At 62.0% G+C, this 56,400-nt stretch carries 59 protein-coding genes and 1 tRNA gene (1 of these 60 only partly in view); 39 read left to right on the forward strand and 21 right to left on the reverse strand.

The window, feature by feature from the left end; genetic code table 11:
• On the reverse strand, positions 1-344 hold the 5' portion of the coding sequence (locus tag SO180_RS04020; RefSeq protein WP_449377521.1) for an adenylate/guanylate cyclase domain-containing protein. 1,219 nt of this gene lie to the left of the window's left edge; only the first 344 of its 1,563 coding nucleotides appear in the window; its start codon is at positions 342-344; its stop codon lies off the left edge, out of view.
• Between the two features lie 190 nt (positions 345-534).
• Here SO180_RS04020 and SO180_RS04025 point away from each other — a divergent pair, with 190 nt between their 5' ends.
• The 4 genes from SO180_RS04025 (at position 535) to SO180_RS04040 (ending at position 5,964) form a co-directional block, all read left to right on the forward strand.
• Complete coding sequence (locus tag SO180_RS04025; protein WP_449377522.1) at positions 535-1,626, forward strand: enolase C-terminal domain-like protein; 1,092 nt, start codon at positions 535-537, stop codon at positions 1,624-1,626.
• 296 nt (positions 1,627-1,922) lie between these two features.
• Positions 1,923-4,457: an MASE1 domain-containing protein gene (locus SO180_RS04030; RefSeq protein ID WP_449377523.1), complete on the forward strand. Its 2,535-nt coding sequence runs from the start codon at positions 1,923-1,925 to the stop codon at positions 4,455-4,457.
• A 168-nt stretch (positions 4,458-4,625) separates the two neighbouring features.
• Positions 4,626-5,219 carry a DUF1349 domain-containing protein gene (locus tag SO180_RS04035; RefSeq protein ID WP_449377524.1) on the forward strand — a complete coding sequence of 198 codons (594 nt, stop codon included), beginning with the start codon at positions 4,626-4,628 and terminating at the stop codon, positions 5,217-5,219.
• 37 nt (positions 5,220-5,256) lie between these two features.
• Entirely contained in the window at positions 5,257-5,964 is a 708-nt protein-coding gene (locus SO180_RS04040; protein ID WP_449377525.1) for an HAD hydrolase-like protein, read from the forward strand.
• A gap of 44 nt (positions 5,965-6,008) precedes the next feature.
• Here SO180_RS04040 and SO180_RS04045 read toward each other — a convergent pair whose 3' ends face one another.
• Together SO180_RS04045 and SO180_RS04050 are read right to left on the reverse strand one after the other, a co-directional pair.
• Positions 6,009-6,200, reverse strand: coding sequence for a hypothetical protein (locus SO180_RS04045; protein ID WP_449377526.1), 192 nt, complete (start codon positions 6,198-6,200; stop codon positions 6,009-6,011).
• Positions 6,201-6,370: 170 nt separating this feature from the next.
• Positions 6,371-6,697: a hypothetical protein gene (locus tag SO180_RS04050; RefSeq protein ID WP_449377527.1), complete on the reverse strand. Its 327-nt coding sequence runs from the start codon at positions 6,695-6,697 to the stop codon at positions 6,371-6,373.
• A gap of 105 nt (positions 6,698-6,802) precedes the next feature.
• On the opposite strand from SO180_RS04050, the gene SO180_RS04055 reads away from it, so the two are divergent.
• The gene (locus SO180_RS04055; protein ID WP_449377528.1) at positions 6,803-6,988 is read left to right on the forward strand and encodes an SANT/Myb-like DNA-binding domain-containing protein; all 186 of its coding nucleotides are present in this window, start codon (positions 6,803-6,805) and stop codon (positions 6,986-6,988) included.
• 4 nt (positions 6,989-6,992) lie between these two features.
• Here SO180_RS04055 and SO180_RS04060 read toward each other — a convergent pair whose 3' ends face one another.
• The 4 genes from SO180_RS04060 to cpdR form a co-directional block, all read right to left on the reverse strand.
• Positions 6,993-7,457, reverse strand: a complete 465-nt coding sequence (locus SO180_RS04060; protein ID WP_449377529.1) for an L-2-amino-thiazoline-4-carboxylic acid hydrolase — start codon at positions 7,455-7,457, stop codon at positions 6,993-6,995.
• 104 nt (positions 7,458-7,561) lie between these two features.
• A complete protein-coding gene (locus SO180_RS04065) occupies positions 7,562-7,777 on the reverse strand; it encodes a hypervirulence associated TUDOR domain-containing protein (protein WP_449377530.1) in 216 nt (71 codons plus the stop codon).
• Positions 7,778-7,993: 216 nt separating this feature from the next.
• Positions 7,994-8,068: transfer RNA gene (locus SO180_RS04070), tRNA-Val, on the reverse strand.
• Positions 8,069-8,140: 72 nt separating this feature from the next.
• A complete protein-coding gene (cpdR, locus tag SO180_RS04075) occupies positions 8,141-8,500 on the reverse strand; it encodes a cell cycle two-component system response regulator CpdR (RefSeq protein ID WP_254105854.1) in 360 nt (119 codons plus the stop codon).
• Between the two features lie 316 nt (positions 8,501-8,816).
• On the opposite strand from cpdR, the gene SO180_RS04080 reads away from it, so the two are divergent.
• The 3 genes from SO180_RS04080 to SO180_RS04090 all read left to right on the forward strand — a co-directional run bounded on the left by SO180_RS04080 (position 8,817) and on the right by SO180_RS04090 (position 12,042).
• Positions 8,817-9,707 (forward strand): N-formylglutamate amidohydrolase, encoded by an 891-nt coding sequence (locus SO180_RS04080; RefSeq protein ID WP_449377531.1) that lies wholly within the window; start codon positions 8,817-8,819, stop codon positions 9,705-9,707.
• 554 nt (positions 9,708-10,261) lie between these two features.
• Entirely contained in the window at positions 10,262-11,044 is a 783-nt protein-coding gene (gene hisN / locus SO180_RS04085; protein ID WP_449377532.1) for a histidinol-phosphatase, read from the forward strand.
• Positions 11,045-11,064: 20 nt separating this feature from the next.
• Positions 11,065-12,042 carry a Bug family tripartite tricarboxylate transporter substrate binding protein gene (locus tag SO180_RS04090; RefSeq protein WP_449377533.1) on the forward strand — a complete coding sequence of 326 codons (978 nt, stop codon included), beginning with the start codon at positions 11,065-11,067 and terminating at the stop codon, positions 12,040-12,042.
• A gap of 2 nt (positions 12,043-12,044) precedes the next feature.
• Here SO180_RS04090 and SO180_RS04095 read toward each other — a convergent pair whose 3' ends face one another.
• A complete protein-coding gene (locus SO180_RS04095; RefSeq protein WP_449377534.1) occupies positions 12,045-12,692 on the reverse strand; it encodes a glutathione S-transferase family protein in 648 nt (215 codons plus the stop codon).
• Entirely contained in the window at positions 12,693-13,592 is a 900-nt protein-coding gene (locus tag SO180_RS04100; RefSeq protein WP_449377535.1) for a LysR substrate-binding domain-containing protein, read from the reverse strand.
• Positions 13,593-13,681: 89 nt separating this feature from the next.
• Here SO180_RS04100 and SO180_RS04105 point away from each other — a divergent pair, with 89 nt between their 5' ends.
• Entirely contained in the window at positions 13,682-14,434 is a 753-nt protein-coding gene (locus tag SO180_RS04105) for a sulfite exporter TauE/SafE family protein (RefSeq protein ID WP_449377536.1), read from the forward strand.
• Positions 14,435-14,509: 75 nt separating this feature from the next.
• Here SO180_RS04105 and SO180_RS04110 read toward each other — a convergent pair whose 3' ends face one another.
• Positions 14,510-15,145 (reverse strand): LysE family translocator, encoded by a 636-nt coding sequence (locus SO180_RS04110; protein ID WP_449377537.1) that lies wholly within the window; start codon positions 15,143-15,145, stop codon positions 14,510-14,512.
• Positions 15,146-15,366: 221 nt separating this feature from the next.
• Between SO180_RS04110 and SO180_RS04115 the strand changes: the two genes are divergently transcribed.
• Entirely contained in the window at positions 15,367-17,163 is a 1,797-nt protein-coding gene (locus SO180_RS04115) for an adenylate/guanylate cyclase domain-containing protein (protein ID WP_449377538.1), read from the forward strand.
• A 182-nt stretch (positions 17,164-17,345) separates the two neighbouring features.
• Positions 17,346-20,111 carry a di-heme-cytochrome C peroxidase gene (locus SO180_RS04120; RefSeq protein ID WP_449377539.1) on the forward strand — a complete coding sequence of 922 codons (2,766 nt, stop codon included), beginning with the start codon at positions 17,346-17,348 and terminating at the stop codon, positions 20,109-20,111.
• Between the two features lie 95 nt (positions 20,112-20,206).
• Here SO180_RS04120 and SO180_RS04125 read toward each other — a convergent pair whose 3' ends face one another.
• The gene (locus SO180_RS04125) at positions 20,207-21,154 is read right to left on the reverse strand and encodes an alpha/beta fold hydrolase (protein ID WP_449377540.1); all 948 of its coding nucleotides are present in this window, start codon (positions 21,152-21,154) and stop codon (positions 20,207-20,209) included.
• A gap of 207 nt (positions 21,155-21,361) precedes the next feature.
• Here SO180_RS04125 and SO180_RS04130 point away from each other — a divergent pair, with 207 nt between their 5' ends.
• Together SO180_RS04130 and SO180_RS04135 are read left to right on the forward strand one after the other, a co-directional pair.
• Positions 21,362-21,826 carry an Hsp20 family protein gene (locus SO180_RS04130; protein WP_449377541.1) on the forward strand — a complete coding sequence of 155 codons (465 nt, stop codon included), beginning with the start codon at positions 21,362-21,364 and terminating at the stop codon, positions 21,824-21,826.
• Positions 21,827-21,990: 164 nt separating this feature from the next.
• Entirely contained in the window at positions 21,991-22,761 is a 771-nt protein-coding gene (locus tag SO180_RS04135; RefSeq protein WP_449377542.1) for an alpha/beta fold hydrolase, read from the forward strand.
• Positions 22,762-23,021: 260 nt separating this feature from the next.
• Here SO180_RS04135 and SO180_RS04140 read toward each other — a convergent pair whose 3' ends face one another.
• Positions 23,022-23,786 (reverse strand): hypothetical protein, encoded by a 765-nt coding sequence (locus SO180_RS04140; protein WP_449377543.1) that lies wholly within the window; start codon positions 23,784-23,786, stop codon positions 23,022-23,024.
• A 492-nt stretch (positions 23,787-24,278) separates the two neighbouring features.
• On the opposite strand from SO180_RS04140, the gene gltB reads away from it, so the two are divergent.
• Together gltB and SO180_RS04150 are read left to right on the forward strand one after the other, a co-directional pair.
• Positions 24,279-29,006: a glutamate synthase large subunit gene (gene gltB, locus SO180_RS04145; RefSeq protein ID WP_449377544.1), complete on the forward strand. Its 4,728-nt coding sequence runs from the start codon at positions 24,279-24,281 to the stop codon at positions 29,004-29,006.
• A gap of 142 nt (positions 29,007-29,148) precedes the next feature.
• Positions 29,149-30,600 carry a glutamate synthase subunit beta gene (locus SO180_RS04150; protein ID WP_449377545.1) on the forward strand — a complete coding sequence of 484 codons (1,452 nt, stop codon included), beginning with the start codon at positions 29,149-29,151 and terminating at the stop codon, positions 30,598-30,600.
• Positions 30,601-30,760: 160 nt separating this feature from the next.
• On the opposite strand, the gene SO180_RS04155 is transcribed toward SO180_RS04150, so the two are convergent.
• Complete coding sequence (locus SO180_RS04155) at positions 30,761-31,021, reverse strand: hypothetical protein (RefSeq protein ID WP_449377546.1); 261 nt, start codon at positions 31,019-31,021, stop codon at positions 30,761-30,763.
• Between the two features lie 12 nt (positions 31,022-31,033).
• Complete coding sequence (locus tag SO180_RS04160; protein WP_449377547.1) at positions 31,034-32,782, reverse strand: outer membrane beta-barrel protein; 1,749 nt, start codon at positions 32,780-32,782, stop codon at positions 31,034-31,036.
• 202 nt (positions 32,783-32,984) lie between these two features.
• On the opposite strand from SO180_RS04160, the gene SO180_RS04165 reads away from it, so the two are divergent.
• Positions 32,985-33,992 carry a KpsF/GutQ family sugar-phosphate isomerase gene (locus tag SO180_RS04165; protein WP_449377548.1) on the forward strand — a complete coding sequence of 336 codons (1,008 nt, stop codon included), beginning with the start codon at positions 32,985-32,987 and terminating at the stop codon, positions 33,990-33,992.
• A gap of 141 nt (positions 33,993-34,133) precedes the next feature.
• Here SO180_RS04165 and SO180_RS04170 read toward each other — a convergent pair whose 3' ends face one another.
• A complete protein-coding gene (locus SO180_RS04170) occupies positions 34,134-34,688 on the reverse strand; it encodes a carboxymuconolactone decarboxylase family protein (protein WP_449377549.1) in 555 nt (184 codons plus the stop codon).
• A 72-nt stretch (positions 34,689-34,760) separates the two neighbouring features.
• Between SO180_RS04170 and SO180_RS04175 the strand changes: the two genes are divergently transcribed.
• The 16 genes from SO180_RS04175 (at position 34,761) to SO180_RS04250 (ending at position 48,228) form a co-directional block, all read left to right on the forward strand.
• The gene (locus SO180_RS04175; RefSeq protein ID WP_449377550.1) at positions 34,761-35,084 is read left to right on the forward strand and encodes a winged helix-turn-helix transcriptional regulator; all 324 of its coding nucleotides are present in this window, start codon (positions 34,761-34,763) and stop codon (positions 35,082-35,084) included.
• A 329-nt stretch (positions 35,085-35,413) separates the two neighbouring features.
• A complete protein-coding gene (locus SO180_RS04180; protein ID WP_449377551.1) occupies positions 35,414-36,469 on the forward strand; it encodes a site-specific integrase in 1,056 nt (351 codons plus the stop codon).
• Between the two features lie 526 nt (positions 36,470-36,995).
• Entirely contained in the window at positions 36,996-37,892 is an 897-nt protein-coding gene (locus SO180_RS04185; protein WP_449377552.1) for a hypothetical protein, read from the forward strand.
• An 80-nt stretch (positions 37,893-37,972) separates the two neighbouring features.
• Positions 37,973-38,179 carry a helix-turn-helix domain-containing protein gene (locus tag SO180_RS04190; protein WP_449377584.1) on the forward strand — a complete coding sequence of 69 codons (207 nt, stop codon included), beginning with the start codon at positions 37,973-37,975 and terminating at the stop codon, positions 38,177-38,179.
• 116 nt (positions 38,180-38,295) lie between these two features.
• The gene (locus tag SO180_RS04195) at positions 38,296-38,580 is read left to right on the forward strand and encodes a helix-turn-helix transcriptional regulator (RefSeq protein ID WP_449377553.1); all 285 of its coding nucleotides are present in this window, start codon (positions 38,296-38,298) and stop codon (positions 38,578-38,580) included.
• A 153-nt stretch (positions 38,581-38,733) separates the two neighbouring features.
• Positions 38,734-39,339: a class I SAM-dependent methyltransferase gene (locus SO180_RS04200; protein WP_449377554.1), complete on the forward strand. Its 606-nt coding sequence runs from the start codon at positions 38,734-38,736 to the stop codon at positions 39,337-39,339.
• Complete coding sequence (locus tag SO180_RS04205) at positions 39,336-39,656, forward strand: TSCPD domain-containing protein (protein WP_449377555.1); 321 nt, start codon at positions 39,336-39,338, stop codon at positions 39,654-39,656. Before SO180_RS04200 ends, SO180_RS04205 begins: the two co-directional genes overlap by 4 nt.
• Positions 39,653-41,341: a hypothetical protein gene (locus SO180_RS04210; RefSeq protein ID WP_449377556.1), complete on the forward strand. Its 1,689-nt coding sequence runs from the start codon at positions 39,653-39,655 to the stop codon at positions 41,339-41,341. Before SO180_RS04205 ends, SO180_RS04210 begins: the two co-directional genes overlap by 4 nt.
• Entirely contained in the window at positions 41,334-42,749 is a 1,416-nt protein-coding gene (locus SO180_RS04215) for a hypothetical protein (RefSeq protein ID WP_449377557.1), read from the forward strand. The genes SO180_RS04210 and SO180_RS04215 overlap by 8 nt, the downstream gene beginning before the upstream one ends.
• Before the next feature lie 348 nt (positions 42,750-43,097).
• Positions 43,098-43,334 (forward strand): hypothetical protein, encoded by a 237-nt coding sequence (locus SO180_RS04220; RefSeq protein ID WP_449377558.1) that lies wholly within the window; start codon positions 43,098-43,100, stop codon positions 43,332-43,334.
• Positions 43,291-43,584, forward strand: a complete 294-nt coding sequence (locus SO180_RS04225) for a hypothetical protein (protein ID WP_449377559.1) — start codon at positions 43,291-43,293, stop codon at positions 43,582-43,584. Before SO180_RS04220 ends, SO180_RS04225 begins: the two co-directional genes overlap by 44 nt.
• 103 nt (positions 43,585-43,687) lie before the next feature.
• A complete protein-coding gene (locus tag SO180_RS04230; protein ID WP_449377560.1) occupies positions 43,688-44,434 on the forward strand; it encodes a recombinase family protein in 747 nt (248 codons plus the stop codon).
• Between the two features lie 71 nt (positions 44,435-44,505).
• The gene (locus SO180_RS04235) at positions 44,506-44,718 is read left to right on the forward strand and encodes a hypothetical protein (protein WP_449377561.1); all 213 of its coding nucleotides are present in this window, start codon (positions 44,506-44,508) and stop codon (positions 44,716-44,718) included.
• A gap of 405 nt (positions 44,719-45,123) precedes the next feature.
• Positions 45,124-46,833 (forward strand): caspase family protein, encoded by a 1,710-nt coding sequence (locus tag SO180_RS04240; RefSeq protein ID WP_449377585.1) that lies wholly within the window; start codon positions 45,124-45,126, stop codon positions 46,831-46,833.
• Positions 46,834-47,046: 213 nt separating this feature from the next.
• Positions 47,047-47,226: a hypothetical protein gene (locus SO180_RS04245; protein WP_449377562.1), complete on the forward strand. Its 180-nt coding sequence runs from the start codon at positions 47,047-47,049 to the stop codon at positions 47,224-47,226.
• A 444-nt stretch (positions 47,227-47,670) separates the two neighbouring features.
• On the forward strand, positions 47,671-48,228 hold the full coding sequence (locus tag SO180_RS04250) for a hypothetical protein (protein ID WP_449377563.1): 558 nt from the start codon (positions 47,671-47,673) through the stop codon (positions 48,226-48,228).
• A gap of 163 nt (positions 48,229-48,391) precedes the next feature.
• On the opposite strand, the gene SO180_RS04255 is transcribed toward SO180_RS04250, so the two are convergent.
• The 6 genes from SO180_RS04255 to SO180_RS04280 all read right to left on the reverse strand — a co-directional run bounded on the left by SO180_RS04255 (position 48,392) and on the right by SO180_RS04280 (position 51,835).
• Positions 48,392-48,913 (reverse strand): hypothetical protein, encoded by a 522-nt coding sequence (locus SO180_RS04255; protein WP_449377564.1) that lies wholly within the window; start codon positions 48,911-48,913, stop codon positions 48,392-48,394.
• A gap of 343 nt (positions 48,914-49,256) precedes the next feature.
• Complete coding sequence (locus SO180_RS04260; protein ID WP_449377565.1) at positions 49,257-49,574, reverse strand: hypothetical protein; 318 nt, start codon at positions 49,572-49,574, stop codon at positions 49,257-49,259.
• 27 nt (positions 49,575-49,601) lie between these two features.
• Positions 49,602-50,126, reverse strand: coding sequence for a thermonuclease family protein (locus SO180_RS04265; protein ID WP_449377566.1), 525 nt, complete (start codon positions 50,124-50,126; stop codon positions 49,602-49,604).
• A 121-nt stretch (positions 50,127-50,247) separates the two neighbouring features.
• Complete coding sequence (locus SO180_RS04270) at positions 50,248-50,436, reverse strand: hypothetical protein (protein WP_449377567.1); 189 nt, start codon at positions 50,434-50,436, stop codon at positions 50,248-50,250.
• 199 nt (positions 50,437-50,635) lie between these two features.
• A complete protein-coding gene (locus tag SO180_RS04275; RefSeq protein WP_449377568.1) occupies positions 50,636-51,082 on the reverse strand; it encodes a hypothetical protein in 447 nt (148 codons plus the stop codon).
• 507 nt (positions 51,083-51,589) lie between these two features.
• Complete coding sequence (locus tag SO180_RS04280) at positions 51,590-51,835, reverse strand: hypothetical protein (RefSeq protein ID WP_449377569.1); 246 nt, start codon at positions 51,833-51,835, stop codon at positions 51,590-51,592.
• A 68-nt stretch (positions 51,836-51,903) separates the two neighbouring features.
• On the opposite strand from SO180_RS04280, the gene SO180_RS04285 reads away from it, so the two are divergent.
• The 7 genes from SO180_RS04285 (at position 51,904) to SO180_RS04315 (ending at position 56,314) form a co-directional block, all read left to right on the forward strand.
• Positions 51,904-52,119, forward strand: coding sequence for a hypothetical protein (locus SO180_RS04285; protein ID WP_449377570.1), 216 nt, complete (start codon positions 51,904-51,906; stop codon positions 52,117-52,119).
• Positions 52,116-52,865 carry a hypothetical protein gene (locus SO180_RS04290; protein WP_449377571.1) on the forward strand — a complete coding sequence of 250 codons (750 nt, stop codon included), beginning with the start codon at positions 52,116-52,118 and terminating at the stop codon, positions 52,863-52,865. The genes SO180_RS04285 and SO180_RS04290 overlap by 4 nt, the downstream gene beginning before the upstream one ends.
• Positions 52,866-52,909: 44 nt before the next feature.
• Positions 52,910-53,566, forward strand: a complete 657-nt coding sequence (locus SO180_RS04295; RefSeq protein WP_449377572.1) for a hypothetical protein — start codon at positions 52,910-52,912, stop codon at positions 53,564-53,566.
• Complete coding sequence (locus tag SO180_RS04300) at positions 53,566-53,799, forward strand: hypothetical protein (RefSeq protein ID WP_449377573.1); 234 nt, start codon at positions 53,566-53,568, stop codon at positions 53,797-53,799. Before SO180_RS04295 ends, SO180_RS04300 begins: the two co-directional genes overlap by 1 nt.
• A 71-nt stretch (positions 53,800-53,870) precedes the next feature.
• A complete protein-coding gene (locus tag SO180_RS04305) occupies positions 53,871-55,196 on the forward strand; it encodes a hypothetical protein (protein ID WP_449377574.1) in 1,326 nt (441 codons plus the stop codon).
• Positions 55,186-55,845 carry a hypothetical protein gene (locus SO180_RS04310; RefSeq protein ID WP_449377575.1) on the forward strand — a complete coding sequence of 220 codons (660 nt, stop codon included), beginning with the start codon at positions 55,186-55,188 and terminating at the stop codon, positions 55,843-55,845. The genes SO180_RS04305 and SO180_RS04310 overlap by 11 nt, the downstream gene beginning before the upstream one ends.
• 250 nt (positions 55,846-56,095) lie before the next feature.
• Entirely contained in the window at positions 56,096-56,314 is a 219-nt protein-coding gene (locus SO180_RS04315; protein WP_449377576.1) for a hypothetical protein, read from the forward strand.
• Positions 56,315-56,400: the final 86 nt, after the last annotated feature.

Consider the following 56,400-nt stretch of genomic DNA (forward strand, 5'->3'; position numbering starts at 1 on the left):
AAGCGGTAAGTGATGTTCTCCTGCTGGGCGCCGATCACGCGCCCGAGCTCAAGCGACAACGTCGCCGGGATCGGGATCGCACCCGGCACGGCTTCGTAATTGTGCACGACTTTGGTGGTGCCGTTGGGATTGGCCAGGATCCGCCCGACCACATTGGTGGCGTAGTAGCTGCGCACGCTCGTGATCACCGAATTGAGGTCGGCGGCCTGCCGGCGCAGCGCGGCCTTGCTGAGCTCGGTCAGGTCGAGCCACACCGCAAGCGGCAGGGCGAGCAAGAGGAAGGCGATCACCACGCCGGTCAAAATGCCGTTCTTGCGCTGCTCTTCGGAGATCGCCTGTTTCACTCTGTGGCTCCGTTGTGTGCGTTCTTGTCGCGATATCGGCGTCCGCGACGCAACATGCGGCGGCACAGAGCCCGTAAACGCAGGCCAGCGCAACCCCATTTTGTGGTGGTCGCGGCAGGCACCTTTTCGTTTCATGACGAATGCTTAAGATCGGCATCAGCCTGCATTGATTGATCCGGAGCCAGTGCCCATGACCGAAACCATCCGTATCAAGCGCTTTGTCGCGCGCCCCGTGATCGTGCCAATGAACCTGCCGCTTCAGACCTCGACCGGCGCGGTCGCGAAAGCGCCGCTCGTGCTGATCGACTGCGAGACCGACCAGGGCGTACGGGGCCACGCCTATCTGTTCTCGATCACGCCGGCCGCCTTGGGGCCATTGACCGCGATGGTCCGCGAGATGGCCGAGATGATCACCGGCGACGAGCTCTTGCCGTTCGAGATCGAGCGCAAGCTGACCCAGCGTTTCACGCTGCTTGGGCTCGCCGGCCTGCAATGCCTGGCGCAATCCGGCATCGACATGGCGGCTTGGGACGCGCTCGCCCGCACACATGGCCTGCCGCTAGCGCGCCAGCTCGGCGGCGCACCGAAGCCGGTCCGCGCCTACAACTCGAAGGGGCTCGGCATCATGCCCGCCGGTGCCGCCGTGGACGAGGCGCAAAAACTGCTCGCCGAAGGCTTTCATGCCGCAAAGATCCGCGTCGGCCGTCCTGATGCGCGGGAAGACCTCAACGTCGTGCGCGCGGTACGCAAGGCGGTTGGCGACCAGGTGACGCTGATGTGCGACTTCAACCAGGCACTCACCGTGGCGGAAGCCATTCGCCGCGGCGAAATGCTCGACGACGAGGGCCTGCTCTGGATCGAGGAGCCGATCCGGCATGACGACTATGCCGGCTGCGCGCGCGTCGCGGACGCGCTCCGCACCCCGATCCAGATCGGCGAGAATTTCGACGGTGCCTTTTCGATGCAATCCGCGCTTTCCGCGGAGGCCTGCGACTTCGTGATGCCTGACGTGCAGCGCATCGGCGGCGTCACCGGCTGGTTGCGCGCCGCCTCGCTTGCGCATGCCGCCGGCATCGAGACGTCGACGCACCTGTTCTCGGAGGTAAGCGCGCATCTGCTCTGCGTCACGCCGACGGCGCACTGGCTGGAATATGTCGACTGGGCCGACGCCGTGCTGGCGACGCGGCTGACCATCAAGGACGGCTTTGCCTTGCCGAGCGAGGACCCCGGCAACGGCATCGCGTGGGACGAAGCGGCCGTGAAGAAATACGTTTTGGTTTGATTGTCCGCTTAGTCTGCCTCTCCGCTATTAGGTCAATGGTGCTGCCCCAGGGACCCGAGTTCCGAAAGTTGCCAAGCGATCCTCTACTCACCATCGTGCGGCCATGCTTTGGTCAAAACTGCATTGAGTGCTTGGCAGGTCGCCGAAGCCGAGGAACTGCGACCGCCCTGTTTCGGGTGACATTGGACCGCGGGCCAGGTCCCGTCACCGCACTTTGAGGCGCCCACCGCAAAAGGCTTGTGATGGAAAGGGCAACGTTCGGCAGAGCCGGTAGCACTCGGAGTGCTGCATCTTATTTGGTCGAGCTATTACTGGTCGCCGCGATTTATCTTGGCCTTGCCGAGTCCGCGCTGCTACTACCCACGATAAACCCCACCGCCACACCGTTGTGGCCACCGACCGGGTTTGCGCTCGCACTGGTCCTGCTGCGCGGCTACCGGATTTGGCCGGCGATTTTGGTGGGGTCCGTTTCTCCTTATCTCATGACCGGCCGCTCGCTCTTGGAGTCTGGCTCCGTCGGGATCGGCCCTCTCCTCGCTGCGTTTGTCGGGACATGGCTGATTCGCCGCTGGTCGAATGGTCGCCAGACGTTCAGCTCCTCTTCCGGTATCGCAAGATTTACAATCATTTCCTTTGTGCCGACCACGGTGATGAGTTCAGCCATCGTCGTGGCAGGTTTCATTCTCGCCAACACATTGAATCCTTCCGATTCCGTCGTCACCTGGTTAACCTGGTGGCTTGCAGACGCGGTGGGGACCTTAGTAATTGCGCCGGTCGTCGTGCTTTGGGCGATGGAGCGCCTGCGTAGTTCTTCGAAGTGGAATCTGTTGGAATCGATCGCGGTATCTGCTCTCGTGAGCATCATCGGGATCATTGCTTACAGCCCGCTCGTCGGTAGCGACCTCATCAGCAGCGCCCTCAATGTGCCGCTGCCGTATCGGAGCTTTCTAGGCTTTCTGGTTTTGCTGCCCCTGATGTGGGCTGGTTTGCGCGGCAATCGATGCGGCGTGGCGACCGCTGCGCTCATTTTCCTCGGCATGGCCGTGTGGGGCTTCTCGGCGGGTAACGATCCGTTTCCGAAGACGGATCCGGAGGGATCGCTATTAGCGCTATTCGTGCTTTCGATCAGCGTATCAGTGCCGCCCCTTGCTTTGGCCGCAGCAATAGCGAAACGCCAAGACACTGAAGCCCATTTGCTTTCCCTTCAGCATCAACTGAGCCGTCAGATTGAGCGGAAAAGTTTGGCACTCGACAGCGTTAGACGCCACTTCCAAATTCTTATCGAAGGCGTTGTCGACTACGCCATTTTTGCCCTTGATAGAGAGGGGCACGTCACAAGTTGGAACAGCACCGCACAAAAGATCATCGGCTACGCCCCGGAAGAAATTATCGGCAAGCATTTTGGGATATTTTACCGACCGGATGAACGCCGCGCCGGCGCGCCAGCCCGCGCATTGGAGTCGGCTTTCCAAGAAGGCAAGCACGACGTTGAGGGTTGGCGGATCAGGAAAAACGGCACGCCGTTCTTCATTACCGGCTCGGTGTCAGCAAGTGTTGACGACGCAGGAAATCTGATCGGATTTATCAACATACTCCGGGATGCAACCGAGCGACGCGACGCGGAGGAAAAACTGTTTCAGGCGCGCGAACAGCTCGCGATGTCGCAGAAAATGGAGGCAATCGGCAAACTGACCGGCGGGATTGCACACGACTTCAACAATCTATTGATGATCATTGGAGGCAGTGCTCAGATCTTTGCTCGCCTGCTTGATCCGAAATTACCAAAAGCAATCGAAGCGATACAGAGCGCAGCCAAGCGCGGAGAGAGTCTCACGCGCCAATTGTTGACTTTCTCTCGTCATCAGCATCTTAGCCCGACGGTCGTTGATCTAAATGCTTCCATAAAGAACATGCGCACGATGATTGAGAGCTCATTGCGCGGGAACATTGTGTACAAGGAAAGCATTGGCGAGGGCGTTTCGCCGGTTAAGGTGGACCTCGCCGAATTGGAACTTGCGATTGTGAACATCGCCGTTAACGCTCGCGACGCAATGCCAAACGGCGGCACGTTCACATTGTCCTTGAACAGCGTGACCGTGGATCAGGAGATTGGCGACAGTCGACCGGGAGAGACCTTCTACGCGATAGCCTTTAGCGATACGGGTACTGGTATTCCGCCCAATCTTCTGTCCAAGATGTTTGATCCATTTTTCACAACCAAGGAGGTCGGCAAAGGAACCGGACTCGGCTTGTCCCAAGTTTATGGTTTTGCACACCAAGCCGGCGGCACGGTGGCGGCAGACAGCAAGGTCGGACGAGGAACGACGATTACAGTCTATTTGCCGTCGCGTGCAGACGAGCAAATCGCCGACAAGGAGCTCTCCGCTGCCAAAGCAAGATCACGTCATTCGCAGCGTCCGACTGTTCTCGTCGTCGACGACAGCGCTGATGTGGCGGATGTGACATCCTCACTGTTCGAGCATCTGGGCTATGAGACCATCTACCGAGATTCGGCCGAAACGGCATTAGAACTGCTCGAAGCCGGCACAAAGATCGATCTCGTCTTCAGCGATATCGTCATGCCGGGCACCATCGATGGCGTCGGACTCGCGAGAGAAATTCGGTCGCGTTATCCGAACTTACCTGTAGCCCTTACGACCGGATACAGCGACGCGGCAAAAGCAGTTCCCCCAAATCTAAGAATACTGCGTAAGCCGTTCGATACCGAGGCACTAAGAGAGTTTATCCAGGAGATTGCGTCGCCGAGATTAATGAAATCATCCGGCCTGTCTTTGGCGTCAAACACCGCTGACGCCTTGCGCAGAAGTTGACCCGCCGCGCCATTGAAGGCATTGCTCGGTAGTGCCTGCGCGGTGATTGAATGGCCTTCTGCGTTTACATGCGAATCCGATTCTGACCCATGGTCAGACTGATCACATCATGCGATGCCGGCATCGGGATCGCGCAAGACTGGCCAGCGCTGCCAATCGAGGTCCAACATGAGCGATCCAATCTTTCGCAGAAGCGACGGTATCTGGCTCAATGAGCCGGAACGATGGACTGCGCACGGCGACGGCCTGCAGATCGTCACCGATAACGCCACCGATTTCTGGCGGGAAACCCACTACGGCTTCAACCGCGACAGCGGGCATTTCCTGGGCTTTCCGACCGGCGCGGCGTTCACTGCCGAGCTGCGTGTGCAGGGCGACTTCCAGGCCCTCTACGACCAGGCGGGCATGATGGTCCGCATCGACGCGGAGCATTGGGTCAAGGCCGGGATCGAGTTTTCAGACGGCCGCGCCATGCTTGCGAGCGTGCTGACCGACGGGCGATCCGATTGGGCGACCGCGCCCTATGAGCAGGATGCCCGTGACTTCCGCCTGCGCGCGACCGTCGAGAACGGGGTCGTTCGCCTCCAGGTTTCGGCCGATGGCAAGCTTTGGCCACTGATGCGTCTGGCGCCGTTTCCCAGGGCGAACTCCTACCTGGTGGGACCGATGGCCTGCACGCCCGAGCGGTCCGGATTGAAGGTCGCTTTCTCGACTTTCCAGCTGACACCGCCGCTCGGCAAGGATCTCCACGATCTCAGCTGAAGGCTGGCCCATCGCGCCGAGAGCAGGATTTCGAAGTATGACTCCAGCCCGCTACGTACTCCTGGATCTCGACGGAACGCTGGTTGATTCGCAGCCGGGCATTTTCGCAAGCTGCGTAGCCACACTGCGCGCGCTCGGACACGATCCCGGCGCAGCGCTCGACATCAAGCGCGCCATCGGACCTCCGCTCGAAGAGATGCTACAAGCTTTGTTAAGGGCGCGCGGCGACGACCGGGTCGATCAAGCCGTGGTGGCCTATCGGCAGCATTACGGCGAAAGCGGCCTGCTCGGAAGCGAGCCTTATCCCGGAATCTGCTGCGCACTCCAGGACATGCGGCGAGCCGGATTGCGGCTCTACCTCGCTACATCGAAGCGTGAAGTCTTTGCCCGGCGCATCCTGGACAATCTGAAACTGGCAACGTACTTCGACGGCATCTACGGCTCGGTGCCCGGCGGCAGGCTGGATCATAAGCCTGAGCTCCTCGCCCATATCCTATCTGACCAGGATGTCGTCGCTTCGCACGGCCTGATGGTCGGCGATCGCAGGCATGACATCGTCGGGGCGCGCGCGGTCAATATGCGCTGTCTTGGCGTGCTTTGGGGATATGGCAGCCGGGACGAACTTGAAGCGGCCGGCGCCGACCGGTTGGTGGAACGGACATCTGATCTCGCGCGCACGATCTTATCGATGTTGAACGGGTCTACCCCACTCAGTGCGTTGCACGCAGCCGGTCTACGTGAATGAGGCGCTTAGCGCGGCGTTTGGGAGCGCTGGGACAATGCAGTCAATCAGTCCCCACTTCCGACATTGCGCGGCGGGCGCAACCCTGATGAATTGACCCAGCGCTCCATTTTAAACTTGGCTTCCAATTCCAGCGCCTTCCAAAGCAATTCATCGCGCTTCTTGCCCAACGGCAGCTTTTCCGCCGCCACGAACAACTCGGTGATCTCGGGAGGCAATTCCTGTGTTTCCTCAGCCATCACTCAACCCTGCCGGTGTGAGCTCTGATTTCAAAACGCAACCCCTACGTGCGACAAGTGTACCTTGTGCCATCGGTCTTTAGTACAGGGGAACGTAGACGAACATGGGCGATGATCGGTCCATGACGGGATGTACCGGCATCGCGCCAGAGCAGGCATCGCAGCCGGCGCTACCGCGTATCCACCCCCGTGATCCCCTTGCGCGCCGCCCTGTGCTCGATCCACATGCAGCGGCGGGCGGCTCGGCCTGAACGCGCAACGCCCGACGTCCCCTCGCCGGCCAGCAGCAGCGGCGCCATGTTCTCGCGCAGCGCGCGGCAGCGTTCGAGCTCGGCCTGCCAGTCGATGATTCGCGCCTCGGCGCCCGACGCGATCAGCACCAGCATCGCCATCGCAAGGCATATCGCCTTCGTTGATCGTTCGCCGACGCGCGTCGTGGAGATGACAAGTGCAGTTTGTGCCAGACCGTCGCGCACTGACGGAACACCCCGTATCATCGGACGAACACCCCGCGGCAGCCACATCAGATGCATTCCCTATCGGCTTCTACCATAATGTGTACGGGTGAGTCGGGGGAGCAGTCATGAGCGGGATTGGGGACGATGCCGAGCTGGAAAAAGTCCTGGAACGAGGAAGACATCAAGAAACTTAAGACGCTCGCAGGCACAATGCCCGTGACGATGATTGCAAAGGAGCTGGGTCGCACGACGGGAACGGTACTCGCAAAGGCCGTGGAGCAGAACATTTCCATCAGGCACCGGACGGACGAGGTGACGTCGGCCAACTAGTCCGCTACCGGCGCATTCGCCGATAACGGAAGTCGCAATGACCGGCGCCCTGCATGATGGTCTGCGTGCGCGTGAGGCTGATGTCGGGGCCGAACCCTTCCGCGGTCGCAAAGTCGGCAGTGCACACGAGGAGGAAGCCGAGCTCGGGCTCGCCAAGCGCCTTGTAGAACTCCGCATAAGCGCATCGCGTCACGTCGAAGGCGAACGCATCGTGTGACCGCTCGATGATTTCGAGCTCGAGCGCGTCGTCGCGGGCGTAGCTCCTGAACGCGGACGACACGGCCTTGCCGAGATCCGGCTCGTTCTTCGCCCGCCAGAACTCCTCGCCGTAGCGGCGATAGAGATCGCCGAGCGTGTTGCGCACCAGCGCGTTCGCTCGTGCTTCGCCCAATTCCAGCTGGAGCGCCTTCACGAGGGGGATCAGGACCTGGGCCTGGATTTTTGCCTGCTCAATGACGGAAACGCTCATGGCGGCCTCGCGTCCGAGATGAAGGAGAAGCGAGCGTAGCCCAGATGGAGCGCAGCGTAATCCGGGCTACGAAACCTATCCGGGCTGCGCGCAGGAACGCGCCATCAGCTGCGCAACAATCGCAGCGCGCGGCCCTTGTGGAGGGCGACGTGATCAGTCTTGTCGCTCCTGATCTCGTATTGCGGATCGTCCGGGCTCGCGTGATGGACGTAGCCCTTGCAGGTCACATCCTTTCGGTGCACCCGCAGGATGTGGCCGCGCACCCGGCCGGCCTCGGAATTCCAGCTCACGTGATCGCCCGTCTTGAAGGTTTTCGGCATGGTGAACCAATGCCGGTTGCCGTCGGCCTGTTCCAGCGGCCCCAGTCCGTCTGCGCTTTCGCTTCGCTCAAGCTGCGCCGGACACACTTCGCACTGATGGAATTGGCTTACCCCAAGGTAACATCGTGGCTTGCCGAGCCGTAGCTCGCGACAAAAGCCCGCCTCCGCCCGATGGGCTTCGGCGCGGCATCCTTCTCTCGCTTCGCGAGCGAAGGATGGTGGGCACGACAGGGATCGAACCTGTGACCCCTACCATGTCAAGGTAGTGCTCTCCCGCTGAGCTACGTGCCCTAGATGTCCAAAGTCGGGTGGGGTCCCTATAACGGCTCAGGGGAGCGCGCGCAAGGACGGAAGGCGGCCGATTTAGGCCGCCAGCATCTTGTTCACTTCGCTCACCAATTCCCGCAAATGGACCGGTTTGGACAGGACCTTGGCGTTCTTGGGGGCCTCCGAATCCGAGTTCAGCGCCACGGCAGCGAAGCCGGTGATGAACATGATCTTGATGTCGGGGTCGAGTTCCGATGCCCGGCGGGCGAGCTCGATGCCGTCCATCTCCGGCATCACGATGTCGGTCAGCAGCATCTCGAACGGCTCTTCCCGCAGCCGCTGATAGGCCGACATGCCATTGTCGTGGGAGGAGACCTGAAAGCCGGCGTTTTCCAGCGCCTTGACCAGGAAGCGGCGCATGTCGTTGTCATCTTCGGCGAGCAGGATTTTTGGCATGGCAGGAAACGTCGAATCCCCGGATACACACTACTAGAGTTCAGTAAGCCTGACAGAGGGTAAATTTCGGGTGAAAAATGCGCCCCTCGGCCGCACACAGTGCGCCCTTTGTGAACCGGAATGGGGCACGAATCAATCGAGCCCCTCATCCGCCATGCCTGCACGGTTAAGACACGTTCCAACGCCGCACCCGTACTTTTCACTTGGCAGAATGGTTGCGATTCCTGACAATGACCGCACATAAGAGCCTCGCTTTGCCGGCCTGTTCGAGTCCAATCCGGATTGTCGCGGATACAGAGGGACGAAACTGACCAAGATGACCCGGTTTGACGGCGACTTGTCGCCACCGTTCGAGATTATCGAGCCCACTGAGTGGCGGGCGCCGATCATCTTCAACTCGCCCCATTCCGGCTCGGTCTATCCGGACGATTTTTTGGCGGCCTCGCGCATCGACCTGCCGACGCTCCGCCGCTCGGAAGATTCCTTCATGGACGAGCTGATCGGGCATTTGAGCGCCCGCGGCTTTCCGGTCGTGCGCGTCAATTTCCCGCGCTCCTATGTCGACGTGAACAGAGAGCCCTATGAGCTCGACCCGCGGATGTTCTCGGGCCGGCTGCCGAGCTTTGCCAATACCCGCTCGATGCGGGTTGCGGGCGGGCTCGGCACCATCCCGCGCGTCGTCGGCGACGGCCAGGAGATCTATCGCGAGCGCATCGCGGTCGACGACGCGCTGGCGCGAATCGAGACGCTCTACAAGCCGTATCACCGCGCGCTGAGGCGGCTGATCAACAAGGTGCACCAGATGTTCGGCACCGTGGTGGTAGTCGACTGCCACTCCATGCCCTCGGTCGGCGTTTCCCGCGATGAGCCGCGCCGGCCCGACGTCGTAATCGGCGACCGCTACGGCACGAGCTGCACGCCGCTGCTTCCCGACCGGGTCGAGGAGACCCTGAGCGGGCTCGGCTATTCGGTCGGGCGCAACAAGCCCTATGCCGGCGGCTTCATCACCGAGCACTACGGCAACCCGGCGAGCGGCCTGCACGCGGTGCAGCTCGAGCTCAACCGCGCGATCTATATGGACGAGCGGCGGCGCGAGCGCGGCCCGCGCTTCGACCAGGTTGCAGCGGATTTCGCGATACTGTCGGACGTGCTCGCCACGACCATCCGGTTCGGCGATCTCGGCCCGTTCCAGGCCGCGGCCGAATAAGCGGCAGTCTTTCTCGTACCTGTCGCAGGTCGCGACGGCGGCCGCATCGACACGCGATCCGATTTTCGCTTCGCGTCGATGCGCGCATCGAAATGAAAACCATCGACACTGCACGCGGGCAAGAAAAAAGGGCCGCTTGTTATGAGCAAGCGGCCCAAGTCTAGGGAGGAAACGCCCAAGGAGGGCAGCGGTAACGCGAGGCGCTACCGCACCGCAATAATATGCGACTGCGCTGCACAAAGTGCAAGGGCTTTTGAGCCATTTCCCATGCAAAAAACACAGAGCTCCAATGCCCCCGCAGAAACCCGGATTCAGTTTCTTTAATAAGGAATTTCAATGGGTTGATTATCGTTTGCATACCAACGAGGCATGCCCGGAACTAAACTCTCAAACTCATGATCGATATTTGGTCAGCGGATGGCTCGACAGGAGGCGCCGGGGGACTGGATCCAAAATACCAGGGTGCAATTCAAGAGAGCGCTGCCCGAGCGTCTCGATTTGAGCTAGGCAATAGCCAGCATTCGTTTGGCTTTCGGGTTCAAGGGACAGGCCCTGTGACGGTGATCGATTTCTCAGCCTTCATTGGACGGCTTGCCACCGCGTCCGGCGAAACCATTTTGCCGTTCTTCCGCACCTCGCTGTCCATCGACGACAAGAGCAAGACCAAGGATTTCGACCCCGTCACCGAGGCCGACCGCGCCGCGGAGGCGGTGATGCGGCGGCTGATCAAGGCTAACTTCCCCCAGCACGGCATTGTCGGAGAGGAGTTCGGCAATGAGCGGGAGGACGCCGATTATGTGTGGGTGCTGGATCCGATCGACGGCACAAAGTCCTTCATCGGCGGCTTCCCGATCTGGGGCACGCTGATCGCGCTCTTGTACCGGGGCGCGCCGGTGTTCGGCATGATGCACCAGCCCTTCATCGGCGAGCGGTTTTCCGGCGACAACGGCTCGGCCAATTATAAAGGCCCCTCCGGCGAGCGTCGTCTGCAGGTCCGCCGCTGCGCCTCGCTTGCCGAAGCGACGACCTACACCACGAGCCCGCTTCTGATGAACGAGCGCGACCGCGCCATCTTCGGCCGCATCGAGAAGGGCGCGCGGCTGTCGCGCTATGGCGGCGACTGCTACTCCTATTGCATGCTGGCGGCCGGCCACGTCGACCTCGTGGTCGAGACCGAGTTGAAGCCTTACGACATTGCTGCGCTGATTCCGATCGTCACCGGTGCCGGCGGCATCGTCACGACCTGGGAAGGCAAGCCGGCTCAAGGCGGCGGCCGCATCATCGCCGCCGGTGATCCCCGCGTGCACGAAGAAGCGCTGAAACTCCTCAACCAATAACAAGCGAGCGGAGGGCTTGCATGACCGTCTCACGCAGGCTTCTCCTTGAATTGCTACTGGGTTTGCTGCTGCTCCTGCCGTCGCTGGCGATGGCCGGCGATTTCCCCGCCAAGCCGATCAAGCTGATCGTGCCGTTCCCGGCCGGCGGCCCCAACGACATCATCGCGCGCGTGATCGGCCAGCGCATGTCCGAGATAGCGGGCCAGCCGGTCTTGATCGACAATCGCGGCGGCCAGGGCGGCGTGCTCGGCACCGATGCGGTCGCAAAGGCCGCTCCCGACGGTTATACGATCGCGATCTCCAGCGCCGGGGCGCTCGCGATCAGCCCGAGCATGGAGAAGGTGGCCTATGATACGCTCGCCGATCTGACGCCGGTCACGCTGATCGCAACCGTGCCGGAGATGCTGGTCGTCGCAACCAACGTGCCGGCGAAAGACATGAGCGAGCTGGTCGCGCTCGCGAAGGCTCAAGCGGGCAAGCTCAACTTCGCGTCCTCAGGACCCGGCAGCCTGCCACATCTTGCCGGCGAATTGTTCAAGCTGACCGCAAAGATCGACATCGTGCACGTGCCCTATCGCGGAGCTGCGCCCGCGGTGAACGATCTCCTGGGCCAGCAGGTGCAAATGACCTTCCTCGATCTTCCCGTGCTGCTGCCGCAGATCAAAGCAGGCAGCCTCCGGCCGATCGCCGTCGGCTCGCCCGACCGCGCGCCGACCGCGCCCGATGTGCCGACCACCGCGGAAGCAGGCTTCCCGGCCCTACGCATCGAGAACTGGTACGGCATGGTGGCGCCGAAGGGTACGCCGAAAGAGATCGTCGACAAGCTGCACCGCCTCGCGACGCAAGCGATGACCGATGCGACTGTGAAGGAGAAGCTCGCCGCGCAAGGCGCGACGCTGATCGGCGATAGCCCCGAGCATTTTCGACAGTTCATCGCAGACGAGACTGCGAAATGGGCCAAGGTGATCAAGGACGCCGGCGTCGAGACGGCGAAGTGACTCTAATAAGCAAGCCGGCCGCGCAATTCGCCGAACGGGATCATCACATGGGTGCGAAACGCCTCGCGCCCCCGCAGCGTGCGGTACCAGCGCTCGACCGCCGGCAATGCGGGCCGCTCGATCTCGAGCTCGAAATAGCGGTAGAGCGACGTACCGGCCGTGATGTCGGCAAGCGATAGCTCCGCACCGAGCAGGAACGGCCGCTGTTCGAGGAGCCGGTCCAGCTTGGCAAAATGCTCCGCGCAGCGGGCAAGGGCCGTGCGGATCGCGGGCCAATTGCGCTGATCTTCGGGCGTGCGGAAGAACCCCCAGAATACGCCGGTCAGGAAATCAGGCTGGAGCGCCGTCTGCGACCAGTCCATCCAGCCGTCGACGCGCGCCCGCACAGCGTGATCCTCCGACCAAAAGCGCTCCGCTCCGTGGCGTGCCGCGAGATAGCGAAGGATCGCATGCGATTCCCAGACGATAGTCCCGCCATCATCGATGACCGGAACCCGGCCGTGGGGATTCATCGCCAGAAACTCCGGCGCATCGAGGCCGCCAAACGAGCCCCCGGCATCGATGTGCTCGTGGGCGAGACCGAGTTCGCCGATTAGCCACATCACCTTCTGCACATTGAACGAGCTGCGTCGTCCCCACACCTTCAACATCTAATCTCCGCTCCGAACTGCGGCGCGCAAGTACTCCACCAGTTGCTTGGCGGGGCGCGGCAATGCCTTGAAGCTTCGGGCGCAGATCGTCAACCTCCGATTGGCCCAGCCATCGCGGATTCGGATCGGCACGATCGGCATCGACCGCGCGCAGCGCTTCGCCGCAGTCTCCGGAACGACGGCGACCCCGACATCGGCGGCAACCATCTGGCAGATCGCGTCGAAATCGCGCAAGCGGGCCCGGACACGCAGACGCGCGCCGAGCTTCGCCGCATGCCGGGAAATATGAACCTGCAATGCGGTCGAGGCCGTGAGCCCGACGAAATCGCGATCCGTCACCTCCTGGAAATCGATCTGACGGCGACTACCGAGCTCGCTGCGCCGGGCGGCCACCAGGGTCAACCGGTCCTCGCTGAACAGAAATCGCTCGATGCTGTCGGGCAAAGCGTGCTCGGCCGCGAAGCCGAGATCGGCAGCGCCGCTCGCGATCGCGGTCGCGATATCGGCGCTCTCGCGCTCTTCGACGTCGACATTGATGTCGGGATGCTCGCGCAGGAAGGCCGCGAGCGCCCGCGGCAGGTGCTCGGACAGCCCCGATGTGTTGGCGAGCAACAGCACGCTCGCACGCACGCCACTGGCATAGGCGGCGAGATCGCCCTGGAGTGCCTCGACATTGTGGATGACGAGGCGCGCATGATCGAGCAGGCTTTCACCCGCGGCGGTCAACTCAACGCCGCGCCGGCCACGCTTCAAGAGTGCGACGCCGAACGCGTCCTCGAGGCCCTTGATCCTGGCGCTGGCCGAGGCCAGCGCCAGGTGCGAGCGCTCGGCGCCGCGGGTGATGCTGCGCTGATCCGCCACCGCGATGAAGAGCTGGAGGTCGACAAGGTCGAATCGCACGGGCATCTCCTTCAGCCTTCGCGTTGAACGAAGGCTAACTCCGTAACCTCCAGATTGTGTCTTCCCGGCCGATTGGTCAATCTGCCGGCATGATCGACCCGCTTATCGTTCTGATTGCCGCCGTCTTCCTGCTCGCTGGATTCGTCAAGGGCGTGATCGGGCTCGGCCTGCCGACCGTGTCGATGGGCCTGCTCGCGGTGACCATGGCGCCCGGCCGGGCAATTGCCATTGTCATCGTGCCGGCAATCATCACCAACATCTGGCAGACCTTCGTCGGCCCTTATTTGCTCGACATCCTCAGACGGCTGTGGCCGCTGATGCTCGGCACCGTAATCGGAAGCTGGCTCAATGCCGGCGCGCTGACCGGCCCCTATTCGCGCTACGGCACGGTGGTGCTCGGCCTGCTCCTCGTGATCTATGCGATCATCGGGCTGAACAAGTTCCAGTTTCGTGTCGCGCCGAGGAACGAGAAATGGGTCGGCGGAGCGGTGGGCGTCGTCACCGGCGTGATCTCGGCCTCGACTGGCGTGCAGGTGATTCCATCGATGCCGTTCATGCAGGCGATCGGGATGGAGAAGGACGAGCTGGTGCAGGCGCTCGGCGTGTTCTTCACGGTGGCAACGCTCGCGCTCGCCTTCAACCTCACCGCGGGCGGGCTGCTGACGTCGGCCAACGCCGTGCCAGGCATCGTCGCCATGGCCTGCGCCTTTGCCGGCATGTTCATCGGCCAGTCGCTGCGCTCGAAGATGCCGGCCGAGACATTTCGCCGCTGGTTCTTGATCGCGATGATCCTGCTCGGCCTCTACCTCATCGGTAGCGCGCTTGCGAAGGAGTTTGCCTGATTCTCAGTAGAGCATCTCCGCGCAAACGCGTACCGCGTTTGTCGCGAGGGAAAGCCGCTGGTTTCGGATGATGCTCTAACGGGCTTCCAGCATCGCGACGCGGAAGCCGAGATAGACGAAGAGCCCACCGAGCGACCGGTTGATCCATGCGATGACGCCTTCGGACTGCCGCAGCCGGTGCGCCGCTCGCGCTGCGAACGCCGCCACGAACAGGCACCACAGCGTGCCCGTGCAGATGAAGATCAGGCCAAGTGTCAGGAAGGCGAGTGGCTTTTGCGGGGCATCGGCTGCGACGAATTGCGGCAGGAAGGCCAGGAAGAACAGCGCGACCTTGGGATTGAGCGCGTTGGTGAAGACGCCCTGGAGGAAAACCCGCCGGAGCGGCGTCCGCCCATCTTCGCGCGTCAGGGACCCCGCGAGCACCGGCCGCGACCACAGCATCTGCAAGCCGGTCAGCACGAGATAGGCCGCACCAACCAGCTTTACAATCGAGAATGCGGTGGACGAAGCCATCAAGAGCGCCGAGAGACCGATTGCCGCGCCCGTGACGTGGAATAAGCAGCCGCAACTGATGCCGAGCGTAGCCAACGCACCGGCGCGCCAGCCCAATTGCATGCTGCGCCCGATGACGTAGACGGTATCCGGTCCCGGCGTGATGTTGAGCAGCACGCCGGAGAGAACGAAGAGCAAGAGTTCGTGAATGCCGAGCATGTCTCGCGTCCCTCACCGCCACCCCAAGCGGCTGGCTTAGTTGGTTCGCCGAGCTGCGTCCACCACCGGATTTGCGTAGGATTTGCGACGAAATTGCAATGCGGATCACACTTCCGCTTGCCTGCGCGTGCTCTATAAGGGTTAGGTTCTGGAAATGCACGGATTCGCGGAAGACGGCCACGCCGGTGGCTGGTGCCCGATCCCTTGGAGCCCGCGACGATATGGAAAGACGCCTGGCCGCCATCGTCTGCGCCGACGTCGCTGGCTATTCGCGCATGATGGGCACCGACGAGGCCGGCACCCATGCCGCCTTCAAGGCCCACCGCAGCGCGATCCATCCCATCATCCTCAATCATGGCGGCCGCGTCGTGAAGAACACCGGCGACGGCTTCCTGCTCGAATTCCCCAGCATCGTCGGCGCCACTGAGGCCGCGATCGCGATGCAGATGCTGATGGCGGAGCGCAACGACCACCTGCCCGCCGACCGCGCCATGCAGTTCCGGCTCGGGATCCACATGGGCGACGTGATCGCAGACGAGGACGAGGTGTTTGGCGACGACGTCAACATCGCCGTCCGCCTCGAATCCGTGGCAAGCCCAGGGGGCTTCGCGATCTCGGCCAAGGCCTATGGCGAAGCAGGCCGGCACCTCAACGTGCCACTGGCCAATGCCGGCACGCACCGCTTCAAGAACATCAAGGAGCCGGTCGGCGTCTTCACCTGGACGCCGGACGGGACGTCCGCGCAGGCGATGCAGACCAAAGAGGTCTCCGCACTGCCGCAGCAATATCGCACCGCGATCGTGGGCGTGCTGCCCTTTGCCAATTTGAGCGACGCCGGCGACGAATATTTCTCCGACGGCCTCACCGAGGATCTGATCCACGCGCTTGCCCTGCAATCCTTCTATCGCGTCCTCAGCCGCAATTCGACCTTCGCGTTCAAAGGCAAGAACATCTCGACGCGCCTGATCGCGCGGGAGATCGACGCGACCTACTTGATTCAGGGTTCGGTGCGGCGCGGCGGCAGCAAGATCCGCGTCACGGCCGAGCTGATCGCGCCGGAGACCGGCGAGCAGCTCTGGACCGGCCGCTACGACCGCGACATCGGCGACCTCTTCGCCATGCAGGACGAGATCACGACCAGCCTGTCGGCTGCGATCGCGACCGAGATCTTCCGCGCGGAAGCCTCCGCCCCGGCGCGCCAGACCAACGACGTGACCGCCTGGGACCGCTTCCTGAAGGGGCTGTCACATTACTACCGGCAGACCAAGGAGGACTTCGACACGGCCATCGCGCTGTTCAAGGAGGCGATCTCGCTCGATCCCAAGCTGTCGATCGCGCACGCCTATCTCGCGACGATCCAGCTCCAGAGCATCCAGTTCGGCTGGGTCAAGGGCTCGCGCGAGATGTGGGTCGCGGCGATGTATCTGGCTGAGACCAGCGTCCGGCTCGACCCGCGCTCCTCCTTCGCATTCTCGATCCTGTCCTGGGTCCATGCACAGGACGGGCATTATGAGGCTGCGATGGACGCTGCCAAGCGCGCGGTCACGCTCAATCCCTACGACATGGGTGCACGCGGCGTGCTCGGCATCTGCCACTTCGTCATCGGCGAGCATCGCCAGGCGATCGAGCTGTTCTCGATGGCGGCGCAGCGCGGCAACAGCGATCCGCGCTATCAATGGGCGGCGCTGAACGCATTCAGCCATTACATGCTGGGCCAATATGACGCGACGTTGTCGTGGGCCCGGGAGCAGCTCTACATCAATCCGAACCACATGCAGGCGCTCGCGATCCGAGCCGCGGCACTGGCGCAGCTCGGACGGACCGAGGAAGCCACTGAGGCTGCCGAGGTGCTGATGAGCAACTACCCGAGCCTGACAGTCGAACGGCATCTGAGGAATTTTCACTGGAAGCAGGCTCCGGACCTCGCCCATTACCGCGAAGGGCTCCTGAAAGCGGGCGTCCCGCTCGTCAAGCTCAGCCTCGTCCAGAGCGACGTCAAACGCGCCGCAGATTCCTGAAGGGCAGGCCACCCTCCCTCTGCAGTTCTTCGACCTCCCGCCTGCTCTTGTTGACACGACAGTGAATTCAGACACACTTCGTCACACGCTGAAGTAGTATAGCGTGCTGTCGGTTTGTTAGGACTTTGCGCGCTCTATCGGCGCGTTGCTTTTCACGATTCGTTGTTTTCAGGATTTGGGCCATGGATGACTCCGCTTCGAAGCCCCCCTTCGACCCCTCGATCCAGGTCTCGCCGAACAATCCCTGTCCGTTCCTGCGCGGCCTCGTCGGCGAAGGCTTCGTCGACGGCGGGACTGTGCCGCTCATCCCGCTGTCGCAGACCGTTGCGAATGCGAGCGGCGAAACGGGGCTGAAGAAGGTCTCGGCCCGCATCCAGGTCCGCGGGGTGGCACTCATGGCCAACGGCTTCCGCCACATCCTGAAGAGCATCTGGTCGGGCGCGCAGCTCGACGCGCTGCGTGGTAGCCCGCTGGACAAGCTCGGCGCCGGCTCGCGCATCCTCAGCGTCGACGGCAAGGTCAACGAGGATGAGATCACACGGCTTGAGAGCTTCGGCCGTACCTACACCGATCCCGACGGCGGCAATACCGAGCGAGGTCTCAACGCGTCGGAAATCAAAACCTTCATGCGCGACAACCTCAAGCGCGCCGGCAGCGCCGCACGCTGGTACTACCCCCTGTTGATGAAGTTCGAATGGCCCATCCTCCTGAAGATCATGGGTAAGGGCAAGGGCGAGGACCGCTATCTCAGCGTGGACGACGTGCGCACGCTGTTCAACGAGCGCAAATTTCCGAACCGGATCAACCAGCGCATCCTGACGCAGCCGCTGCTGTCGGCCTGCCAGCTCAGGTTTCGCTGGGCGTTCGCGCTCGGAGCGCTCATCGCTGCGCTCGGCCTCGCCGGCTTCGTCGCGGTCGCCGAATTCCCCAACCAGGTCCGCGCCATGCTGCCGCAGAAGGGAGTACTCGCGCAGCTTCTGCCGCCGCCCTTGCCCACGCTCCCGGAGACGACGGCAGCCTATTGGCTCGAGCAAAACTGGTCGCTGAAGGACCGGCACTGGTTCCACCACGCCAGCCAGGGCACCGCGACGTTTCCGGTGCCTTATACCTGGTTCATGGCACTCGAGCAGCCGCGACTCCATCTGTTCTCGCGGCCGGGCATGATGAAGGACAGCGCCTATCTCGAGCGCTTCGGCTTCATCCCCAGTCCGCAGTCGATCCAGACCGACGTGACAACGCTGCGCCGCTTCGGTTACGCCAATGTGTATGAGACGACGCAGGTGGCGGACTGGTCGACCAGATGGACGCCGGCGGAGAACGTCGACGGCCTGCCGGTCGGCTTTGCACGGATGACCGGTGTCGTCGATCCTGCGACGGGCCGTCGCGAAGAGGACAAGATCGGGCTGACCTGCGCGGCCTGCCATACAGGCCAGATCCACTACAAAGGCGTGGACGTGCGCTTCGATGGCGGCCCGGCCATGACCGATTTGAAGAAGCTCGAGCTCTCCACCGGCCTGTCGATCGCCTACACCCTGTACGTCCCGTTCCGCTTCCAGCGCTTTGCCGATCGCGTGCTCGGGCCCGAAGCCAGCAAGGCGGAGCGCGACGCGCTCAAGCAGAAGCTCAGCGCAATCGGCAAGTTTCTGATCGATTGGCAGAACAAGTACAACGACACGATCGAGCACAAGCTGACCTGGGACAAGAAGAAGCAGCAGGACACCGAGGAAGGGTTCGGCCGTCTCGACGCGCTCAATCGCATCGGCAACCAGGTTTTCTCGCAGGATCTCGCGTTGAGCGGGGTCAGCGGCTTCGAGAAGAATCTGCACGCCCAGGACGCGCCCGTCAGCTATCCCGCGATCTGGACCGTACCGTGGTTCAAATTCGCCCAATACGACGCCTCGATCGAGCAGCCGCTGATCCGCAATGCCGGCGAAGCCCTCGGCGTGACGGCGCTGCTCAATCTATCCGATGCCTATCCGGAGGACACGCTTTGGCGGTCCTCGGCTCACATCAAGACCCTCGGCTGGATCGAGGACCTGCTCAGGGGCCCCGATCCATTCAAGCCATCCGATCCCTCTGGCGGCCCGAGATTCGGAGGCCTTCTGGCACCGAAATGGCCCTCGCAGATTCTCGGCGATGCATGGCGGCTCGATCAGAAGAAGATCGACAATGGCCGCAAGATCTACGCCGAGATGTGCTCCGGATGCCACCTGCCAGCCGCCGACACCCCGGCCTTCTGGTCCTCGGGGCATTGGGAGGCAAGCGGCGACAGCAAGGTGCTGAACGCGGTGACGATTCCCCTCGACGAAATCAAGACGGATCCCGAACAGTCCCTCGTGCTCACCAACAGGATTGTCGATGTGCCCGGCTTCCTGAAGGTCAATACGGCCGACCTCAAGACGTGGTGGCAATGCGACATCCCGACCGCGAGCTCGCCGACCGAGATGGTGTATGCGCTCGGCCTCATGACGGTGGTCGACCTCGTCGCCCGCAAGTGGATGGACGACGACAAGACCCCGGAAGCCGAGCGGGCGAAATTGTGGAATCTCGCGCGCAAGAATTGTCTCAATCCGGCGCCCGGGCCACGCTATCGCGCGCGGCCGCTCAACGGCATCTGGGCGACGGCGCCTTATCTGCATAACGGTTCGGTGCCTTCGCTGTATTGGCTGCTGAAGCCGCAAGGCGAGCGCCCGACGAAGTTCTGCATGGGCCGCCGCGACTATGATCCCGTGACCGTCGGTTTTGCGGTCACCGCCGACGAGCGCTGCGAGACGGGCGAAACGCAATTCTCGGCGGGGTCGGAGAAGGATCCTATCCAGGGCAACAGCGTGCTCGGCCATTCCTTCGAGCTCAAGGAAGGCGAACCGAAGCGCCCCGGCGTGATCGGCCGTATATTCAAGAACGACGAAGAGCGCTTCGATTTGATCGAATATCTGAAGACGCTGTAGTTCGCTCTCTCACAGGCGTTCCGCCCTTACCTTGAGGAGCCCGCCGGAAGGGGCGTCTCGAGGGATGACACAATAATGTCAGAAGTGCCCGCTGGTCACCCAAACAACGGCGTGCCGGGCACAAAGGCATCAAAAGCTGCCCAGAACTGGGCGCGGTAGCGGTCCTGCTCCTGGAGGATCTCGTGCTTGGCGCCGGCGATCACGAGGTGTGAGCCGGCACGCAAGTGATACGCGAACTCCTCGATTGCAGCGGTCGAGACGATGGTGTCGTTGGAGGCCGCCAGCATCAGGATCGGCTGGCGGATTTCGGACGGATAGGACATGCCCTTGAAGGTGTGCATGGCGCGGAACGCGGTGTCGGCCCACGCGACCGTCGGCGAGGCGAGGCCGAGCGTCGGATCCTCCTCGAGGATGGCGACATTGCGCGCATAGCGCACGGGATCGCTGGTCAGCGGATTGTTGATGAAGGGATCCATGCCGGTGAGACGATCGCTTCCGCCGGGAACGTAGCGGCCACCCTGGCCCAACAGCCGCGACGTCATGAGCAGCGCGCGCGCCGGAAATGACGTGGAGCGGCCCGGCAAATCGATCATCGGCGCCGACAGCACCATGCGATCGAACCAGCGTTTGCCGGCATGCGCGATCCGCAACATCACCGCGCCGCCCATGGAATGGGCGAGCGCGAAGAAAGGCGGCGGGCAATCCGGCAGCACGACCTGCTGCACGAACGTCTCGACGTCGATCTCGTAGTCGGAAAAAGCGCGCACGTGGCCCTTGCGCGGATCGCGCAGCCGGCGCGCGGAATGACCCTGCCCGCGCCAATCGATCATCGCCACCGCAAAGCCGCGGTCCCGCAGGTCGCGCACCGTCTCAAAGTATTTCTCGATGGATTCGCTGCGGCCCGTGAAGACGCAGACCGTGCCCTTGCGGCCTGCCGGCGGCGCCCAGCGCGCAAAGCGCAGCTCGGCACCGTCGGGCGTCTTGAGGGTGCCGCTGACGACGTTTTCGGGAACGGGATTGGCGGGAATCGAGACCAGCGTCATGGACAGGAAATGCTGAAATTCAAGGGACGGCAGCGCCGAAAAGGCGTTGCTATCGCCCTCTTGAACGCTGTTTCATCCCACCCATATCATTTTCGTGCAGGCCGCTACCAGTGCTTCGGGAACCCGAGCATCAGGCTGCACACAGACTAAAGCCCGGCCCGATTGGCGGGCGGGTTACCAGATCAGTCGCTCAATGGAGGACTAACCATGCGTACCTACGACCTTACTCCCTTTTACCGTTCCACCGTCGGTTTCGACCGTCTCTTCAACCTGCTCGACCAGACGACCTCGGACGGCAGCCCCGGCTATCCCCCCTACAACATCGAGCGCACCGGCGAGAACGCCTACCGCATCACCGTTGCGGTCTCCGGCTTCTCCAAGGACGAACTTTCCATCGTCGCGAAGGAAAACACGCTGACGATCAAGGGCGAGAAAGTCGCCAATGAGAACAGCAAGTCCGAAGTGCTCTATCGCGGCATTGCCGCACGCGCCTTCGAGCGCGCATTCCAGCTTGCCGATTTCGTGCAGGTGAAGAACGCCTCGCTCGAGAACGGCCTGCTCCATGTCGACCTCGTGCGCGAAATCCCCGAGGCCAAGAAGCCGCGCCAGATCGCCATCAACACCAATGCGCAGGCCACGCAGGTGATCGAGGGCGAGAAGGCCGCCGCCTGAGGCGTTCATCACATTCGACTTTCAAGTTGCGAAAACGCCCCGGTGCCCCGGGGCGTTTTTGTTTGTCTTTTCTGCACTGCATCACAGAGCGGTGAAGAGACGTAACGAGGCTGCAGCGCGATCCGTCCTTCCCGGCATCGGACCAAGACAGACGGAGAATGGACATGAAAGTCTGGCGCACCCTGTTCGTCGCAGCGAGCCTGCTGGCCGCGCCCATCACCCTTGCCCACGCGCAATCGACGGCCCCGGTGAAGGCGAAGAATGTCGTGCTGGTGCATGGCGCCTGGGCTGATGGTTCGAGCTGGTCCGAGGTCATCCCGATCCTGCAGGCGGCAGGATTGCATGTCACGGCCGTGCAAAACCCGCTTACGTCGCTCTCCGAATCCGTCGAGGCCACCAAGCGCGCGCTGGCCGAACAGGACGGCCCGACCGTGCTGGTTGCGCATTCCTGGGGCGGCACCGTCATCAGCCAGGTCGGCACCGATCCGAAGGTTACCGGTCTCGTCTACATCGCCGCGCGAGCGCCAGATGCGAACGAGGATTTCGTGGCGCTGTCAAAGCAATTCCCGACCGGCCCGGTGCGCGCCGGCATCGTCGAGCGCGACGGCTTCACGAAGCTCTCAGAGGACGCATTCTTGAAGTATTTCGCCAACGGCGTCGCGCCGGAGAAGGCCAAGGAGCTCTACGCCGTGCAGTGGCCGACCGCGGCCTCGATCTTCGCCGGCCGCACGACGGAGGCGGCCTGGCATGCGAAGCCGAGCTGGTATGCGGTGTCGAACAACGACGACACCATCAATCCCGACCTCGAGCGCTTCCTCGCCAAGCGGATGAACGCAACGACGGTCGAACTCGATGCGGGCCACTTGTCACTGGTGTCGCATCCGAAGGACGTGGCGAAGCTGATCCTGCAGGCGGCAGGCTATGGACCGAGTTGAGGCTGCCTGACTTCAACGCGAAAAATGCTCCGGACAACCGGAGCGTTTTTGTTTCGCACCGCCTCTCCTGCAGTCGTCGTGGCGAACGCCAACCCCCCGCGCGAGCGCTTGCGCTCGTCGCGGTTTCCCCAGGGGGAGTTCGGCGAATACTCGTCGTCCGGCGCGCGCAATCGATAGACCTCGCGGTATGGGTTCTGGCTTTCGCCAGGACGACACCGTTGGTGGGATGCGCGCCGTCGCTACCAACGCGCCTCACGCCGTTATTCGAGCCCCTGCGCGGCCGGCATGCCCTGCGTCGGCAGGATGGTCGGGGCGGGCTTGGTCTGGCCGACGGTCGGCGCGCTTGCTTGCGGCGCGGCCTCGCTGGGCTTGGCCTGCGCGGCTGCAGCCTGCTGCGAGGCTTCGGCCCGAGCCTGCTGTGGCGCGGCCTCGGATGCTGCCGGCCTGGCGGCGGCCACGGGCGCCTCGCCGCGCGACGGGGCCGACTTTGGAATCGGGACGGTGCGGCTTGCGACATGCGGGATCGGAGCCGGCGGCCTCGGCGCGGCGCTGCGGATCACGGTCGGCGGCGGCAGAGCGCCATGTGGGCCGTAAGGGATTACCGCACCTTCCTCATAGGCCGGCCCCATGCCGAAGCCAGGACCGAAGGCCGGCACGAAGCGCAAAATCCGCCCGTCACGGGCGTCGATCACGAGCCGGCCGTCGTCGCCGCGGCGGTCGACCACCGCGATGGTGTAGACGACCCCACGCAGACGCGGGATGCCGAGCGGCGAAAAGCCGTTTTCGCGCAGCACGGCATAGACCTCGGTTGCCGGCAGCAGCGCAGGCGCAGGCGCGCGCTCATACTCGTAGCCGTATCCATAGGGACGCGGCGGCGGTGCCTCCGGCGGACCATAGGGGCCGTCGAAATCCGAGACCGCCGTGGTGGGCCCGCGCAGCCCTCCATTCGCCAGCCCCTGCGCGTCGGCAGCAGATACCGCCAGCACACATGCGGCGGCAGCCACCCATCCTGTGAACAACTTCATGGTCGATACGCTCCTGTCGGGCCCCCCGGACGGCATGCGCTCTTTCGGCTGTAGGCCATGGCGCGCCTTTCGAAGGGCTGATCCGAAGCTTCCCCCGGGATTCCGACCGACTCAGGGCCGGATCGCGGCGCGTTTGCCTCAAATCCGGGGCGGACCCGATGCGGGAAAGCGCGTGATTGACACCTTGGGAATCGGGACTTTTGCGTGCTTGTGTGCTAGACAAAATTTTGGCAAGGTGATGGTTAGGACAGGAAACCTGTCTCAATTTTCTTGTAATCCCGGCACAGGGATTGCAACGAAAAACGGCGCTCTCGAGCGCCAGGAAGCTGCAGGCTAAAGCCGTTCTCGGGGACGTGGAACGCCCAGGCCTGAATTTAAGAAAATGCGGCTCGCAACGGACGAGCGGTGGCCCAAAGAGCGGGTGCCGCGGAACGCCCAAGGTGCGCCGAAGATGGCGGTGAGGCAGCTTGCCGCATGGAGAGGACAGGAACAATGAACGGGTCGCAATTCGAGCGCGCAAACATCGTGGCAGAAGAACTGTCGGCGACGGTCGCCTCGAAAACCGCCGATCGCGAGCACACGTTCCGCCCGCCCGCCGAAGGTCTGTACGATCTCGGCATGGAAAAGGATTCCTGCGGCGTCGGCTTTATCGCCAACATCAAGGGCAAGAAGTCGCACGAGATCGTTTCGGACGCGCTCAACATCCTCTGCAACCTCGAACATCGCGGCGCGGTCGGCGCCGACCCGCGCGCCGGTGACGGCGCCGGCATCCTGGTGCAGATCCCGCACGCCTTCTTCGCACGCAAGACCAAGGAGCTCGGCTTCTCGCTGCCCAAGCCCGGCGAGTACGCCATCGGCGCCCTGTTCATGCCGCGCGACACCGCCTGGCGCAACGTCATCAAGAGCATCATCGCCGATCAGATCAAGGCCGAAGGCCTCAAGCTGCTCGGCTGGCGCGACGTGCCGACCGACAACTCCTCACTCGGCGTCACCGTGAAGCCGACCGAGCCGAACCACATGCAGGTGTTCATCGGCCGCAACGGCGCCGCCAAGACCGACGAGGAGTTCGAGCGGAAGCTCTACATCCTGCGCAAGTCGATCTCGCAGGCGATCTACCAGCGCCGTGAGCGGGGACTAGCAGGCTATTACCCCTGCTCGATGTCCTGCCGCACCGTGATCTACAAGGGCATGTTCCTCGCCGACCAGCTCGGCAAGTACTATCCCGACCTGCACGAGAAGGACTTCGAGAGCGCGCTCGCGCTCGTGCATCAGCGCTTCTCGACCAACACCTTCCCGACCTGGTCGCTGGCGCATCCCTACCGGATGATCGCGCATAACGGCGAGATCAACACGCTGCGCGGCAACGTCAACTGGATGGCGGCGCGTCAGGCGTCCGTGAGTTCCGAGCTCTACGGCAAGGACATCAGCCGACTCTGGCCGATCTCCTATGAAGGGCAGAGCGACACCGCCTGCTTCGACAACGCGCTCGAATTCCTGGTGCAGGGCGGCTACTCGCTGCCGCACGCGGTCATGATGATGATTCCGGAGGCATGGGCCGGCAATCCCCTGATGGATGAGAAGCGCCGCGCGTTCTACGAATATCACGCCGCCCTGATGGAGCCGTGGGACGGTCCGGCCGCGATCGCCTTCACCGACGGCCGCCAGATCGGCGCCACGCTCGACCGCAACGGCCTGCGGCCCGCGCGCTATCTCGTGACCAAGGACGACCGCATCGTGATGGCGTCCGAAATGGGCGTGCTCAAGATTCCGGAGGACCAGATCGTCACCAAGTGGCGCCTCCAGCCGGGCAAGATGCTGCTCGTCGACCTCGAGCAGGGCCGCCTCATTCCCGACGACGAGATCAAGGCCGAGCTTGCCAAGAGCCATCCCTACAAGGAGTGGCTCGACCGCACACAGATCGTGCTGGAGGAACTGCCGAAGGCACCGACCACCGGCGTGCGCTCGAACCTGTCGCTGCTCGATCGGCAGCAGGCGTTCGGCTACAGCCAGGAAGACATCAGCATCCTGATGACGCCGATGGCCTCGACCGGCGAGGAAGCCACGGGCTCGATGGGCAACGATACGCCGGTCTCGGCGTTGTCGGCCAAGCCCAAGCCGCTGTTCACCTACTTCAAGCAGAATTTTGCGCAGGTCACCAACCCGCCGATCGACCCGATTCGCGAGGAGCTGGTGATGAGCCTGGTCTCGATCATCGGACCGCGGCCGAACCTGTTCGACCTGCAAGGCCTCGCCACCACCAAGCGCCTCGAAGTGCGCCAACCGATCCTGACCGATGCGGATCTCGAAAAGATCCGCTCCATCGCCGATCTCGGCGATTCCCACTTCAGGTCGCGCACGCTCGACACCACCTTCCACGCCGGCCTCGGCGCGGCCGGCATGGACCAGGTGCTCGACGAACTCTGCGCGCGTGCGGAAGCCGCGGTGCGCGAAGGCGTCAACATCATCATCCTGTCCGACCGCATGGTCGGCACCGATCGCGTACCGATCCCCTCGCTGCTGGCCTGCGCCGCCGTGCATCATCATCTGATCCGCACCGGTCTGCGTACCTCGGTGGGCCTCGTCGTCGAGTCGGGCGAGCCGCGCGAAGTGCATCACTTCGCCTGCCTTGCCGGCTACGGCGCGGAAGCGATCAATCCCTACCTCGCGTTCGAGACGATCATCGCGATGAAGGAGCGCCTCCCCGGCTCGCTCGACGACTACGAGATCGTCAAGCGCTACATCAAGTCGATCGGCAAGGGCCTTCTCAAGGTGATGTCCAAGATGGGCATCTCGACCTACCAGTCCTATTGCGGCGCGCAGATCTTCGATGCGGTCGGCCTCAAGGCGGACTTCGTGTCCAAGTTCTTCGCCGGCACCCACACGCGCATCGAGGGCGTGGGTCTCGCCGAGATCGCCGAAGAGGCCGTGCGCCGTCACGCCGACGCGTTCGGTGAAGCACTGGTCTACAAGACGGCGCTCGATGTCGGCGGCGAATATGCCTATCGCACCCGCGGCGAGGACCATGCGTGGACGGCCGAGTCGGTGTCGCTGCTCCAGCACGCCGCTCGCGGCAATTCGCAGGAGCGCTATCGCGCCTTCGCGAAGATCCTCAACGAGCAGTCCGAGCGTCTGTTGACGCTGCGCGGCCTGTTCCGGATCAAGAGCGCGGAGGAAGAGAAGCGCAAGCCCGTGCCGCTCGACCAGGTCGAGCCGGCCAAGGACATCGTCAGGCGTTTCGCCACCGGTGCAATGTCGTTCGGCTCGATCTCACGTGAGGCGCACACGACGCTCGCGATCGCCATGAACCGGATCGGCGGCAAGTCGAACACCGGCGAAGGCGGCGAGGAAGCCGACCGCTTCAAGCCGCTGCCGAACGGCGACAGCATGCGCTCGGCGATCAAGCAGGTCGCCTCGGGGCGTTTCGGCGTGACGACGGAATATCTCGTCAACTCCGACATGATGCAGATCAAGATGGCGCAGGGCGCCAAGCCCGGCGAAGGCGGACAGTTGCCCGGCCACAAGGTCGACGCGACGATCGCCAAGGTCCGGCATTCGACGCCGGGCGTCGGCCTGATCTCGCCGCCGCCGCACCATGACATCTACTCGATCGAGGATTTGGCGCAGCTCATCTACGACCTCAAGAACGTCAATCCGACGGGCGACGTCTCGGTCAAGCTCGTCTCCGAAATCGGCGTCGGCACGGTGGCCGCCGGCGTTGCCAAGGCGCGCGCCGACCATGTCACCATCGCCGGCTTCGAGGGCGGCACTGGTGCATCGCCGCTGACCTCGATCAAGCACGCCGGCTCGCCCTGGGAGATCGGCCTCGCTGAAACCCATCAGACGCTGGTGCGCGAACGGCTGCGCAGCCGCATCGCGGTCCAGGTCGACGGCGGCTTCCGCACCGGGCGCGACGTCGTGATCGGTGCACTGCTCGGGGCCGACGAGTTCGGTTTTGCGACTGCACCGCTGATCGCGGCTGGCTGCATCATGATGCGCAAATGCCATCTCAACACCTGCCCGGTCGGCGTCGCCACGCAGGACCCCGTCCTGCGCAAGCGCTTCACCGGCCAGCCCGAGCACGTGATCAACTACTTCTTCTTCGTCGCCGAAGAGGTTCGCGAGATCATGGCGAACCTCGGCTTCCGCAGCTTCAACGAGATGGTCGGCCAGACCCAGATGCTCGACCAGACCCGTCTGGTCGCGCACTGGAAGGCCAAGGGCCTCGATTTCTCGAAGCTGTTCGTCAAGCAGAAGGAAGAGAAGGGCCAGAAGATCTATCACTCGGAGCGCCAGAACCATCATCTGGAGGCCGTCCTCGACCGCAAGCTGATCGAGAACGCGACGCCAGCTCTCGACCGCGGCGCGCCGGTGAAGATCGAGGCCGAGATCAACAACACCGATCGTTCCGCCGGCGCGATGCTGTCGGGCGCGGTGGCCAAGATCTACGGCCACGCGGGGCTGCCGCATGACACGATCCATGTCAGCCTCAAGGGCACCGCCGGCCAGGCCTTTGGCGCGTGGCTCGCCCACGGCGTCACCTTCGAGCTCGAGGGTGAAGGCAACGACTACGTCGGCAAGGGCCTGTCGGGCGGCAAGATCATCGTCAAGCCGCCGCGCAACGGCGGCATCGTGCCGGAAGAGAGCATCATCGTCGGCAACACCGTGATGTACGGCGCGATCGAGGGCGAGTGCTACTTCCGCGGTATCGCCGGCGAACGTTTTGCGGTGCGCAATTCCGGTGCTGTGGCGGTCGTCGAAGGCGCGGGCGATCATTGCTGCGAATACATGACCGGCGGCATCGTGGTCGTGCTCGGCAAGACTGGGCGCAACTTTGCGGCCGGCATGTCCGGCGGCATCGCCTATGTACTCGACGAGGCTGGCGACTTCGACAAGCTCTGCAACCTCAGCATGGTCGAGCTCGAGCCGGTGCTGTCGGAAGAGCTGATCAACGCCGGCACCTACAACCACTCCGGTGATCTCGAGGCGCATGGCCGGGTCGACGTGTTCAAGAACCTGCTCGATTCCGACGTCGAGCGCTTGCACGTCCTGATCTCGCGCCATGAAAAGGCGACCGGCTCCAGGCGCGCGATCGAGATCCTCGCGAATTGGAAGGAATGGCTGCCCAAATTCCGCAAGGTGATGCCGGTCGAGTACCGGCGCGCACTGCGCGAAATGCAGGCCAACGCGGACGCCGAGCCGAAAATCGCGATCGGGGCGTAAGTATCAACGCTCGTCATTGCGAGCGAAGCGAAGCAATCCAGATCTCTCCTCGGGAAACAGCCTGGATTGCTTCGTCGCTTCGCTCCTCGCAATGACGATGAGGAAGAAACAAACGAATTAAGCGGCAGGGACTTCGGGTTTTATGGGCAAGATCACGGGCTTTCTCGAAATCGAACGGTATGATCGCAAGTACACCCCGGTCGCCGAGCGCTTGAAGCATTTCAACGAATTCGTCGTTCCGCTCTCGGAGAAGGAAACGCGCGACCAGGCCGCGCGCTGCATGAATTGCGGCATTCCCTACTGCCACGGCACCGGCTCGGTCGCGCCGGGCACGCCCGGCTGCCCGGTCAACAACCAGATTCCCGATTTCAATGACCTCGTCTATCAGGGCAATTGGGAAGAGGCTTCGCGCAACCTGCACTCGACCAACAACTTCCCGGAGTTCACGGGCCGCATCTGTCCTGCGCCGTGTGAAGCCTCCTGCACGCTCAACATCGACGACAACCCGGTCACCATCAAGACCATCGAATGCGCGATCGTCGACCGCGCCTGGGAGAACGGCTGGCTGAGGCCCGAGATCAACACCGAGAAGACCGGCAAGAAGGTCGCCGTGATCGGCTCGGGTCCGGCCGGCATGGCCTGCGCGCAGCAGCTCGCACGCGCCGGTCATGACGTGCATGTCTACGAGAAGTTCGCCAAGGCCGGCGGCCTGCTCCGCTACGGCATCCCCGACTTCAAGATGGAGAAGGGTATCATCGACCGCCGCATCGCACAGATGGAGGCGGAGGGCGTCACCTTCCACTACAACAGCCATGTCGGCGCCGCCGGCAACGTCGATCCGCGCGAACTGCTCAACGAGTACGACGCCATCGCGCTGACGGGCGGCGCAGAAGCCCCGCGCGACCTGCCGATCCCCGGCCGCGACCTCGATGGCATCCATTACGCGATGGACTTCCTGCCGCAGCAGAACCGTCGCAATTCCGAGGAGCCTTTGAACGGCGTCACCGACATCCTCGCCGGCGGCAATCACGTCGTCGTCATCGGCGGCGGCGACACCGGGAGCGACTGCATCGGCACCTCGCTGCGCCAGGGCGCCAAGACCGTGACCCAGCTCGAGATCATGCCGGCGCCGCCTGAGCGCGAGAACAAGGGCCTGACCTGGCCGAACTGGCCGCTCAAGATGCGCACGTCGTCGAGCCAGGCCGAAGGCGCGATCCGCGAATACGCCGTGCTGACGCAAAAGTTCTCTGGCGAGAACGGCAAGGTCAAGAAGCTGCACTGCGTGCGCGTCGACGACAAGTTCAAGCCGATGGCCGGCACCGAGTTCGAACTCGACGCCGAGCTGGTCTTGCTCGCGATGGGTTTCGTGCACCCCGTGCACGAGGGCCTGCTCAAGCTCCTGTCGGTCGACCTCGACCCGCGCGGCAACGTCAAGGCCAACACGCTCGACTACCAGACCTCGCGCCCCAACGTCTTCTCCGCCGGCGACATGCGCCGCGGCCAGTCGCTGGTGGTGTGGGCGATCCGCGAGGGGCGACTGTGCGCGCGCTCGATCGACACGTTCCTGATGGGGAAGACGGACCTGCCGCGGTAGTTTTTCGCTCCGCCGCCAGTTTCACGCACACTGTCATCGCCCGCGAAAAGCGGGCGATCCAGTATTCCAGAGGCGGTGACGAATACGGAGAAGCCACGGCGTACTGGATGCCCCGCCTTCGCGGGGCATGACGGCGGAGTGAAGGGATAGCGAGCGGACCTCAACCCAGGACGTGCGGGAAGTGCTTTGCATCCCACTCGTCGAGTCGGAACAGCACCTTACCGTATTCGAGAAGCTTGTCGTTCGGTCGATAGGCGCGCGTCGAAACTTCAACGTCCGACGGTATTGGCATCAAGTGAAAATGCTCGTTAGTCTGACTTAGGGCCAGCAGTTCCTTGACGAGAAGGTCTCGGCCTTCAGGATTAAGCCACAGTTCGAATTCTCCAGCCGAGTTGATGTCTAACGTAATTCGAGCTGCCATAATTGCTCTCCCTCAATTCTGCATCCTCACCCCCAGCATCACCACCGTCCCCGCTGAACCCGCGCCGACGACGTTCGAATCCAGGATGTCGTGGCGCAGGCTGCCCTTGATCCAGAGGTTGCGGTTGAGCTTGTAGATGATGTCGCCTTCGATCGAGTAGGTCTTGTCGTTGCGGTTCTGGCCCTGATAGTCGAGCGTGCCGTAGGTGAACTTGCCGATGCCGGTGAGCCAGCGGCGGAAGTCGTGGTCGACCTCGGCGGTGTAGGTGCGCACCAGCACGCCGGAGGCGCCGGGGATCGTGGTCTCGGCGAGCTGCGTATCGGTGAAGAATTTCACGGTGGTGAGCCCGCTGGCGTTCCAGATTAGCGAGCCCGTGGTCAGGAAGCCGCTGAGCTGGCTGAGCCGCGGGTCGACATAGTTGCGCGCGGCGTAGCCGATCGAGATTTCGCCGGTGAGGATGCGCGAGAACTCGAAGGACGTGCCGACCTTGGCATAGCCGCCGTTTGAATCGCGCAAATAGCCGTTGCGGTCGGCGGCCTGGTCGTGAACGCGGGTGTCGCCCTCGATCTCCAGGAACGGCTTCAGACCCGGCTTGAGATCGTAGGAGAAGCGGCCGATGCCGCCGTACTGGTTGAAGTCGCGATCGTCGTTGCTGGAAACCGTGCCGTCGGTGAGTTTCGAGTTGGTGTAGGCGGTGCGATCGACCGTGGCACCGGCGGCGACCTCGAAACGATTGAAGGTCTGGTCGACGCCGAGCGTCGTGCCGTAGGTGGCGTAGATCGGATATTTCTGCAGTCCGGCCTGGATGTTCGGGCTGCCGGGATTGTCGGTGGCAAGGCGCAGGCGGAGCTGCGAGGTCAGCTTGAGATCGCGATCGACGTCGATGCGGCCGTCGACATGGCCGGTGAAATCCGGCCGATCGATCTCGACGGGCGCCGGCGAGGCGACGCCATCGATCGTCGCAGGCAACTGGTTGCCATAACCGGTGAATGAGCCGCGCAGGTCCGCGACTAGCGCGTGGCGCTCCCAGTCGGACATCACGACGAGCTCGGGCGCCACGACATAGAGCGGCGAGCCGATCGGCTTGTTGAGCCGCGCCGGGTTGGTGTCGTAGCCGCCGGAGAGCTCGAGCGCACCCTTGATCAGGAAGCTGCCGGCGTAGTCACCGACGGGACCGAACGGGTCGTCGTCCAGCTTGAGGCGCCGGCGCAGCGGCTGGCCCGGCACGGTGCCTGCCATCGCCGCCGGCACCGGCGTCTTGTTGGCGGTCTCCGATGGCGGCGGCGCGATGCGCGGCTGGCCGATGCCGGGCGTGGACGTCGCGGTCGGGGCCGGGGTACCGGGGCCGGGCGCACGCTTCGGCTTCGGCTGTCCGGGATAGAGCTTGGGCTGCTGCCGCTTGCGATTGAGTGAGTCATAGCCCGAGGCGCCAGAGCCATTGGCCGCGGGCAGGCCATAAGTCGGCACCTGACCGACGCGCGATGGCGCCGGTGTGTCCTTGTTCTTGCGTGGATCGGCGCTGGGATCGGGCAACGCCGGCAAGGCGTCCGACGGCGGCTGCGCAAATGTGGTCGTGGCCGTCCGCCGCGTCGGCAGCGTGTCAGGCGAGACGAAGCCGCCGCGATTCGGATTGAAGAGGTCTGGCGTGAGGCTCTGGGCGACAGCGGGCGCACTCTCCAGCACGGTCAGCGCAAGGCATGACAAGGCGGCGCGCAAGACGTGCGCGCGTTTGCTCCGGCTCCTGCCTGGAGACGACCCCACGATGGAAAAAACTCCAACGACTTCAGACACTTCAGCAATGGCTTCCGCGGAGGACGCGGGTACCATCGTTAAAGGAGTTAAAACAATTATGGTTAATGAGCCGTTGAGGACGGAGGTACGCGCGTCGCCTCCCTGCCACGACCGTGCTAAGCAGACGGCCACGGGCAAACAGGGTTTGCCGACCTCTTCCCTGGATCAAAGCATGCCGAGCTCGAAACCGCTGATGACCGCATCATCCGGCCCCGCTTCTCCCGACATCGAATCCGCGCTGCGCACGCTGGAGACAGAGAGCGGCGGCATCGGCGCACTCGCCAGCGCGCTGAAGGGACCGCTAGGGGCGAGCTTCACGGCGGCGATCGACAAGATCCGCAACGCCAAGGGGCGCGTCGTCGTCACCGGGCTCGGCAAGTCCGGCCACATGGCGCGCAAGATCGCAGCGACCCTGGCCTCGACCGGCACGCCCGCCTTCTTCGTCCACGCTGCCGAAGCCGGCCATGGCGATCTCGGCATGATCACCACCGACGACGTCATCATGGCGCTGTCCTGGTCCGGCGAGCAGCCGGAGATGAAGAACCTCGTGAATTATTCGGCGCGCTTCGCGATTCCCATGATCGCGGTGACGTCGAACGCAGGCTCCGCGCTCGGACAGGCCGCCGATATCGTGATCGAGCTGCCCAAGGCGCGCGAGGCCTGCCCGCACAATCTGGCGCCGACCACCTCGACCCTGATGCAGGCCGCGATCGGCGATGCCATCGCGATCGCCCTGCTGGAGGGGCGCGGCTTCACGGCGCTGGAGTTCGCGCATTTCCACCCCGGAGGAAAACTCGGCGCGATGCTGAAATTCGTGCGCGACTACATGCGCACCGGCGCGGAGATTCCCGTCAAGCCGCTCGGCACGAAGATGTCGGACGCGGTGGTCGAGATGTCGGCCAAGGGCCTCGGCTGCGTCTGCATCGTAAGCGACGCGGGCGAGATCGCCGGCATCATCACCGACGGCGATTTGCGCCGCCACATGCGGCCCGACCTCCTGACCGCGACCGTCGACGACATCATGACGAAGCAGCCGAAGACGGTGCCGCCCTCCATGCTCGCGACCGAGATGCTGGAGGTGCTGAACACGAGCAAGATCACGACGCTGATCGTGGCCGAAGCAAGCAAGCCGGTTGGCATCGTGCACCTGCACGATCTCTTGCGGGCGGGCGTGGCTTAGTCCGACTGCTGCCTCCTCTCCGTCATTACGAGCGCAGCGATGCAATCCAGAATGCGACCGCGGAGGTTCTGGATTGCTTCGTTGCTTCCGCCTTCGCTCTTCGAGCTACGGCGGACAAGTCGCTCCTCGCAATGACGACGCTTAGAGCGCTGGAAACCGCGCCGCCTTCTCCTCCAGCGGCAATCTCAGCCCGTTCGCCAGATACGACACCGTGCGGTAGACCCCGCAGAGCATCATGATCTCCAAGATCTGCGCGTCGTCGTAATGCGCTGCGAGCGCCGCGAACTCCGCATCATCAAGCGTCGCGCGATGATGCAGGGCATCGACGGCCGCGATCAGCGCCCGCTCAGTCGCAGACCAGCAGGTTGAAGTCGCATCGCCATGAGCGGTGGCGCGGACCTGTTCATCCGTGAGACCCGCAGCTCCCGCGAAGATCGCGACGTGCACGCCCCATTCATATTCGCATGTGTTCAGTGCGCAGGTGCGGTCGATGACGATCTCGCGCGCACGCAAGGACAGTGGCCCCGGGTCCAGGAGGCTGCTGGCGCGAAACTTGTCCCAGGCGCGCTTGTGTCCTGCCATTACCCGGAACAGCATCAAGGGCGGCGCACCGCGCATGATGCGGTTGAACTGCTCATCGATCTCGGACGGGTATGGCGGATCCAGCGGTGCGATGCGCGGTGCGGCAGGTGACATGGCCAACCTCTATGCTACAATAACTGTAGCAACGTACGCTACACTATATGTAGCAACATGCAAGAGGCAGACATGGTGAGGCAGGTCGGGCAACGCAGCGTACGCGGCTCACGCACGGGCCGGCCGATCATGGCGCTGCTGGACCTCTTGGGGAAACGCTGGTCGTTGCGGATCCTGTGGGAATTGCGCGGCGCCCCCCTCACCTCTCGCGCGCTACGCAGCGCCTGCGACGAGGCATCCCCCACGGTGCTGCAGGCGCGGCTGACGGAATTGCGCGAGGCGGGTTTCGTAGAACTTGGGGAGGCCGGCGGCTACAGCCTGACGCCGCTCGGGCGGGAATTGTGCGAGACCTTCATGCCGCTGCACCGGTTTGCGGAAAAGTGGCGAAAGAATTGAGCAAAGCGTAGCGCCTTGCTCAATGCCTTCCCTTCTCCCGCAAGGGGAGAAAGTGCACTCCATAGAGCTCCATACAGCTCCATGCAACTCCACTAAGCAATTGTACTTGCTGGATTTATCTTCACCGCGCTACAGTGTGGTCCATACTCCTCCACCCCCATCGTGGGGACATTTTGAGGGATACTATGGCCCGCCTGACACGTTCTGCATTTCTTGAAAACCGTACTGCACGTTTGAAGCTCGCGATTAGAAAGAAACCTTATGGCGTCTTGATCGCGCCCGGCATCCACCTTTGCTATCGCCGCAACTCAGGCCCGGGCACATGGTCAGTGAAGTGCAACGGCTGGCTCAAGCGCTTCGCGTTGGCCGACGATCACGAGGACGCGAACGGCGGAAGCCTGATGACGTACTGGCAGGCATTGGAGCAGGCCAAGACGCTGGCGCGTGCTGGCGAGTGCAACAACGAGCAGCCGATCAGCGTTGCTGAAGCCGTTGACGCCTATGAAACCGATCTCGAAACCCGCGGCGGGCGCAAGTACAACGCGACCCAGCTCCGCTTGCACCTAACCGACGCTTTGAACAGCAAGGCAGTCGCGCTGCTCACCGAGCGCGAGCTGCGAGACTGGCGCGCCGGCCTGGTGAAGAAGGGGCTGAAGCCTTCCTCCGCCGATCGCATCGGTCGAGCGCTGAAGGCGGCGCTAGCGCTCGCTGCCAGGAACGACAAGCGCATCACCAATGTCGCCGCATGGAAGAACGGCCTGAAGAAACTGCCCGACAGCGAGGTCGCTCGCAACGTCATCCTGCCGGATAACACGGTGGCAGCCTTGGTGAGCGGCTCATATGATGAAGCCCGCGACTTTGGCCTGCTGATCGACGTTTTGGCCGAGACAGGCGCTCGCGAAAGCCAGGTCTTCCGGCTAACTCCCGCTGATCTGCAAGATCATCCGACCGTTCCCCGCTTGATGATGCCAACCAGCCGAAAGGGCAAGAACCGGAAGGTCGAATATCGCCCGCTGCCGATCTCGACGCGGCTGGCGAAGGCGCTGCGGCAACAGGCGAACGGCCGGGCCGCGCACTCGCCGCTGTTCGGCAAGATGTGGAACTTGGCCAAGACCTTCCGTTCGGTCGTCGAACGTCTTGGGCTTGGGCCCGAGGTGACGCCGTATGCGCTGCGGCATTCATCGATAGTCCGGCAGTTGCTCAAGGCCGTGCCAGCTCGCGTTGTCGCTGCGCATCACGATACGTCGATTGCGATGATCGAGCGAAACTACAGCCGTTACATTCTCGGCGATTCAACCGAGGCGCTCACGCGCGCGGCATTGCTCGATCTCGGTGCGCCGGCGAACTTGGCCGACGTTGTTCCGCCGGCACGGCTCGCATCATAACTCTTTGCACTGTCCACGTTGGAATTGATCTCTCATTGCATCCTGGTGCACGAGGTCTCGCTCGCGCAGGGTAACGTCATCCAATGACCTCATCCCCAAGAAGAAGCCCCCTCGTCCTGATCCGCTATGAGTCCCTCACAAGGAAGCTCGGTGGTTCGTTGGAGCCGCCTAGCGCTCGTTAAGCGGCAAGGCAAAGATCCTTGAAAGTGTGCTCAAATTGAAGCAGCGGGGTCGACCCGTAAATTCGCACACAAGCCCAAAAATCTGAAACTCGCCGAAAGAGCCGCGCGTCTCAGAAAGCACGGCAAGACCTGGGAGGATGTTGCCCAGGAGCTGTGTGGGCAGAGAAGCGAACCACCGTCCGCACGGCACATTCAATTCCTCGTTAAGCCCGGACTATGTGTCCGGGTTGGAAGCAAGGTGTACGGGACGTAAGCTGACCATCGGCGCGGATAGGAGGCATCCGACAAGCCGGCTCGCACCACCGGTTTCCGCGCACCTCACGGGTGCTTGGAGGTGCGCGCGAATGACTGACGAGCCACACGACACTGACCCCGATGTGCTGCGTGACCGCCTGCTCATGCAGGCTGAGCGCGGCGAGATCACGGGGGAGCGGGCCGAGACCGAGGCAGCTGCACATGGCCTCGAGTCGTTCGAGAGAAAGCCTGAACTTCCTCGCTTCGATCCAAAACTCAAATCTCACTGGTCGATCGTGATGGCGGTGGCGTGGATTGCGTGGCGCCATTTCGAACTGGTCAGGGAGCAGGATCCTGAGTTTTGTTCGGAGTGTTTTCATTGGATCAGTCGCGAGCTGAAAGAACGCCCGAAGGATGTCGAGCCTGTGAAGCGCATCGGATATTTTTTGGAGGCGCGCTCCGCGCCGACGTTGAGCCGCTTGGCGCTACTGGATGGAGTGTTGCGGGTTCGCGGCAATGTTCCTTTGACCGCTAAGATGACGATCCAGGACGCAGAGGCCGCACTGTGGCGCGCGTTGTCGGAAGGTCATTTGATGGCCGAAGGCGTCGACGCCGATGGCGCGGTGGTCGAGGTTCCATCGCGAGCGTGGGCTCATCTTCGGCTGTTTAACGACAGCGGGCGGGAAACTTTGAGGTACGTGCATAGCCGGACCGAGCCATTCACCGCGGTAACACTGCGGCGCAGCGATCTGTTACGGCTGTGGCCTGACCCGCCGGTTACTGCAAAGACTGCCACCGGCTGCCGGGAGTGGCTGATCAGAGAAATGCAGGCCTCACCTGCCGCCTCGCTGAAATCAAAGGATGAATTCTTCCGGATTGCCAACCAAAAGTTTGGCATCAGCCGAAGGTCGTTCGATACTGCGTGGAAAATGGCAATTGAAATAACAGGAGCGGACTGGTCTGCCGCGGGACGGCGCTCAAAAAAATCGAATCACCGCGCCAACTGAAATTGTGGAGGGTATTTCGAGCCCCGCAACGTCCCTAGAGATGCAGGATGAGTTATGTGCGTCCTACGGAGGTTGTCCTTATGTCGATCTCGCCACACGCATCATCCGCAACCGTCCAGCCGGTCCTGCTCTCGATCAGCGAGGCTGCCCAGCTCTTGGGGATTGGCCGATCAACGTTGTATGGCCTGCTTAGCGACGGAGATTTATCGGGGCTCAAGATCGGTGCAAGGACGTTGATCAGGCGCACTGACCTCGAAGCCCTTCTAGAGCGCCTACCGCGGAAATGACCGACGCCGCAGAGCAGCGCCGGTCGGAATTGGATTACGTCGAGACAGCCGAAATCTAGTCCTGATCAACGCAGTTGCCAAGCGGCGTCGGCCCCTCAACCCCAGAGGAGTCGAGCATGCCGAAATCCCGAACCCAGTTCGCTGCTGTCGGGCCGCCTCCACTGCCAACGCCGCGCCTGGCGCTCAGTATTCCGGAGTTTTGCAAGGCCCACGGCATCAGCGAGGGATTCTTCTACAAGCTGAAAAAGCAAGGTGAAGGCCCACGCGAGATGAAGGTGGGAGCGCGCACGCTGATCTCGTTTGAGTCTGCCGCAGAATGGCGTCGCGCGCGGGAAGCCCAGCACAACCAAGACCATCGCGAGGCCGCGCAATCCGTGCAGTCCGGTGATGCCCATGGCTGAAAAAGACTCTTCCGACGCCGATCTGATCGCTTTTAATGCCGCGCGGACCGTAGAGGAAATTCGGCACCCTTGGCGGGCCGAAGCGAGAAAGCCCCCGCTCGCTGACGCGAATTCCGACCGACAGGCAGCCTTCGAGGACGAGGGGTTGCCGTCATGCTGATCCGTCACCCCGATTCCGCCCGCGGCAACGATCTCTACGAAACGCCCGAGGTTGCCACGCTCGCGCTGCTGCGCGCCGAACCGCTTCCGCGGACGATCTGGGAGCCAGCCTGCGGTCGCGGCGCCATTGTGCGGGTACTTCGTGATGCCGGTCATCGGGTAATCGCGACTGATCTGTTCGATTACAATTCGCCGGATCAGGACCATGCCGATCGCGACTTTCTGCTGGAGCGTAAGGCGCCCGACGGCGTGGAGATGATCGTCACTAATCCTCCGTTTAAGTTGGCGGCACAATTTGCGGCCCATGCTCTATCGCTGTGCCCACGCGTGGCGATGCTGTTGCGCCTCTCGTTTCTTGAAAGCGGCAACGAGAAAACGAAGGCCGGACGGGCGCGACTGCTCGCCCTCGATGGTGGCCACCTGGCGCGGGTTATTATTTTTATCGACCGCCTGCCGATGATGCACCGTCATGACTGGACCGGGAATCGCGTTTCAAATCCAACCGCGTTTGCCTGGTTCGTCTGGGAGCGCGGTCATTCCGGTAAGGCACGAATCTCTCGTATTTGGTGGAGGCGAGGTGTGGTGGAGGCGCGGGCATGACCAGGCGGGTCCTTCCCCAGCGCCGGGCCGCAAAGACCTTCCACATGCGGTTTTGGAACCAAGCGTTCACGGTCACAGTCGGATTCTTCGAAGACGGCACGCCGGGCGAAGTCTTCATCGACAGCCGCAAGACCGGCGGTGACGTAGAGGCCGTCGCAAGAGACGCGGCGGTGACGCTGAGCCTTGGCCTGCAACACGGCGTCCCGATCGAATCCATCCGGCACGCCGTCACCCGCAACGGGGCATCCGGCGCACCGGCATCGATTATCGGCGCGGTCATCGACGCCGTCGCCGATCACGACAAGGTGCCGCGATGAGTCGCACCACAGCCCCGCCGCCGGAGATTGTGCTCACCAGGCTCACCAAGGCCGGCGGGCCGCTGACCAAGCAGATTTCCCTTGCTGCCGACGGCACGCTGATCAAGGACGGTTCGGCCTGCGTGATGACCCGCGGCACGGCCGAGCGCGTCAGGGTTGCCGGCGTCGCTGCGCTCGGCGCGTTGATCGAAAACCTGACGCCGTCACAGGCGCTCGCGCTCGGCACCTTGCGTGTGGACCTGCCTGATAAGGTCAAGGTCGCCACCAAGAAGACGGTTAACGGCGCGACACGACCGGACATCATCGCCCGCACCGGCGCCAACATCGTCTATCACGGCCCGGCATTCGCCCTGCTTGACTACGACACCAAGGCGATGCCGGCTAGTGTCAAGGCCGAGCTGCAACAGCGCGGTGACTTCTGGCCGGCATTGCTGACGGTGCTGCCGGCCCTGGCCGACGTGGCCCGCGTGATGCGGAGCTCGACCAGCGCCGGATTATCGCGCACTGACACCGGAGCCGCGTTGCCGGGCTCGGATGGAATCCACGTCTATGTCACGGTGAAAGACGGCACTGATGTCGAGCGATTCCTGCGGGCGTTGCACGAGCGATGCTGGTTGGCGGGTTTTGGCTGGATCATGGTTTCCAGCAGTGGCGCCCTGCTCGAACGCTCGATCGTCGACCGGATGGTCGGCGGACCGGAGCGTCTGGTGTTCGAAGGCGGGCCGGTGCTGGCGCCGCCGCTACAGCAGGACAAGAACAGCCGTCGTCCGATCACCATTGATGGAGCGACGCTCGACACCATGGCGGCGTGCCCGCCGCTATCGCTGATCGAGCGATCGCGGCTCGAGGAGCTGAAGGCCCGGGAGCGCGAGCGGCTGGCGCCGGCGACGGCCAAGGCGCGCGAGACATTCGTCGGTGTACAGGCCAGGAAGCTGGTCGCGCGCACCGGCCTGTCTGCGAGCGCCGCGAGAGCCGTGATCCTCCGCCAGTGCGAGGGAATTCTGCGGTCGGATGTCGAGCTGCCGTTCGATGACAAGGCGCTGGCCGGGTGCACTGTCGGCGATGTGCTGGCGGATCCTGATCGCTTCGTGGGAGAGACGCTGGCGGACCCGCTGGAAGGCGTCGACTACGGGCGTTGCAAGGCGAAGATCATGCGTCGGGACGACGGCACACCGTGGATCCACTCGTTCGCCCACGGCCGCACCGTCTATGAGCTCAAGCTCGACGCCGGCGCGTTGCGCAAGGCGATGGAGAAGGCGGCAAAGGATGACGTCGTTGTGACGTTCGCGAGGGCGGCAGCCGCCGCCGACCTCGACGCGGTCGAGCTGGCGGAGCTGCGGCAGCTGGCGAAGACGCTCTCCGGCGCCGGCCTGCGCGTGATCGATGGCGCGCTCAAGGCCGCCCAGCAGCAGCACGCCATGCAGAACGCCGACGCCGCACGTGCCCGGGAGGCAGCCCGCCGACAAGACCCGCGGCCGCATATCCGCTCGCCATTGCACGACGAGCCCTGGCTGCCGCAGATGGAAGTGCTGAACGAGGTCATCGGTGGAGTGATCTCCGCCAAGCCGCCGTCACGCGACATCGATGGGGACGCGATGTGGGTGCGCAAGCTCCCCGTACCCAACACGCACGCCTTCAGCCAGTCGGAAGTGAATGTCGAACCAGAGGAGACGACGAATGACTAGTTTGCCACCGCCCGAGCAATGGGTGCTTTGCAAAATGAACGAGATGGAACTCGCTGAGATGATCGAGGAGCAAATCGATTATTACACTGTGGACAAGGATGGCACTGTTCGCTCAGTGCATTTGCCGACGCCCTTCGTGCGACATTTTATGCGGCGGCACGACGACGTCCTGCCGACAATCGTTGCGATCGCGACGGCCCCCATCGTGCTGGCCTGTGGAGAGTTGCTGGCACCGGACGGCCTTGATCGCGAGCGCGGCATCCAGTTCGTCATCCAGGATGAGCTGCGAGCGGTCATTCCGAAACGCAAGGATTGCACGCAGGACGCGGTTAAGGCGGCGATGAAATTCCTATGGGATGAGTGGCTGTGCGACGTCGCCACCGACACCACCGGCAAGGCGACCCTCATTGCCGCCGCGCTCACCCTGATCGAGCGCTCCCTGCTGCCTGACCGGCCGAGCTTCTTCGTCACCGCCGGGCGGCGCGGCGGCGGAAAAACGACGACGTTGACCATGCTGATCATGGCGGTCACCGGACTGTGGCCGGCAGCCGCGGCGTGGTCGACCAATGAGGAGGAGAGGCGCAAGGCGCTGATGAGCTACTTCCTGCTCGGAGTAAGCTACATTCTATGGGACAACATTGCGCGCGGCACGCAGATCTCATGCCCGCACATCGAGAAGTCCTGCACGGCGGCATATTATTCCGACCGCAAGCTCGGCGTCTCCGAGATGGTCGCCACTGCCGCCTCGACCATCCACTTCTTCACCGGCAACAATATCGGGGCGAGGGGTGACCTGGCCTCGCGCAGCCTGCATATCCGCCTCGACGTCGACCGCGTCGACCCCGAGAACCGGCCGTTCACACACCCGGACCCGACCGGTTGGACCGAGAACCACCGCGCCGAGATCCTGGCGGCGCTCTACACCATTCTGCTCGGCAACCCGCAGCTCAAGGCGCCGCGCGACGCCGCGGGCAAGACCAGATTCAAGATGTGGTGGCGACTGGTTGGTTCGGCGGTCGAGAACGCCGCCAGGCTGGCCGGAGAGGAGCTCGATTTCCAGAAGCTGTTCATCACGCAGGAAGAGGACGACGAGGAATCGGTATCACTCGCCGACGTGCTCGAAATCCTGGCGAAGCACTGGCCGGACAAGCAATTCACGGCCGGTGCGGTAGCGGGAATAATCAACGACTGGACGCCGAACGAGGACAAACAGGCGCTGCGCGACTTTTTGCTGCCGGGCGCCCTGGCCGGTCACGTGTTCGCGGCAAAGACCATCGCCCGATTACTGAGGCGGCACCTGGATGAGCCGGTTCGCAGCGGCGCGCGGACGCTCGTCCTGCGAAGGCAGCTGCACGCCCATTCGAAAGTATTCTTGTACCAAATCGAAAGCTTGAAGGATGGCGGGTGATTGTGGGGATTGCGGGCATTGCGGGTATCGTTTCAGGCCTCCCTCAACGACCCGTGCCAATTTCACACCGCCGCTTCAAATGTCAGCGACTGGATGTGTGAAGGGTGTTTGGGAAACCCGCAAAGCCCTCCAAGCCCGCACAATGACGGGGCTTCGCCCGCCAAAAAGAGGCCGGCGGCGATCTTGTCGCCGGCACCCTCAGGCTGCCGCTGAGCGGAGGTTTCAGTCACAGCATTCGCCGGTCAGGACGAACTGCGTTATGATGGGTTCAGACCCCAACGAACCGGTCACATAGCATTGTCTCACCAACAAAAAGCTGAGGTGCTACCCCCTCGCAATAAGATGGCCTTGGACACGCTTGCCGGCGTGCGGCGCGAAATGTCCCGGATCTATAGGCTTGGATTGAACGGCAAGATCCAAACCGACGAAATGTCAAAATTCGTTTTTGTGTTGCGGGAGATCCGCGCCTGCATTGAGGCGGAGCTTTTGACAGACGTGCAACAGCGACTGGCCGTGCTGTCGCGAGATATGGACAACCACAATGGTCAACGCATCCCTCATCAGCCGGCTCTCTCACGCAGTTGACCTGATTGAGGAGCGGATCCAGCAGAACCGTCCGTGGAAGGTCGTGACGGTTCGTCGTGGCTATAAAGAGGACGGGAATGCGGCGCAAGATCGCCATTTCGCAGCCCATCCGGAAGATTGGGGCGCGGACGTCGTGATCTTCGAGTTTTGCAATGATAAGGGAACGGCCGAGGAGTGCCGAGATTGTTCCTCGCCGGCCGGAGCCAGCGCAGTTAAGATCCAGGAGCCACGTGGAGCTGACCCAAGGTGATGCCATCGACCAGCTCGGCCCCCACGAGGTGGAGTTCTGCGACTCTTGTCGAACCCCTAACATCCTCCCTGATCTGGCGCTTCACACTGGGCGGAGCGTCAGGTTGACGGAGGCCGAGCCAGGGTTGTACTATTTTCTGGAGAAATCAGTACAAAACCGAGCTAAGCGAATGGCGCGAAAGGGAAAGCTGGTTGAAGCCGTAGCCTATATGCGGACCAGCACGTCAACGAATGTTGGAGAGGGCAAGGACAGCGAGAAACGCCAGCGGGTCGCAATCGAGGCCTATGCGAAGGCCGCAGGGTACGCCATAGCGCCGACGGACTGGTTTTACGACGCTGCCGTAAAGGGCGCCGACCCCGTTACGGCCCGTCCCGGCTTCGCTTCGATGATGGATCGCATCGCGACCAATGGTGCTCGATCCATCATCGTTGAAAGTCCTGACCGTTTTGCTCGTGACCTCGCGGTGCAACTCGCCGGCCACGATTATCTCAAAAATCTGGGTGTTGCGCTAATCCCGGCAAGCGCCCCGGATTTCTTCCTCGAAGACACGCCAACAGCAGTGTTGGTGCGTCAGGTGCTTGGCGCGATCGCGCAATTCGAAAAGGCGACACTTGTCGCAAAGCTGCGCGGTGCGCGCGAGCGCAAGAAGGCGAAGACTGGCAAGGCCGAGGGCCGCAAATCATATGCCGAAGCGAATCCCAACGTAGTTGAGCTGGCGCATCAGTTGAGCGAGCAGCGTCCGCGATTGTCGCTACGGGGGATATCCGCCGCACTGGCATCTCAGGGCTTCACCACGCCGCGCGGTCTGCCCTATTCGGCCTCAGCAGTGGCATCGATGTTGGCTCGCTAGGAAGCAGAGAGCTAGCCAAACGCCTGAGAGTGATTTCACTACGGCCGGCCTGTCTGCTAACGAGATCGCATGTGGCGCTGGTAACCATCCTCCCCCTCAAAACGTTGGCATATTGCTCCTTCGTCCTAGCGGGTGAACGGCTCGGCGACCTGACGTTCCGGGCCACCATGCGGTCGCTTCTGGTCAAGGGCCTGTGCATCCGCCCCAAGTACGTCGACGGGGACAACCCGGACCTGGGCCATTTCCAGCCTTATGATCGAAGACAAGCCAAAAATGGTATTTAGCCAAGTGAAAGTGACGCCGCCAGCGTGAAACGGCCCTAATCGCGCATGCACAGGAAACGGATTGCACGGTTCGCCATTGCGAGCGATGATAAAAAAAATGCGGTTGGAATGGACTAGCCTCCTAGGCGCTCTGGCTCCGGCCGCACCACCTTTTCTGGCAAAACCTGCTCTATCCAAAGCGGGAAACACCTTTGCGCAATGACGGGGCCGGATCTGGTCGATAGGGCTGTAATCGGCGCTGGCGGTCCCCGCCGGACTGCGGGGGGGGCGCAGTGTGGTCTTCCTCACGTTAGGCGCGATCCAAACCGCTCAAATAGACGTTTCCGATAGTTGAAGTAAGACGAATTCCGATCTGTGGGGCTAAGGATGCGGTCGGCACTTCTGGTCATTCTGGCGCTGATCGTGATGTTCACGGGCGGCGCGGCGCGCGCGGAAAAGCGTGTTGCCCTGATCATCGGCATTTCGAAATACGAGCGGGTCCCGCAACTCGCGAACCCGGCGAGCGACGCCGATGCGGTATCCTCTCTGTTCAAAAGCGTCGGGTTCGACGTAGTCAACACCGAGCATGACCTCGGCATCGCCGGCTTCCGCCGGTCCATCCGCAATTTCTCCGATATCGCCCGGGACGCGGACATCGCGGTGGTGTACTACGCCGGGCATGGCATCGAGGTCGACGGGGTCAACTATCTTATTCCCGCCGACGCCAAACTGTTGAGCGACATTGATATCGAGGACGAGACCATCTCGCTTGACCGCGTTCTGAAGGTGCTGGAGGGTGCGAAGCGGCTCAAGCTCATCGTTCTCGACGCCTGCCGCGATAATCCGTTCGCCAAAACTATGAGCCGAACCGTTGCCAGCCGTTCGATTGGCCGCGGTCTTGCCAAGGTCGAGCCCGCGATGTCGGACACGCTGATCGCGTTCGCAGCGAAGGCCGGCGCGGTCGCAAGCGACGGGGATGGCAAGCACAGCCCATTCGCGACCGCGCTCGTCAAAAATATCGCTGAGCCCGGCCTAGACCTTCGCCTCGCATTCGGCCGTATCCGCGACGAAGTGCTCAAGGCGACTGCGAGCCGCCAGGAACCCTTTGTCTACGGCTCACTTGGCGGCGAGACCATTGCGCTGGTTCCCAAGCCGATCGACCTGGATACGGCTGCCCGCGTCGACTACGAGCTGGCGGCCCAGGTCAGCACGATGGACGCCTGGCGCTCATTCCTTGTCGCCCACGGAAGCGGACTGTACGCGGATCTCGCGCGAGCGCAGCTGACCAAGCTGCAGGACGCGCAGCTTGCGCGAGAAAAGGCTGACGCAGCGCGACGAAACGCCGAAGTCCAGGCGACACAGAAGGCCGAGGACTTGCGCAGGCAGCTGGAAGAGCAAAGCGCACGTCAGACAGCGGAGGCCAAGCAGCAAATTTCCGAGCAGGCCAAGAAGGAGCTTGAGGAAAGCCGCCGCCAGCTCGCTGCACAGGCCAAGAAAGAGCTGGACGACGCGAGAAAACAGGTTGAGTTGGCGCAGCAGCAGGCCGAAGAGGCCCGCAAGCAGCTTGAGGACATCCGCCGTCAGGCCGCTGCCGACGCCCAGGCCCAGGTCGAGAGGGCCAGAGAGGCCAGGGAGGAAGCGGCGAAAATGTCTTCCCTCACGCCCGCACCGCCAGTCCCACAGGCTCCCCCGCCTCCTTCGCCCCAGATCGATGCCTCCGATGTCGCGCGGCTACTGCAAGCTCACCTCAAACGCGTCGGCTGTGATTCAGGGAGCAGCGAGGGGCGCTGGGACGAGAGGTCCAGAAAGGCGCTCGCTCTCTTCAACCAGTATGCGAAAACAAACTTTGACATCAAGGTTGCAAGCCTGGACGCGCTGGACGCCGTGCGCGACAGGAAGGACCGTGTTTGTCCGCTGATCTGCGCCAAAGGACAGCGGGTCGACGGCGATCGTTGCATTCAGATCAGCTGCGGGAAGGACTATTTTCTGAACTCGAACGGGGAATGCGAGAAGCGATCGGAGCCGCCGCCAAAGCCACGCGAGCTCGCGCGCGAGCAATCGCCGAAGGTACAGGCCCCTCGGCCATCGGGGGGTGGAAAATGCTTCAGCTTCGGCGGGAAAACCTATTGCGAGTGACCACAGCGCTTCACACAAGCGAGCCAGGGTTCGGCTTTCGCAACTCCGCGACGCCCTCGCGGCGAGGATGTCTCATGACAAGCAATAGACTTTTCCAGGCGATCGTGTTCGCAGTTTGCACTGGTCTCAGCCCTGTCTTTGCTGCCGCGCCTGCCGGTTTGCGGAATAAAACAATCCACGTTTCGTACTTTGTCGCGGTTCCCAGGAGAGGGTATGACGGCAAAGAATCCATCCGCGGCCGGACGATTTCGCGAACAATTTATGTTAGCAGTCTCGGCCGCGCTTTTGCCAACAGGGCAGATGTCGGCGGCAGCAAAAGTTACCAGCGTTCCTTCAGCCAAGCAGGCCCAGAGGATACAGGCCGAAATTACCAGTTTGAAGGATCAAGAATGATCATCACAACCGCGGCCGGCGACAACGGCGCCTCACAGATCACAATCAATTTCGATAGCAGTTTTCGGACCTGTTCCGTGGCTGTCATAATCGGGAGCTCAGGTGGTGCGATATCGTGGATCAACTTTCACGGAGAGCGGGTGACGGCCACGGGCGCGGCGTCGATATCCAACGCGACTTGTTCTATCGAAAATGGCAACGGGGTTGCTCAATAGTCGCGATTTGAAGCGGGAGTTCCTACAGCCAGCGCATGCCCTGCAAACCGATAGATACCGCCCGAGGTCTTGCTCTCCTTGTTGGAGGCTCTGCCCGGTCCATACGGATAACCCTCGTCGCAACATCGAGGGCGAGTCGAAGAGATCCAGCGGACGTCGAGGCCAGAGGGTCGCCTTTTCGGCGGCGGCGCGAACTGGTAAAAATTTAGATTAGTGGAGAAAGGTTCACATGGGTTTGGCCCGTTCAGCCGTCAGTGTTGTTTTCATCGGCGCCGTGTGGATGGGGGCGGCTCCAGCAACTGCTGCTCCGCAACAACTGCTGAACAAAACGGTTACGTTGAGTTGGAGCGCACAGGCTGTTGTGCGCGATCCCAACGGAAAGGAGAGGCAGACCCGCAACAACATCAAGTACATTGTCTACATTAGCTCATTGGGTCGGTTGTTCGAGTACTCGTCGCGATCGATCGGAGGGCGCACCCAGGGCGCAGATGTCGACCCAAACGCGGCGAAAAACGGTATTGGTGAAGCCAGAGGGCTGCGGTTTGAGGGCAACCGGCTTGTCGCCTACCGCGGTTATGGGGGCGGCGGCGGTTCGGGCGCGATGCGGGCCGTCGCGACTTTCGATAGCAGCTACTCCAGCTGCACGGTGGCCGTTGTGGTTGGCAAAGAGAACGGCAAAACCATCAAGCGTCAGGGGTTCGATGGCGTCGTGCGCGAGATTCTCTCAGTAGAAACATTGGGTGCCACCTGCTCAATTCAAAACGGCAATGCATTCGCGAACCGGTAGCGCCATCAGCATCAGCATCTGATCGCAAGCGATCGACCCGCGCTTCGTAACCGCTGTTGAACGTCCCGCAGCCACGACGTTTGCGGCACCTACACGCTTACGCATCGGCTCGCCGCTCAGCCTCAAAGAGGCGCGCCAATGCGACGGCACCATGTAACCTGCTCTAGGGACGGTCGCCGAAGGCGGCCTCCGCCCCTTCTCGCAAGCGAGGCGGGGTAATAAAGGACCGCGGCGTGCTGGCCTGCGCGTCCAGATAGCAAGGCGTGTACATCGCCTGGAGCTGCTTGCCCCTGAGGAAGATCATGTGTGGGCTGAGCCCGCCCCGCTGCGCGATCCAGCGCCGCACCTGCGACGGATACATCGAGTACAGCAGCTGGGTCGCCTCGGGATTGGTAATCGCCCGGCCATTGGAACCGAAATCCCAGGCGGCATGGAAGCCGAGCGTCGCGTTCGAGGTCACGCAGATCCGGTCGTGCGGGATGGCGCCGAGAACAATGGTGCAGGCGGAGGCGCAGAGGCAGTCGATGATGACGGTTTCGCCGGAACTGCGCAGATCCTGATATCTGTCGACATAGGTTCCGATCCGGCCACCAGGGTCATCCGCGATTCGTACCACCGCATGACTCGCTCCCATGCCCGCGAACAGAAGTACGGACGTCAGCACCACCAACAGATAGATCTTCATATGTTGCTCTCCGCTTCCCCATTGCAGGCGGATGACGACATATCGGCTTCGCCTCGACTGTGATGCGCGGCACATCAATGATGGCGCGGCGGGAAGGGCGCCGGCGGTTGATCTAGTGCCAACCGCACCCAATCCCAGCTCACCGGCGGCGTGATGCCCCCCACCCCGGCAAAGCGAGCATCGCCACTGCTTCGCACGCCGCGGGCAATCGCCTCGTTTGGCAATGCAGATTGCAAATATGACAACATTTCCGACGTGCCCCTGTCAGATCGAGATCGCCAATTGGTTAGTTCAATACCGGCGACAGAGCGCGCCAAGCGGTGTCCACCATGACGTCTGAGTGTCAGTTCAAGTTGCAGTTCAGTGATGAATGTTTCACCCAACCACTGACTATGACTGAGTTGTACTCGGCGGACCCCCATGCCCAACGCACGCTCTGTTTATCCGTGTAGCTAGCAAAGAGATCGATATGGGTCCCTTTCGGCAGCTTAAACCAGATTACGCCAGGAGCGTCGGACTGATGCCACATCTTATCGGCATTGACGGGAAGAGTCGTGACGTTGGCAACACCAGTAGTTTCACATCGTTCACTAGCCGTCTCTGCACCCGCGGCACCCACCGACAAGATGACGATAATCGGTGCGTAAAGACACTTTTTCATTGCTCCTCTCCTATTTCATTCGCGCCATCAGCGCGCTTCATCTGAGCACGGGGTCGGCCTTCCGCCGGATCTCATGCACGCGCGAAATCGCCACGGCTCCACGAAGCTCCCGGCCCACAGGCCGCGTTGGTGGTGCCGCGCCTCGTCCTGTGAGCTAACATAGCTGCCCTTGCTGTATTGCGGCCAATCGAGCGCGAGCCCGCTGCGCACGATCCAGTCCGCGATGTCGACGTTGTCGACCGTGCACACCGCGACGCTGCGGCCATAGCGGTCCCGGTCGACCTCGACGCATTCGACCGGGCGGTGCGCGATGAACTCATAGAGCGCGTTGGCAACTTTCTGACCGCATCGATACAGGTCGCTCTCGGCGTCGCGGCATAGCTGGTTGCTTTCGGGCGCGTCGATCCCGAACAGCCGGATGCGGCTGCCATGAATTTCGAGTGTGTCGCCGTCGATGACGCTGGCTTGCCCGATTAAGTCGGCGGCTATCGATGACCCACCGGACAGGGCGAAAAGGACTGTGGTTACGACAACCGACTGGATCAGTTTCATTGCGGGACCGAAGGGCCGATCCTTTGTTTGTGAATAGAACAATCATCCCCGTTGCCGCGCTTTGTTCGCGGTATGCCCCTAGCGGCCACGACGTCAGCGAAGTGGAGCTACGTCGAACCATTCATTTTTCGATGCAGATTCGGATGTCGTTGGACCGATTCATGAAGACGTATGCATCCGGACGATAGGAGTACGTGTAGTTATAGCTGGTGCAACGCACCGCAGTGTTGTCATCGAACACCAAGATGCGATCATATTCGCAGCCAGTGAATTCGCCCTTGCGCTCGTTGTCCTGAATGAACCCAGCCACGGTCTTTTTTGCTACGAGGGTATAGCCGACGACCCGATCAAAACGGCAAGCAGCGTGACAGGGAAGAATGGTTCCGACGAACAGTAGCAACGATAATACTAACCGCAATTGGTCCTCTCTCAGTTTGCTAAAAACCTGTTGTTGCATGTCATTTGGCGCTGCGTTGTGCAAGCTATGGATGGCCCCCGACCGAACATGACTATTTTCCGGCCACTATAGCCCGTAAACGGTCGGGGCCTTCGTTATGAAGCGTGACGCAGGCGTTCATGTGCTCTTGCAGCAAAATCGAAATATTCGAGCAACTTTTTTCAATCTTTTCCGTCATTTCCTGATGCGCCATTTCAAGCCGCGCCTTCGACGCGTTAAACGAGACCCCGGCGACTTCACCTATTCGGAAGCCGCGCTCCATCAGTGCACCGCCGACCTCTTTGTACCGCTGGCCGGTGGGATCACGCTCGCCGTTTTTCATGATCATGCATGCCGCAACGATATTGGCATAAGCCGCACAGATCAGATGCTCATGCGCAAGATTGTTGGCTTCCTGCATAGCCTGGCGATTCAAGGGGAACGCAGCATCCTGCGCGCTCATGGCCTGAGTGGTGCCGAGTGCCAAGCTCAGCACCAGTGCAATTCGTCTGATAAGCATGGGTTTCCTTTCGGCCTCGACCGCTTAGCGGAAGCCGTTAAGACGCTCTTGCGATTGCGCGCCAATTACTTGCTGCTTTGGGCCGCCGCCTTCCAGCGCGCCCTGCCGGTGGATCGGAACACAACGGCGGACACATCCGAAAAATGCGGTTGTACTTCTATCCGGTTCTCACAAGGGAAAAAGCAAAGCCCGCGCCGCGATGTGCTGGCCAGGCATAGGTGCGAATCTCAGTTCCCCCTGGCCTGCCAAAGCAAACAATTGGCTTAAAATCCCAAGAGCATCCGTTGAGTTCGACCTATATCATAGGTTGCTCGGACTGCGGATTGCGCCATCGAACTGACCGAGCCGATTATGTGTGTGAACGCTCGTCAGAAGGATCTGGACGCAAGGTCAGTCGGTTCATGACATTGGCCAAGGCGCTGAAGCTCTCGTTCGCCGTCGTGCGGATCGGCGAGTACCGCTGCAACGCGGCTGGCGCTTTATGTCCAACGCGGAAGGCCGCAACCGCTACCGCCAGATGATCGAGACAGCGACCGAAGAGGTGAAGGCGCGGAAGGCAGCCTGATGAGCGACGACTACCAAAAGTTTCTGCGCGACAACGTCGTCGAACCGGAAGAGCACAAATTCCCATGGTGGGCTTAGGGCGGCATTGCAATGATTGTCATCCCGGCGATCAAGTTTCTCGTCGCTATCGCGACCACCGCTAACTGACGTTTCGTCCCTGCGCACCGCGATGCCGAGTTCGAAGCGCAAATCCCGGACTTCACAACAGGAGCAATGCCAGACCAATGAGACGCCTTCCACTCGCATCCGCAGCGCTCGTGCAGCTGATGTTTCCTGCATCGGCGGGTGACGTCAGCGCCGCCGATATCGCCAGGCTGCCTCAGGATAAGGTCGCCCTGATCAAGCAGCAGTGCGCCCACTGGGGCAATCAAGGCAAATTCGAAATGCAGAGGTATTGCGAAGATGAGGAATACGAGGCTCTGCAAGAGCTGATCAATCGCGGCAGCCTCAAGCCCAATGGAGACCGGCTGTGAAGACGTCTCTCCTCGCCGCTGCAGCCGCGCTGCTGATGGCAACTGCTGCCCCTGTCAGCGCCGAAGATCTCATGATCAGCGGCTACTGGCGGGCCTACCGCAACGTGGTCGGCGACAAGCCCACATGCGGGGTGTCCACCAGCACCGCTGATGGCGGCACCTTCATGATCAAGTATTTCTATGGCGACACCTATCTCACGGGCCATGTCATGAAGCGCAGTTGGCGATTCCCGTCGGACGGTACCTACATCAACATCCCGCTGACCGTAGGTGTTGATCGCAACCCGATCCTGAGAGGCAACGCCATCGGCTACACGCAGTTCGTGTCTCCTGAAGATGGGGTCAGGCAACCGCTGCCGACGCTGGAGTTCAGCATCACACCGCAGAAGACGAGCATCGATCAATTTCTCGACGATTTCTCGTTGGCGGCCAAGTTCTGGCTGCGGTTCGACGAGGGGTCGGAAAAGCCTTGGGTGCTGGACATGACCGGCTCGGCGAAAGTGACCTTGGTCTTCAAGGCCTGCGCGCTGGAGCTGATTAGGCTCAGCAAGGGGAACGATTCCCTCACCTCACAACCCTACGGGCAGCCTCGCGCGACGCAGCCCTATGGCCAGTCGCAACCGACTCAGCCGTACAGCAACCGGAGCGAGGAGGCGCCGCCGCAGCAGCCGCAAGACCAGAGCCGGGCTCCGACGCCGAAGACGGTGAAGACCAAGCCGGTCAGGCGGGACGACGGTTCGATCTGATTACAACAATCATCCCGACAGCAACGAGAAGGGAACGACTTGACGTGAAGAGGCTATCCATCGCGGGCGCAGCGATGCTGTTGTCGACTGCTGCCGTTGCAGCCAACAAGCCAACCATCCTGATGCAAACGGGCGCGTGGACCGCCTACAGCATGATTGCAAGTGATGGTGTCACACCACTCTGCGGGATGTACACAATCGGTGGCAATCGCCGGATGTACGTCACGTATTTCCGGCATCGCTTCGTCGTCCATTTCTATAAAGCGTCATGGCGCGTGACGGTCGGCACCAAGGTGAAGACGACGCTCAGAACCGATAGCGGCGAGACAGACACCGGCACCGGCGTTGCCTATCGGGATGACACTGGCCAACAGACCTATCTCGCCGTTAATGTGAACCAAGGCGCGGAAAACGGCTTCCTTGATCGGATCGCCCGTGCCGACAAGCTGACCATTTCTTTTCCCGATGGGGATGAGGCGGATTGGACCGTGCGGATGGACGGCAGCCGCCCGGTATTGGATGCGCTGAGACAATGTGCCAAAACGCTCGACGAACGCGATGCCGCTACAGCAACGCAGCCCTTCAAGCCAAAAGCCGAAACCCCTGCAACGCAGCCGACCACTCCACAGGCGGAGGGAATTGCACCGGAGACGCCCAAAGTGGTGAAGCCCGGAGCCAAGAGGGACGACGGCGCGATCTGATGGAGAAGCTCACCCTGACCGAGACGGCGTTCTACGCCGCAGCCCTGAATTCATGCCGCGGCCACCCTCATGTTGGCACCAAATCCCAAGAAACTGTCATCAAATCACAAGAGTCGACCGCCGCGTTCATGTTAGCGAGCCCTGTGAGTCGTTCTTCTTTGGCTCTGCGATCATCGAAGCCGCATGCAAGCGTGATCCCGCAAGACCGGTTTTCCCAGATCAGCCGCGAATGAAAAATGAACGAACCAGAGCCGAGCTACGGGCTCGCTTCGGTGCAAGATGCACAACCTGCGCATAGCCGTCAATGAACGACCTGAAATGCAACGACACTCTATCGCGATCAACTTGCTGCGCGAGTTCGGTGGAAATTGAAAAAATGTTGGGGCGCAAAGGTCTCATACTTATAACCTTCGCATGGGCTGTCGAAATTGTCGGTGTGCTCACTGGCTTCACCACCGCGGTCGTCACCACGTATCCAAATGGTGAACTGCCAACATCGCTTTGGTCATGGCTGATGGTTTTGCCCATGGCCATGGTCGCCATCGCAGAGCTTGGCCGTGTCCCACTGACAAGCGTGCTGTTCCATCGGCACAAAGTAATGCAAGTGCTGGCCTTTGTCGGAATCGTTTTCCTTGCAGGCCTCTCCTTTGAGAACTGGACATTTGGTTTCGAGCGGATCGTCGAAATGCGGCTCAAGCCGGTCAGCGCAGCTAACCTTGCTTTCGCACAAGCCGACGCCAAGCTGAATGACATAAAAAGCAGGCGGGACGACGTGATCGATGGCGATACTAAGCGTCGCGTTGAACTTGACAATCAACTGAAGGACGTCGAGGCCCAAATCCAGGCCGAGAATGATCGCCACTCCGAAGAGATGGTGAGCGGAATTCCCAATAGGTGCAAGCTCGTTAGGGAGAGGTGCGTCGTCCCGGAACAAAACAAAGAGAATCAGCGGCACGACAACAGGATCAAGCCTTTAGGCGAGCAACGCGATGATCTCCGCAAGGCGCAAGTCAACGTTATCAACGGCGACCGCAACGCCATCAAACAACTGGATATTGAAATCACCGAAGCGAGCCGAGCGGTAAGCGAGGTCAGAAACGCGCGGGACGAGCAGATCAGCCAAAATCAGATCTATCGGCTGGCGGCCATGTGGTACCGCATCAGCGCTACAGACGTTTCGAATGAGCAGTTTGAGTTCGTGCGGTTCTGGTTCTCGACCTTTAGCGCGCTCGCCGTGGCCCTCGCGGGCAGCGTGGCGGCTTTGGTGTACTACGCTAAACAGCGCCTTCCCGGTGAATCGCGTTTGTCACGGCTTGTAGCCAAACTCTTGAAAGCGCGCCGCGCCTATTACGACCGTAAGCGCAGGCCTGTCTATCGCGACGTACCGGTGGAGAAGGAAAAGATCGTCTACCAGGACCGCGAGGTGCCAGTTGAAAAGATCGTCTATCGCGACGGTAAGGAGCCGCCAAGAATTGTCGAGAAAGAAGTGGTCAAGTGGATCGACCGCATCGTGCTCATTCCGCGGTGGGGCATCAAGGCTCCGTTTCACGTCAACTCCTTAATCAGGGACAAAAAAACAAACGACACGCCTGATCTGAGCGAAATGCGGAAGATGAGAGATGCAGGATAAGACCGAAACCATGCTTGACCAGACCTATCTGCGGCCCGGGATCGTTGCCCGGACCGGAGCCGTTGGAATGGCAGCAATCGGCATAGGGGCTGGCGTGCTCCTCGCCTGTTATGGAATATCATTCTTCATTCACCCCGACAGCAAGCGACTAGACGGCCTGACAGCGAAGGTGGAAGAATTTGTTAGGCGGCCAGATCGAAGTGAGCAAGTTATCGCGAAGCTGGACGGTCTCAGGCGCGACGCCGGGGAGATCTCCGGCGGCATCACTGCGCGCCTCGCTTCCATTGAGGGGAGCATCGAAGAAATCAAACACAGGCCAATCATTTCCGGCAGTCCCGACAACCATGAAAAGACCAATGGCAACGTAATCGAAAGAGAAGTAACGGTGTTTCACAGGGTTCCGCACGACAACGACAGTGTGGTCATGACTGGCTGGGATTACGCTGATGGTGCTTCGGCCGACCAGCCGCCAAAGAGACAATACTGCTACTGGCAGAGCGAATGGTTGGGAGGCACGACGGCTCAAACCACTATTTATCTTGCCCATGATCGCCAGCGCTTACAAGGCATTGCGGCAGGTGTGCCGCAGCTTGAGGATGCGTTGCGGAAGTGCATCTGGTGGAACGCGTCATCGAACTGGAATCGGTAATTCAAGTGAAGACGTTACTTGCGGCGGTCACAGCGGGGAATTGAAATGAACTATCGCATCGTAGTCGCGCCAGGAGCGCGCTCACGGTGGGAGGCAGGATGAGGCTTGGGAAATTGACGGCAGCGCTGCTCGCCTCACATCAAGTCCACCGCCGGACAGGCCGGACTGCTGGTGCAGATTTTCAAGACGAGTTGGGACCCACCGGACGGCGTCAAGGCCAGGTCCATCGCACGGCATACGCCCGCTCACCGTGGCCGATGTCGAGACAGCTGCGGCATTGGCGGAAGAGCGCGCCGTCGTGGTCGGAGCGACCGTCGAAATTCTGGCCGAAAGATTTCAGGAAGTGCGCGAGCAACGAGACGCGCTGCTCGACGAAGTCAGGATGCTGAGAACAGCCTTCCAAAATTTGACCGCAGCTTTCAACCGTGCCGACAACAATCGTCGGCAGGCCGTACAGGCTCCCGGCTGAGCCGGATGGTCGCTGGATTATTTGGCAAGGCCTTCCGATTTGGTTCGGCCCGTCGGTCCGGGGCTGGCCCGGGCACATTTGCGACG

It is taken from the genome of Bradyrhizobium sp. UFLA05-112, assembly GCF_053572325.1.

Bases quoted from the DNA above. Each gene is read 5' to 3' on its own strand.
- SO180_RS04185 (WP_449377552.1), top strand. From the start codon at position 36,996: ATGACTGACGAGCCACACGACACTGACCCCGATGTGCTGCGTGACCGC.
- SO180_RS04140 (WP_449377543.1), bottom strand. From the start codon at position 23,786: ATGAAGTTGTTCACAGGATGGGTGGCTGCCGCCGCATGTGTGCTGGCG.
- SO180_RS04195 (WP_449377553.1), top strand. From the start codon at position 38,296: ATGCCGAAATCCCGAACCCAGTTCGCTGCTGTCGGGCCGCCTCCACTG.
- SO180_RS04310 (WP_449377575.1), top strand. From the start codon at position 55,186: ATGCAGGATAAGACCGAAACCATGCTTGACCAGACCTATCTGCGGCCC.
- SO180_RS04025 (WP_449377522.1), top strand. From the start codon at position 535: ATGACCGAAACCATCCGTATCAAGCGCTTTGTCGCGCGCCCCGTGATC.
- SO180_RS04125 (WP_449377540.1), bottom strand. From the start codon at position 21,154: ATGACGCTGGTCTCGATTCCCGCCAATCCCGTTCCCGAAAACGTCGTC.
- SO180_RS04170 (WP_449377549.1), bottom strand. From the start codon at position 34,688: ATGTCACCTGCCGCACCGCGCATCGCACCGCTGGATCCGCCATACCCG.
- SO180_RS04245 (WP_449377562.1), top strand. From the start codon at position 47,047: ATGACGGCAAAGAATCCATCCGCGGCCGGACGATTTCGCGAACAATTT.
- SO180_RS04205 (WP_449377555.1), top strand. From the start codon at position 39,336: ATGACCAGGCGGGTCCTTCCCCAGCGCCGGGCCGCAAAGACCTTCCAC.
- SO180_RS04040 (WP_449377525.1), top strand. From the start codon at position 5,257: ATGACTCCAGCCCGCTACGTACTCCTGGATCTCGACGGAACGCTGGTT.
- SO180_RS04265 (WP_449377566.1), bottom strand. From the start codon at position 50,126: ATGAAACTGATCCAGTCGGTTGTCGTAACCACAGTCCTTTTCGCCCTG.
- SO180_RS04255 (WP_449377564.1), bottom strand. From the start codon at position 48,913: ATGAAGATCTATCTGTTGGTGGTGCTGACGTCCGTACTTCTGTTCGCG.
- SO180_RS04240 (WP_449377585.1), top strand. From the start codon at position 45,124: ATGTTCACGGGCGGCGCGGCGCGCGCGGAAAAGCGTGTTGCCCTGATC.
- SO180_RS04050 (WP_449377527.1), bottom strand. From the start codon at position 6,697: ATGATACGGGGTGTTCCGTCAGTGCGCGACGGTCTGGCACAAACTGCA.
- SO180_RS04305 (WP_449377574.1), top strand. From the start codon at position 53,871: ATGAACGACCTGAAATGCAACGACACTCTATCGCGATCAACTTGCTGC.
- cpdR (WP_254105854.1), bottom strand. From the start codon at position 8,500: ATGCCAAAAATCCTGCTCGCCGAAGATGACAACGACATGCGCCGCTTC.
- SO180_RS04225 (WP_449377559.1), top strand. From the start codon at position 43,291: ATGGTCAACGCATCCCTCATCAGCCGGCTCTCTCACGCAGTTGACCTG.
- SO180_RS04300 (WP_449377573.1), top strand. From the start codon at position 53,566: ATGGAGAAGCTCACCCTGACCGAGACGGCGTTCTACGCCGCAGCCCTG.
- SO180_RS04045 (WP_449377526.1), bottom strand. From the start codon at position 6,200: ATGGCTGAGGAAACACAGGAATTGCCTCCCGAGATCACCGAGTTGTTC.
- SO180_RS04215 (WP_449377557.1), top strand. From the start codon at position 41,334: ATGACTAGTTTGCCACCGCCCGAGCAATGGGTGCTTTGCAAAATGAAC.
- SO180_RS04175 (WP_449377550.1), top strand. From the start codon at position 34,761: ATGGTGAGGCAGGTCGGGCAACGCAGCGTACGCGGCTCACGCACGGGC.
- SO180_RS04035 (WP_449377524.1), top strand. From the start codon at position 4,626: ATGAGCGATCCAATCTTTCGCAGAAGCGACGGTATCTGGCTCAATGAG.
- SO180_RS04065 (WP_449377530.1), bottom strand. From the start codon at position 7,777: ATGCCGAAAACCTTCAAGACGGGCGATCACGTGAGCTGGAATTCCGAG.
- SO180_RS04165 (WP_449377548.1), top strand. From the start codon at position 32,985: ATGCCGAGCTCGAAACCGCTGATGACCGCATCATCCGGCCCCGCTTCT.
- SO180_RS04135 (WP_449377542.1), top strand. From the start codon at position 21,991: ATGAAAGTCTGGCGCACCCTGTTCGTCGCAGCGAGCCTGCTGGCCGCG.
- SO180_RS04275 (WP_449377568.1), bottom strand. From the start codon at position 51,082: ATGCTTATCAGACGAATTGCACTGGTGCTGAGCTTGGCACTCGGCACC.
- SO180_RS04060 (WP_449377529.1), bottom strand. From the start codon at position 7,457: ATGAGCGTTTCCGTCATTGAGCAGGCAAAAATCCAGGCCCAGGTCCTG.
- SO180_RS04190 (WP_449377584.1), top strand. From the start codon at position 37,973: ATGTCGATCTCGCCACACGCATCATCCGCAACCGTCCAGCCGGTCCTG.
- SO180_RS04150 (WP_449377545.1), top strand. From the start codon at position 29,149: ATGGGCAAGATCACGGGCTTTCTCGAAATCGAACGGTATGATCGCAAG.
- SO180_RS04115 (WP_449377538.1), top strand. From the start codon at position 15,367: ATGGAAAGACGCCTGGCCGCCATCGTCTGCGCCGACGTCGCTGGCTAT.
- SO180_RS04110 (WP_449377537.1), bottom strand. From the start codon at position 15,145: ATGCTCGGCATTCACGAACTCTTGCTCTTCGTTCTCTCCGGCGTGCTG.
- gltB (WP_449377544.1), top strand. From the start codon at position 24,279: ATGAACGGGTCGCAATTCGAGCGCGCAAACATCGTGGCAGAAGAACTG.
- SO180_RS04155 (WP_449377546.1), bottom strand. From the start codon at position 31,021: ATGGCAGCTCGAATTACGTTAGACATCAACTCGGCTGGAGAATTCGAA.
- SO180_RS04095 (WP_449377534.1), bottom strand. From the start codon at position 12,692: ATGTTGAAGGTGTGGGGACGACGCAGCTCGTTCAATGTGCAGAAGGTG.
- SO180_RS04200 (WP_449377554.1), top strand. From the start codon at position 38,734: ATGCTGATCCGTCACCCCGATTCCGCCCGCGGCAACGATCTCTACGAA.
- SO180_RS04090 (WP_449377533.1), top strand. From the start codon at position 11,065: ATGACCGTCTCACGCAGGCTTCTCCTTGAATTGCTACTGGGTTTGCTG.
- SO180_RS04055 (WP_449377528.1), top strand. From the start codon at position 6,803: ATGCCGAGCTGGAAAAAGTCCTGGAACGAGGAAGACATCAAGAAACTT.
- SO180_RS04105 (WP_449377536.1), top strand. From the start codon at position 13,682: ATGATCGACCCGCTTATCGTTCTGATTGCCGCCGTCTTCCTGCTCGCT.
- SO180_RS04250 (WP_449377563.1), top strand. From the start codon at position 47,671: ATGGGTTTGGCCCGTTCAGCCGTCAGTGTTGTTTTCATCGGCGCCGTG.
- SO180_RS04260 (WP_449377565.1), bottom strand. From the start codon at position 49,574: ATGAAAAAGTGTCTTTACGCACCGATTATCGTCATCTTGTCGGTGGGT.
- SO180_RS04120 (WP_449377539.1), top strand. From the start codon at position 17,346: ATGGATGACTCCGCTTCGAAGCCCCCCTTCGACCCCTCGATCCAGGTC.
- SO180_RS04210 (WP_449377556.1), top strand. From the start codon at position 39,653: ATGAGTCGCACCACAGCCCCGCCGCCGGAGATTGTGCTCACCAGGCTC.
- SO180_RS04130 (WP_449377541.1), top strand. From the start codon at position 21,362: ATGCGTACCTACGACCTTACTCCCTTTTACCGTTCCACCGTCGGTTTC.
- SO180_RS04080 (WP_449377531.1), top strand. From the start codon at position 8,817: ATGACCCGGTTTGACGGCGACTTGTCGCCACCGTTCGAGATTATCGAG.